The organism is Streptomyces sulfonofaciens, assembly GCF_014656295.1.
GTDB lineage: Bacteria > Actinomycetota > Actinomycetes > Streptomycetales > Streptomycetaceae > Streptomyces > Streptomyces sulfonofaciens.
Genome location: NZ_BNCD01000028.1, coordinates 1 through 57,671, shown reverse-complemented (window position 1 = coordinate 57,671; position 57,671 = coordinate 1). Strand labels below are relative to the sequence as shown.

The window sequence follows — 57,671 nt, the reverse complement described above, 5'->3', positions numbered from 1 at the left end:
CCCCGGGCGTTGGAGACGACCTCCGGATGTCGCCACGCCCTGATCAGCGTCTCCTGGACCACGTCCTCGGCCGCAAGGCGGTCTCCGGTCAACCGTGTCGCGTACGCCAGCAGGGCCTTGCCGTGCTCTGCGTAGAGCGCACGGATCAGCGCCTCGTGACTCGCGCTCTGCTGAGCGCGAGACCGCAGTATCGCCATCCACCCACTCCGTCTCCCGATGCTTTGACCACAACACGCACCCGAACCCCGGCACCGTTCATGTGTGCCACGTCACACGTGCTCCCCCACCCGGCAGTGGCGGCCCGCGTTCAGGCATGCCACGACCCTGGCCATCTGGGCCTCCGTCATGACGTTCACGAAGCCGGCGTGGTCGGTGATCGGGGCGTGCTTCTGCTCGGAGAACGCGTCCACGGCGATCGGCGCCCCCTTCGGTACCCGGTAGGAGACGACGACGCGCAGTTGCGGCACCGCGAACGTGCCCGGGGGGCAGGCGCCGTTCGCGCCGGGGAAGGCGACGTGCCCCCGGTGGTCCTCGCTGTCGGTGTCGAGGCCGTTCCAGCAACTGGGGAAGTCGAGGGTGCGGGTGACGCCGCCGTCCGGGCACCTGGGGTAGAGCGTGGTGAAGCGGTCCGGGTACCCGGTGCAGCCCCACTGCGCACGGGCCAGCTCCGGGCCGACGGTGCCCGCCACCGGGTCGCCGGTGAGCATCCGCAGGAAGCGCGGCATCGGCACCACGTGCGTGGCCCTGCTGCCGCGGAACTGCACCATGACCGAGGCCGGGGGCAGGATCTCCCCGATGTTGCCGTGGTGTTCGCCCTCGTCGCCGTGCGCGTGGGAGGCCGGCCGGTCCTGGCGGCGCAGGACGGGCCAGTAGATGGTGGACCTGTCCCCGTCGGTGCAGGTGGTCCGCGCCGCCGCGAGCCCGGCGTCCGTCGAGAAGGCGGTGGTCGACAGGTTGCCGACGTAGTCGTGGGTGTGGTGGGCGCCGTTCCTCAGTCGCGGCGATGCCACCAGATTGTCGGCATTGCGGTGCTCATCCTGGTTGCGCCCGCAGTCCTCGGTGAACGTTCCCGTGGAGGCGTCCGGGCCCGGTGCGGGTTCGGCGGAGCGCGCGACGTCGCGGATGTCGATGAAGTCCCTCGGGGAGGGGCCCACCTCCGCGGAGACACCGGAGGCGCCCCGGCTGCCCGAGGTCACCACCAGGGAGAGGGCCGCCACCACCGACACCAGCGCGAACACCGACAAGGAGAGCGCAGCACGCCCAGCCCGGAATCGTCTTTCCACGGGCATCAGGGTGCCACATGCCCCAAAACGGCCATCCGGGGACCACCGTCCCGGACCGCCGCCCCGCACCTCCTCGCCGTCTCACGCACTCCCCCGGGTGCTCCAGTCCGCGGGCGGCGTCCGTGCCCGTCGGGGAAGGGCCCGGGGCCCCGGGTGTCTCACGCGGTCCTCTTGACGAGCTTTCCGTCGGCGCCGAGGACGAACCACTGCCCGTCCAGGCCCTGGCCGTTGGTGTCCCCGGCCGCGGCATCGCCCGCGTAGTAGTAGAGCGGCCAGTGGTTGTAGGCGGTCTGGACGGTTCCCCTGGTCCGGCCGACCCCGCTGACCAGGTTCCGGTCGGCGCCCGGGCCCGCGCCCGCCCGCTGCCGGCCGGACAGGGCCGGCCAGACGGCGATGCACTTGGCGTCGCAGGTGCTCGCGTCCGCCTTGTCCTTGGTGAAGGCGTAGAGCGTCCGCCCGCTCTGGTCGGCGAGGATGGGGCCGAGGTCCGTCTTCACCACCTGGACCGACATCGACTGCTCCCCCCGGGCCGGGGCCGCGGCGGCCTTGCCACCGTGCCGGCCGTCGCCGCCGTTCGCGCCGCAGGCGGACAGGGCCAGCAGGAGGGGCACGGCGGCCGCGGCGGCGATTCGTACACGCATATGGGATCTCCCTGGGTCATCGGGCACCGGGCACCGGGCACCCGACGTGCCCGGCATCGCCCCGGTGCTGCTGTACACGGCGCGGACCGGGCGCACCGTTCACCGCTCGTCCCGACCGCCGCGCTCGGCATCCGCTCCGCGCACCGCCTCCGCGGCTGCCGGCCACCTCATGTGAACGAATGCGGCGCAAGGCGACGTAGTCACGGGTAGCCGGTCCCGAAGCGGGGCGGCTCGTCCAGAACCTCACCGGAACCGAAGGAGACGAAGACCATGCTGAGCAAGCGCTGTTCGCTGCTGGCCGCCGCCGCCGTCCTGACCCTGGCGACCGCGGCCCCCGCGGTCGCCCACGCCGGCCACCCGCACGGCGGTTCGTACGGCGCCTCGACGGGTGCCGGCATGCCCGGGATGGACATGCCCGAGGGCACCCCCGGCGCCCGGGGCGCAGCCCCGACGGCCGCCGTCCACGGGCCCGCCACCTACTACGAGGCGCGGCTCACCGGCGCCCAGGAGGTCCAGGTCCCCGGGCAGCCGCCGGTGGGCGACCCCGACGGCTCCGCCGTCGCCCTGGTGACGCTGAAGGGCGACCGGGTCACCTTCGCGTTCCGGTGGAAGAACATCACCGCTCCCACCCTCGGTCACATCCACCAGGGCAGGGCGGGCGTCAACGGCGATGTGAAGGTGCCGCTTTTCACCACGCCGATGCCCGACACCGTGACCGCCGCCGCCGGCCAGGTCACGGTGTCGGACACCGGGTTGGCGCGTTCGCTGCGCACCGACCCGGCCGGGTTCTACCTCAACCTGCACACCAAGGAGTTCCCGGGCGGCGCCGTCCGCGGCCAGCTCACCCCCGTCAGCCACCGGGTCAACCCCCTGGACATCATCCACGGCACCAGGCTGCTGGCCCTCGCGGACGGCGGGCAGGAGGTCAAGGCGGCCGGCAAGAAGGTCGACGACCCCGACGGCCACGCCGTCGCCTTCATGGACCCGCACGGCACCAGCATCGACTACTCCACCGCCTGGGTGAACATCGACGAGCCCACCCTCGGCCACATCCACCAGGGCGCCCTCGGTGTGAACGGCGATGTGAAGGTGCCGCTGTTCACCACGCCGATGCCCCAGAACGTCTTCGCCGCCTCCGGCACCGCGACCGGCCAGGACCCGGCCCTGGTCGCCCGGATCCGGCACAACCCCGTGGGCTTCTACTTCAACCTCCACACGGACCAGTTCCCCGACGGCGCCGTCCGCGGCCAGTTGTTCTGACACCCGCCGGTCCGACGGCGGCACGGCCCCGTCGTGTGCGAGGGGGCGGAAGGGCATTCCTTCCGCCCCCTCGCCCCGTGCCGTGCGGGCCCCGCAGGGCACCGGCGGCTGCGGTCAGCGGCCGTCCAGCAGGCCCACGAACATCGTCCGGTGCAGCGTCTGGACGTGCCGGCGCGCGATCTCGCCGGCCGCCGCGGCGTCACCGCGCCGAAGCGCCTCGACCAGTTCCCGGTGCTCGCGGTTGGACCGCAGCAGGGCCTCCCTCGGATACGGCAGGTAGTACCGGTAGAGATCGCGGAGCACGGCCCCGTAGGGCCCGGTGATCGAGGGCGCGCCCGTCATGGCGGCCACGGCGAGGTGGAAGCGCTCGTCACAGCCGTGGAACTGCGCCCAGCCCGCGGCCCGGTCCATCTCCCGCACCAGGTCGTCGAGCGGCCGCAGGGCCGCCTCGTCGGACTCGACGGCGGCGAGGTGCGCGATGCCGCACTCCAGGGCGAGCCTGTGGTCGATCAGCCGGTGCACCGCCTCGGCGTCGGCCCGGTAGGTGTCGACGGCCCCCACCGTCCCGGTGGCCGGCCGCCGGGCGACCAAGGTGCCGCCCGACCGGCCCCGACGGCGCTCCAGGACGCCCTCCTCGCACAGCGACACCAGGGCCCGCCGGACGGTGATCTCCCCGACGCCCAGCGCCGCGGCGATCTCGGCGGCGCCGGGCAGCCGCTCCCCCGGGGCGAGCAGGCCGAGGTCGACGGCGAGCGCGATCCGGGCGCGCACGGTCTCCAGGGCGGACAACCGCCGGATGCCGTGGAGGGCCGGTGCGTCGAGTGCCAGGGCCGCACCCGGGGTCGGTCTGTCGCAGGAGCCAGCCATGGCGTCACCCTACCGAGAAAACAGCTCAGAATAAGCACTCTTGTTTAACTGCTCATTCTGCTCTAATTTTGCTCCGTCCCTGAGTGTGAAGGTGGCTCCTCGTGTCCCGACCCCTGCCCATCGCCGTCGTGCAGGCGCCGCCCCGCCCGGCCGCCGAGCCGGTGTCCGGTTTCGCGGAAGAGGTCGGCCGCCTCGTCGAGCGGTTCCCGCAGACCCGCCTGGCGGCCTTCCCCGAGCTGCACCTGTGCGGCGTCGACGGCCCGCCCGGCCGCACCGAGGAGCAGATGCGGGACGCCGCGGTGCCGCTGACCGGCCGAAGGGTCGCGGAGCTCGGAGAGCTCGCCGGCGACCTGGGCATCTGGCTGCTGCCGGGCAGCATCTGCGAGCGCGGCCCCGAGGGTGAGTTGTTCAACACCGCCCTGGCCTTCTCGCCCGACGGCCGGCTCGCGGCCTCCTACCGCAAGGTCTTCCCGTGGCGGCCGTACGAGCCCTTCGCCCCGGGCGACAGGTTCGTGGTCCTCGACGTCCCGGAGGCGGGCCGCGTCGGCTTCGCCATCTGCTACGACGCCTGGTTCCCCGAGGTCGGGCGGCAGCTTGCCTGGATGGGCGCGGAGGTGATCGTCAACCCCGTCATGACCACCACCGGCGACCGGGCCCAGGAACTCGTCCTGGCCCGCGCCAACGCCATCGTCAACCAGGTCTTCGTGGTGAGCGTGAACACCGCGGGCCCGGTGGGCACCGGCCGCAGCCTGGTCGTCGACCCGGAGGGCCGGGTACGCACCGAGGCCCCCGACGCCGGTGCCACCGTGCTCACCGACGTGCTGGACCTGGACGACGTCACCCGGGTGCGCACCTTCGGCACCGCCGGGCTCAACCGCATGTGGAGCCAGTTCACCGACGCGGACGCCCCCGTCGACCTCCCGCTGTACGGCGGCCGCATCGACCCCCGCACCTGGTCCCCCGCCCACCGCCGCTGACCCGCACGGAGCCGCCCCATGGACAACACCGCCCCCTCGCTGGCACGGACCCTGCGCCTGCGGGCCGTCGTGCTCTTCGGCCTCGCGTACATGACGCCGCTGATCGTGCTGGGCACCTTCGGCGTGGTCGCCGACACCACCGGCGGCACGGTTCCCACCGCGTACGCGCTCGCGCTCGTGGCCATGCTGTTCACCGCCCACAGCTACGGCAGGATGGCCGCCGCCCATCCCGTGGCCGGCTCCGCCTACACCTACGTACGGCGTGCCGTCGACTCACGGGTGGGCTTCCTGGTGGGCTGGGCGACGCTGCTGGACTACTTCTTCCTGCCCATGGTCATCTGGCTGATCGGCGGGGCGTACCTGGGGGCCCAGTTCCCCGGCGTGCCCTCCTGGGTGTGGATCATCGGCTTCGTGGTCCTGACCACGGCACTGAACGTGCGCGGGATCAGGACGGCGGAGCGGGTCAACGACCTGCTGATGGTCTTCCAGGTCCTGGTGCTCGTCATCTTCGCGCTGCTGTCCCTCCGGCACGTCTTCGACCAGCACGGGGCCGGCGCCCTGCTCAGCGCCGCGCCCTTCGCCAACGGCGCGACGACCCTCGCGGGCACCTCCGCCGGTGCGGCGATCGCCGCCTACTCCTTCCTCGGCTTCGACGCGGTCACCACGCTCACCGAGGAGACCGTCGACGCCGAGCGGACGATGCCCCGCGCGATCCTGCTGACCGCCCTGATAGGCGGCGGCACGTTCATCGCGCTCGCCTACACCACGCAACTGGCCCACCCGGGCTCCGCCTTCAAGGACTCCGGCTCGGCGGCCTTCGAGATCGCCAGGACCATCGGCGGCGACCTGTTCTCCTCCTGCTTCCTCGCCGGACTGGTGGTGGCCCAGTTCGCCTCCGGCATCGCCGCCCAGGCCAGCAGTTCGCGCCTGCTGTTCGCCATGGGCCGCGACTCCGTACTCCCGCGCAGGTTCTTCGGCCACGTCCACCCCCGCTTCCGCACCCCCGCCCGCAACATCCTGCTGACCGGGGCCGTCGGCCTCGTCGCGCTGAAGCTGGATGTCGCCACCTCCACCTCCTTCATCAACTTCGGCGCCTTCACCGCCTTCACCTTCGTCAACCTCAGCGTCATCGCCACGTTCGTCCGCGAGCGCCGGGCCGGTGGCCGGCCCAACCCGCTGGCGTGCGTGCTCGTCCCCCTCGTCGGCGCTGCCGTAGACATCTGGCTGCTGATCCACCTCGACACCGCGGCACTCGTCCTGGGAGCGGTCTGGCTCGCCCTCGGGATCGTCTACCTGGCCTATGTGACCAGGCTGTTCCGCACCCCGCCGCCCCAGCTCTCGTTCGACGAGGAGGAGGAGCGGGCGACCGGGGCCGGCCGGGAGGAGCGGAGTACCGCGCCCCGGCCGTGACCGGCGAAGCGGACCGCCGGTCAGCGCGGGCGGTCGTCCGGCCCTGCGGTCCGCCGCGGCAACAGGCCGAGGGCGGTGAGCCGGCGGCGCCCCGCCTCCGTGCCCGTCCAGTGCACCGCACCAAGACCCGCCCGGCGCGCACCGTCCACGTTCTCGTACCGGTCGTCGAGGAAGAGGCAGTCACCGGGCCGGGCGCCCAGCCGCTCGCCCAGCGCGTCCCACACCGCACGGTCCGGTTTGGCCGTGCCGAGTTCACCGGAGAACAGCAGGTGGTGGAAGTAGGCGGCCCACGGCTGCGCGCGGAAGCGGCGCGCGTGCGACCGCGGGGCGTTGGACAGCAGCGCCAGCCGGACGCCGTGCGCGGCGAGTTCACCCAGCAGGGCGACCGCGTCCGGCCGGGTCCCGGACCAGCCGCCGAAGTCGACGGCGGTGAGCCGGGCGGCCAGCGGCTCGTCGACCGGCCGTGCGACCCGCTCGCCGACCGACTGCCAGTAGTCGAGGTCCGTCGCCCCCCGATCGTAGGCGGCACGTTCGGCCGCCCACGCGGCGCAGAATGCGGCGAGCGGCGCCCCCAGCAGTTCCGCCAGCCTCGGGCGGACGTCCTGGTGGTCGCTGATGACCTCGCCGTAGTCGAACACCAGCCACGGGTGGTCCGGCCCCGCGGGTGGGCGCGCGCCACCGGTCCCGGCCGCTGCGGCTGGGCCGCTCATCGGCCGGCCAGCTCGGGATCGGAGACGAGCAGGACCTTCATCGCCGTGTACGCCCCCGCGCCCGCGCCCGGCTCTAGGGGGGCACCGAGGGCGGCGAATGCCTCCCGGTAGGCGGCGAGCGGGAACGCGGCGGTGACGATCCGTTCGAGGGGCAGGTCCGCGGCGAGGTCGACGGCGGCCTCGAAGAGGCGCGGCGGGTAGGGCCCGGCCCCGATGACGCGCACGCCGCTGGTGACCAGCGGGCGCAGCGGCACCGAGGCGCGGGCGTGTTCGCGTTCGCCCATCACGACGACCGTGCCCGCGGCCGCGACCAGCGCCAGCGCCTCCTCCAGGAGCACCCCGGTGGTGTCGACCACCACGTCCGGGCGGTGCGGCAGCAGCCCGGCGGGCAGGCCGATGCCCGGTCCCGAGCCGGTGGCCACCTCGACGGCGTCCGGGAGGATGCCGCGGGCCAGCGCGGCGCGGGTCGCATCGCGTTCCAGCAGGACGGTCCGCACGCCGCGGTGCGCGAACACCAGGGCGCACAGGGTCCCGATGGGCCCGCCGCCGACCACCAGGACCCGGTCGTCGGGCCGTGGCGCGGCCGCCTCCACATTGGTGAGGACGCAGGCCAGCGGCTCGATGACGGCGGCGCGCCGGAAGGACACGGTGTCGGGGATCGGGCAGGCGAAGCGCTCGGGGACGACCACCGCCCCGGCCATCGTGCCGTCCCGGTCGACACCGATCTCACGGCCGTCCTTGGCCGTGCAGTGGGCGGCCAGGCCGCGCCGGCAGGGGCGGCACCGGCCGCAGGTGTAGGTGGGGTTGACCACCACCCGGTCGCCGGGGGACACCTCCGTCACCGCGGTCCCCACGGCCTGGACCACGCCGGCCGCCTCGTGCCCGAGGACGACGCCGTCGAGGGCGGGGAACTCCCCGAGGACGATGCCGCGGTCGGTGCCGCAGATACCGGTCGCGGCCACCCGGACCACGACGTCGTCGGGGTGGTGCGGGGCGGGGGACGGGCGGCTGCGCAGGGCCGGTGTCCCGGACGTGAGGACCAGGGCCTGTATCTCCGTCATGAGCGGGCTGTCTCCGTTCGGTTCTGTCCGTCCTCGACCGGACGGCTACGGTGGGCCGGTCGGCCGTCCGGCGGGGCGGCCGGGATCCGGGAGAGGTCGAATGAGGATCTTGTTGCTGGGGGCCTCCGGCTATGTCGGCGGAGCCCTGTGGTCCGGTCTGTCGGCCCGGCACGCGGTGGTCGGGACCAGATCCGCGCGGCCGGTGCCGGGACTGGTCCGGCTCGACCTGCGCGACGGGCGGGCGCTGCGGGACCTGCTGGACACCGGGTTCGATCTGGTCGTCCACGCCGCCGGTCTGGTCGACCTGTCCGACGCCGAGCGGCAGCCCGCTCTGGCGGCGCAGCTCAACGCCGGTTCGGTCGGGACGCTGCGGGAGGCGGTCCGCCCCACGGGCACCCGCATCCTGCTGCTGTCCACGGACAACGTCTTCGACGGCACCGCGGACACCTACACGGAGGGTGCCCTTCGCAACCCGGTGAACGTGTACGGCCGTACCAAGTGCGCGGCGGAGGACGCCCTCGCCGAGGAGGACGGCCACCTGGTGGTGCGGATCCCCCTCGTGTACGGGCGCAGCCCCTTCGCCGACCGCTTCATGGCGCGGTTCGGCGGGCCGCGGACCCCGGCCCGCACGGACGTGGTCTGCGCCCCGCTGTACCTGCCGTGGCTGGCCGGTGCGCTGGAGCGGCTGTGGACCCGCTCCGGCCTGCTCCACCTGGGCGGGTCCGAGGTGGTGACCCGGTACGCGCTGATGAAGCGGATCAGGGACGCGCTCGCGCTGCCGACCGAGGTGGTCCCGGTGCAGGGCGACGACCCGCCGCCCGCGCCGCGCAGGCCCGCCCGGTTGGTGCTGCGCAGCGCCCACCACGACCTCCTCGGACCCGACCTCGACACCGCGCTGGCCGACCTCGCCCGCGGCGGGCGGGTGCGGCACCCGTGAGGTGGCACCCGCCCGCCGGGGGCGTCAGTGCCCGGGCGGGCCTCCCGTCACCACGGCGAGGTGCCGGTCCACGTCGAGGTCGGCGGCGCCCTGCGCCCACTGGGCGGCCAGGTCGTTGAGGAGCAGGGTGCCCGACAGGTAGTGGCCGAGGGCGAGTTCCTCGGGCGGGGAGTGGCGTCCGTCCGCGTCGGGCTTCGGCTTGCGGTCGGACAGGCGGCACGGCGCCTCGGCGAGGACGTGCAGCGCGTGGGTGAGCAGCAGGCGCTGCTTCCAGTGCGGGTCGCCGGCGAGGACGGCCGCGGCGTCGGTGTCGTCCAGACGGTCCAGGTAGTGGTGGGCGGCCGACCGGTAGCCGGGGTAGGCCGGGTTCCGCAGGCCGAGGTGGTAGCCGCCGTGCGGGCCGTCGCGCCCGACGCGGATGCCGAGCCGGAGCATCGGGTCCCAGACGGTGAGGCTGAACAGGATCTTCGCCACGTCGTACACCGGGTCCCACGGGTCGGTGGCGCCGCGCGGGTCGATGATGCGGAGGCCGGTGCCCGCTGGGCCGTCCGTGGCGAAGAGCAGGTTGCGGATGTTGGCGTCGCCGTGCGCGGGGAACATCAGGCGGGGCGGTGCCAGGGCGTCCAGGCGGTCCTTCTCGGTCCGCAGCAGCCGGCGCAGCAGGGGCGCGGGGGCCTCTTGGCGCCGTCCGCCGATGACGAGTTCGCGCTGTCCCGCGAGCTCGGGCAGATGTTCCTCCAGGACCGCGAGCCGGCGCAGGAACCGGCCGATGTGGACGTCGGCGAGGTGGCCGGGCGGTGCGGGGGACGCGGCGGACGCGTAGCCGTCGGCGAGCAGGGCGCGCATCACCAGGGCGTTGCGTGCGAAGAACAGCTCCTCGTCCCCGTCGCCGCGGCGCAGACAGGCGCCGAGGTCCTCGGACGGCAGGTAGGGGGTGGTGGTGGCGGCCCAGCCGTCCCCCTCGACCGTGTCGAGGACGGGGAGGTAGCGCTCGGCGAGCCGCGGTGCGCCCTGTGCGAGGTGCTGGATCTGGCGGAGCTTGCCGTGGAAGGAGCCGAGGTCGTGGCCGTCCACCGCGCCGGGGTGGGCGGTGAGGACCTTCAGGACGAGCTCGGCGCCGTCCGCGGTGCGGGCCCGGTGGACCCGGGCGGGCGAGCCGCCTTCGAGTATCTCCTCGCCGACGGTGAGGCCGAGTCGGTCGGCGGCGGCCGCCACGGCGGCCCGTTCCGCGTCGGACGCGGCGCGGTCGCCGCGGGTGCCCGGGGTGTCGGGGGAGGTGGCGGACAGGTGCTCGGTAGGGGCCATGGGCTGTCCTCCGTGCCAGTCGGGGCCGGCCGCCTTCACCAGCGGATGGCCGAGAGCAGGGCGGCGTGGAGCCGGGGGGTGCAGGCGGCGATGCAGGAACGCTGGTTCTCCGGGCCGATCTCCAGGAGCAGGGTGTCGCCCAGCGGGGCGCCGTACGCGTCGGTGATGACGACGCCGGCGCGTTCGGCGAGGAAGACCGAGGCGGCGATGTCGTAGGGGAAGAGGTGCAGGATGCTGCCGTGGCCGACCCGGCGGAAGTCCGCCTCCGTCTCGGGGTGGTCGCGCAGCAGGCGGTTGCCGATGTCGACGTAGGCGTCCATCTGCCCGGTGATGATGCGTGAGATGGAGAAGGACGCGCTGTTGAAGACGTAGACCCCGCCGCGGTTGGCGGAGGCGTCGACGAGGTGGCCGTAGGCGTCGAGCATGAGCCGGGCGGGGTGGCCGTTGAACTCCAGCGACCAGAACATGCGTTCAGGGTCCTCGGCCCTGCCGACGCTCGGCACGGGGTCGGGGTAGCCGCCGCTGTCGATGCCGTCGGAGTGGATGTCGGCGTACATCCAGTGTCCGGTCTTGACCTCCTTGAGCACCGCGTACTCGATGTCGCCGATGGTCGGCGCCGGTCCGTAGCGGGCGGCGGCCACGGAGACGCACGCCATCTCCAGGTCGGCCGCCGCTCCCCGGGTGCCGTCGATGGGGTCGATGACGAGGACGTAGTGCGGGTCGTCGCCGATCACCCGGAGCCCTTCGCTCTCGGTGTAGACCGCCAGGGACGTCCCCGATGCCTTCAGGTAGTCCCAGGCGACCTGTTCGGCGAGGACGTCGACGGGGAACTCGGCGTCGCCGCCGGCCGTCTTGCCCTCCAGGTAGCGTCCGGCCCGGGTCGTCCGGTCGTCGCGCACCGCCTCCCAGATGCGGTCCGCGACGCCCTGCACCAGGGCCTTCACAGGGCGTCCGCGAAGAGCCGGTCCAGCCGGTCGCACATCTCGTCGGCCTCCTCCATCGTCATGATCAGCGGGGGGCGCACCTTGAGGACGTTGCCGAAGCCGTACAGCGAGGTGCGCAGCAGCAGGCCGTGGTCCATCCCGTGGGCCGCCAGGTGGTTGGTGAAGGGCGCGTCGGGGTTGCCGTCCGCGTCGTTGATCTCCATCCCGATCATCAGGCCGCGCCCGCGGATGTCTCCGATGAACGGATGGCGGCTGGCCAGCTCGCCGAGCCGGTCCATGACGTGGGCGCCGACCGTGCGCACGTTCTCCAGGAAACCCGGCCGGCGGATGATCTCCAGTGTCTTCACCGCGACCGACGAGGCGAGGACGTTGGCACCGAAGGTCGAGTTGATGTGGTGGCCCGCCAGGCCGGTCAGGCGCTCCTCGGTGAGGAGGCCCGCGATGGGCATGCCGGAACCGCCGAGGCCCTTGCCGAAGGTGAGCATGTGGGGCGCCACACCGAAGGTGTCCGAGGCGAACATGTGCCCGGTGCGGCCGAACCCGGTCTGGATCTCGTCGAAGACGAGCAGGATGCCGCGCTCGTCGCACAGCGCCCTCAGCGCCTGGAGGTAGCCGTCGGGCGGGACCACGTTGCCGCCGTTGCCGGAGATGGGTTCGAGGATGACCGCCGCCACCCGGCCCGAACTGGCGTAGTCGATGAAGTCGTTGATGCGCTCGACGCAGAGCAGCCCGCAGGTCTCCCGCTGCTGCCGGTAGAAGCAGCGCACGCAGTACGGGTCGGGGACGTGCACCACGCCCGGTATCTGGGCGGGGAACGGCGCGCGGCGGAAGGCGGCTCCGGACGCGTTGATCATCGCCATCGTCTGGCCGAGGTGGCCGCGGAACAGCGAGATGACGTCGGGGTTGCCCGTGTGGTGCTGCGCGATCTTGATGGCCGCCTCGTTGGCGTCCGACCCGCTGGACGACTTGAGGTGGACCCGGGTCAGCCCCTCGGGCGCCACCTCGGCCAGTGCGCCGACCAGCGCGTTGACGGAGGTGGACTGGAACTTGCTGGTGACGTGGATGAGTTCGGCGGCCTGCGCCCGGATGGTCTCGACGACCTCCGGGTGCGAGTAGCCGAGGGTCAGGTTGAACGTGCCGGAGGAGGCGTCGAGATAGCGGCTGCCGTCCTCGCCGTAGAGGTAGACGCCCTCGCCGCGGGCGGCCTTGAAGGGGTCCGGCGGGTAGTAGAAGTGGTCCACGACATCGTCGGCGGTCCTGGCGTCAGAGGGTGTCGGTCCTGGTGCCGCCGTGGGTGCGGACATGATGCTCCTCCTGGTGGGGTGGTGCCGGGATGGGTGCGCGGCGACGTGCCCGGGGTGTGCGGCCCGCGTCCGGGGGCGCCGCGCCCTGGTGCCCTAAGGAGTGAACGGCCTGGAGGATCTCCGCCAGTTCGGCCTCCGCGAAGGACGTGAGCAGCAGGTCGGCATGGCTGAAGTCCAGGGGGTGGGTCATGGTGTTGGGCACGGCGACGCAGCGCACTCCGGCGGCGCGGGCGGCGCGGACGCCGTTCGGGGAGTCCTCGAAGGCGACGGCCTCGTCGGGCCGGACGCCGAGGCGCTCCAGGGCCTCGCGGTAGAGGTGGGGGGCGGGTTTGGCGCGGGCGGTGTCGCCCTCCGCGCTGTGGATGGCGTGCCACCCCCGGTCGACCCCGCACTGCCGTGCGTAGCGGGTGATCCAGTCGGTGGGGCTGTTGCTGACCACGGACCGGGCGAGTCCCGCCGCGTCCGCCTGACCGAGCAGGCGCGACACGCCGGGGCGGGCGCCGAGCCCGCTGAGTTCCTCCTCCTTGCGGCGGGCGACATGGGCGTCGAGGGCGGCGTGGTCCACCCGGCGGCCGGTGAGTTCCTCCAGCGTGCTCCACAGGTCGAAGCCGATGGTGCCCAGCACGGTGGACCACTTCCGGCGGGTCAGCTCCTGGCCGTGGGAGTGGAACACCTCGGCGTAGATCCGGTACACGTGCGGCTCGGGGTCCCAGAGGGTGCCGTCGAGGTCGAAGAGGACGGCGCGCACGGCGGGGGTCTCCCACCGGGTCGCAGAGGATGGCAAGGTCATGCTCACAACACTCCCGAGGTCTCGCGGGGCGTCTGCCGACTGGCGGGCCGCTCGGTTCCGGCGCTCCTCGGCTCCGTACACCCGACGCTCCCGAGCCATTCCGTACCTGGTCTCGCTGGTGCCTCTCCCGCAACACCAGTTTCGGCGTACCTCGGGTGTACTTCCCGTGCATCGATCGGGTAATCCGCCGAATGCCGACGAACGCCACGTGACGTTCCCGACGGTGTGCGCTCTTCCCCCTCACGGGATGTCCGTGTGAAACTCCTGGCTCCCTGTCCGTGAACGACCTTGACGCCATGTCAGCGGGGAGGCACAGTCAGATGGCCGGAACAGCGCGCGTCGGGAGGAACCTGCGGACCGCAGTCGTCGGACACGTCGAGTGGACGAGCATCGCCCGGGTCGCGCGGGTCCCGGAGCGCGGCGAGGTGGTCCACGCCGACGTCATCTGGGAGGGCCCGGCCGGCGGCGGGGCCGTGGCCGCCGTGCAGATGGCGGCACTCGCCGGGGAGACCACCTTCTTCACCGCACTCGGGGACGACGACGCCGGGCGGAGAACGGTGGAGGTCCTCGGGCGCCTCGGTGTGCGGGTGGTGACCGCCACCCGTCCGGGTCCCACACGGGCGGCCGTCAGCCTCGTCGACGACTCCGGCGAGCGGACCACCACCACGCTCGGCCCCCGCCTCCAGCCCTCGTTGGACGACCCGCTGCCGTGGGCCGCCCTGGCCGCCGGTGACGTGGTGCACTTCGTCGCGGGCGAGCCGGACGTGCTGCGGCGGGCCAGGGGGGCGCGGGTGCTGACCGCGACCCTGAGGGAACTGGCCGCGGTCGCCGCGTCGGGGGTGCACGTGGACGCCCTCGCCGGGAGCGCCGCCGACCCCGCCGAGAGGTACGACCCCGCGCTGCTCGACGCACCACCGGACCTGCTCGTGCTCACCGAAGGCCGCCAGGGCGGCCGCTTCCGGCTGGGCGGCAGCACGGAGGGCCGCTACCGGGCCGTGCCCGCGCCTGGTCCCGAGGCGGACAGCTACGGGATGGGCGACAACTTCGCCGCGGCCCTCGCGCACGCCCTCGGCCGCGGCGACTCCCCGATGGCGGCGCTGTCCGCGGCGGCGGGCCGTGCCGCCCGGTGCGCCGCCACCCGCGGCCCCTACGACCTGCCCTGACGGCGGACCGGGAACGCCGAAGGAGGCCACCGGGCCCCGCCACCCGTGACGGCCCCGTGCATCCCCGCCCGCTCCCGTCCACCCTCCTCACGCGCTGCTCCCCGCCACCGGACCGGCGGCCCCCTCGACACTCCCCCGCTGCCACGCCCACGCCCCAGCCCCCGACTTCGCCCACGCCCTCCACCCGAAGGAACGCATGCGCACCAGCCTCGTCCTCTGGGACATCGACCACACCCTCCTGGTCAGCGGTCCTGCCGGCCGCTCCGTCTATCCGCGCGCCTTCACCGCGCTGACGGGCGGGCCCCCGCCGTCCACGGTGCCCACCGAGGGCCGCACCGAGCCGGAGATCATGGCGGAACTGCTCGCCCTGCACGGGGTGCGGGGCATCCCCGCCGAGGAGTCGGCCGCCGCGATGACCGCGGCGCTGCGCGACGCCGACGACGAACTGCGCTCCCAGGGGCGGCGGCTGCCCGGCGCTCTGGAGGCGCTGACCGCGCTGCAGGGCGATCCGCGGGTGGTGCAGTCGCTGCTGACCGGCAATCTGCGGCCCAACGCCCTGCGCAAGCTCGCGGCGTTCGGGCTCCACGAGCTGGTCGACTTCGAGGCGGGGGCGTACGGCTCGGACGATCCGGTCCGCGCACGCCTGGTACCGGTGGCCCAGCGCAGGGCCGGCGAGCGGTACGGCACACGCTTCGACCGTGAGAACACGGTACTGGTCGGTGACACCCTGCGGGACGTGGCCGCGGGCGTCGAGGGCGGCGCCCGGGTGGTCGCCGTCGCGACCGGCGAGGACACCGCCGAGGATCTGCTCGCGGCGGGTGCCGAGGCGGTCCTCCCCGATCTGCGCGCCACCTCCTCGGTGGTGGCCCTGCTGGCCGGCGCGGGCGGACCGGGGCGCACCGGGCGGCGGGCCGCACCATGACGGCGCCGGACACGGCCGGCCCCGGCCCGGGGTGCGCAGGGCGGCCGCCCACGGGACGCACCGCGGGGCCCGGGCCCTCACCCGCAGAAGCGAACGGTGGCCCCGCAGCGGACGACCTGGTGTCGGTGGTCATACCGGCGCGGGACGCCGCGGACACCCTCGGACGGCAGTTGGACGCACTCGCCGCGCAGGACTACACCGGCCGCTGGGAGGTGGTCGTGGTGGACGACGGTTCGGCCGACGGCACCGCGGGGGTCGCGGAGAGCCGCAGACCGGTCCTGCCCGCGCTCCGGGTGGTGCGCACCCGCGGCAGCGGCGGGGTCAACCGGGCGCGCAACGCCGGGTGCCGGCACAGCCGCGGCAGGCTGCTGCTGTTCTGCGACGCCGACGACCTGGTCACCCCGGGCTGGATGTCCGCGCTGGTGCGGGCTCTCGAAGGGGCGCCCGCGGCGGGCGGCGCCCTGGAGCGCCGTGCCCTCAACGGGGCGGCGGCGCTGGCCGCCCGCCCCCCGTCGGCGGTGCCCCGACTCGCCGACTCGTTCGCCTTCCTCCCCTATCCCTGGGGCGCCAACTGCGGGGTCCGCAGGGAGGTGTGGGAGCGCCTGGACGGCTTCGACCCGTCGTACACCTACGGCTCGGACGACGTGGAGTTCTTCTGGCGGGCGCAGTTGTCCGGGGCCGCACTCGTCTTCGTCCCCGACGCCGTGGTCCTCTACCAACTCCGCGAACGTCCCTGGGACATGGCCCGCCAGTACTTCCGCTACGGCCGGTCGCACCCGATGCTCTACCGGCGGTTCGCCGCCGACGGGATGCCCCGGTCTTCGTCGGCCGAGGCGTACCGCGAATGGGGGCGCCTGCTGCTGCGGGCCTGTGCCCTGCCGCGCTCCCCCACCGTGCGGGCCCAGTGGCTGGTGCGCGCCGCGCTGCGCGCGGGACGCCTGAGCGGCAGTCTGCGCCATCGTGTGGTCTACCTGTGAGCGGGCCGGTGAGCCCGCGTCCCGTCCCGCCCCGTCCCGCCGTGCCCGCCATGTCCCCGCCCGAGGAGTCGCCCATGAGTGCCGAACGGTCCGCGCCGGTGTCCGACGAGGCCGCGGACCCGCGGCCGGTCCTCGCGGTCGACATCGGCGGTACCAAGATCGCCGTGGCCCTGGTCGGCCCGGACGCCGCCGTGTCCGACCGGGTGGTGGTGCCCACGCCGGTGTCCGGCCGCCCCGAGGAGGCATGGGCCACGGTGACCGCGGCCGCGGCCGGCCCCCTCGCGCGCGCCGCGGCGCGCGGCGGGATCCGCGGTATCGGCATCGGTTCCGCGGGCCCGGTCGACCCGGCCGCCGGTACGATCAGCCCGGTGATGATCACCGTGTGGCGGGACGCGCCGGTGCGGGCCTGGGCGGCCGCCTGGGCCCCCGGTGTCCCGGTCGTCCTGACCGGTGACGGCATCTGCGTCGCCACCGGCGAGCACTGGGCCGGCGCGGGACGGGGCGCCAGGAACATGCTGGGCTGCACGGTCTCCACCGGCGTGGGCGGCGGGCTGATCCTGGGCGGCCGCCCCTGGCCCGGCCCCTCCTCCAACGCCGGTCACATCGGACACGTCATCACCGACCCGGACGGCCCCTCCTGCCCCTGCGGCAGCCGCGGCTGCCTGGAGCTCACCGCCAGCGGCACGGCGCTGCTGTCCCGTGCACGGGCCGCCGGCTGGATCGGGCCGGGTCCCGGCGCGTCCACCGCGGACCTCGCGGATGCGGCCCGGGCCGAGGACCCGGTGGCCACCAGGGCGTTCGCCGACGCGGGACGGGCGCTGGCGGCGGCCTTCACCTCGGTGTGCGCCGTCTGCGACCTCGACCTGATCGTGGTGGGCGGCGGGGTGGCGCAGGCCGGGCCCCTGCTCTTCGACGCCATCGACGCCGGGATGCGCGAGTTCGCCGGACTTCCGTTCCTGCGGAGGGTGGCCGTCCGAAGAGCCGAACTCGGCGCCGACACGGGGCTGATCGGCGCCGCCGCACCACTGCACAGACCGGATCGGTACGCCGCACCGGAAAACCTCCGGCCCCCGCCCGCCTCCCACCCCCTACCCTGAGGATCCCCCGTGACCGAGCACGCACCACCCGCCGGTTCGCTCGACCCGGACGGCCCCGATGGCCGGGACGGCCAACGCGGCGTCGCACCGCCCTCCGCGCTGCTGCGCCGGGCCCGCGCCGCGGTGTTCCTGCTCTTCTTCGTCAACGCACTCGCCTACGCCAACATCGTGCCCAGGCTGCCCGAGATCCGCGACCACATCGGGCTCTCGAACACCGCGCTCGGCACCGCCATCGCCGCCATGCCGGTCGGCGCCCTGCTGGCCGGCCTCCTCGCCGGCCCGCTCGGCGCCCGGATCGGCAGCGGCCGCCTCGCCACGCTCTGCGCGTTCGGCTTCGCGCTGGCGGTCCCGCTGGTGTCGTTCGCGTCGGCCTGGTGGATGCTGGCCGGCTGCCTGTTCCTGCTCGGCGTGCTCGACTCCGTCATGGACGCCTCGATGAACACCCACGGACTGCGCGTCCAACGGGGCTACGGGCGCTCCATCCTGAACAGCTTCCATGCCTTGTGGAGCGTCGGCGCGGTGGTCGGCGGTCTGCTCTCCACCGCGCTGACCGGCGCCGGCGCACCGCTGACCGGGCACCTCGTCGGGATCGGGGTGCTGCTCGCGGTACTCGGAGCGGCGGTGTGGCCGATGCTGCTGCCCGGCGGCGACGACAGCGGGGCCGACGGGACGGCCCCCGCTGCGGCGCCCGAGGACGCCCCGGCACCCGCGGAACCGTCCGGCGCGGCCTCCCGCGCCGGGATGAGGGCGGCGCTGCCGCTCCTGCTGATGCTCGGGCTGCTCCTGGTGATGTCGTCGGTGGTCGAGGACACCCCCGCCTCATGGGGCTCGGCCCTGCTCCAGGACGACTACCGGGCCTCCGAACTGGTCGCCGGCTTCGCCTACGTGGCGTTCCAGGCGACGATGACCGTCGGACGGTTCACCGGCGACCGGATCACCGACCGGTTCGGGCGGGTAGCGGTCGCCCGGGTCGGCGGGGTCCTGATCGCGCTGCCGCTGGCGCTCGCCCTGCTCACGCACACCGCGGCCGCGGTGATCGCCGCGTTCGCGTGCGCCGGCCTGGGTGCCGCCACGCTCTTCCCGGCCGCCATGCACGCCGCCGGGAGCATCCCCGGAGTGCGCAGCTCCGACGGGATCGCCGTGGTCTCCTGGCTGGCCCGCGTCGGCTTCCTCGCCGCGCCCCCCGTCGTCGGGCTGATCGGCGACCACGTCGACCTGCGGGCCGGGGTGGCCGTGGTGGTCGTCGCCGGACTGCTGATCCTTGCTCTCGCGAAGGTCATGGCCCCGGCCGATCGGGACCTGGGGCACGCGAGGGGGTGAACGGGCCCGATGCGGCGCGCCGGGCCGCCCGTGCGGGGAGCACCGGCGGCCCGGAGCGGCGCACCGGCCGTCGAGCGGTCGGCCCGGCACCGGGGAACCCGGGCGCCCGGCCCGGCGAACGGTACGTACCACCGCGCCCGCACGTCACCGGCCCGATCCTGCCGACCGGTGCGGACGCCACCCCGACCTGACACCGCCGGGCCCGGAGCGGTCGTCCGACGCGCCGGGGCACGGGAGCGGTCGCCTGACGCCGCCGGGCCCGGGAGCAGTGGAACGGCGGGCAGGACCCGAACCGGACCACTCCGGGCGAACCATGCCCTTTGCCCCCGTCGCGACGGACGCGACATATGATCTTTTCGGCTGTCGTTCATATGGCCTTCGCCTGTGCAACCGCACTGGTCCATAGGTTTTCAACGCCCCCCCACTCTCACGGAGGTGTTGATCCATGCCAGAGCTGTCCCGCAGAGGCTTCCTCGGCACGGCCACTGCAATCACCGGTGCTGCGGCGATCGGCGTGGCTGCTCCGGCGGCCGAGGCCGCGTCCGCCCCGAAGGGGAAACCGCACGGCGACATCCGCGACATCAAACGGGTCGTGGTCGTGATGCAGGAGAACCGCAGCTTCGACCACTACTACGGATCCCTGCGGGGCGTCCGCGGCTTCGGCGACCGCTCCACGATCACCCTGCCCGGCGGCCTTTCGGTCTTCGAGCAGCCCACCTCCGCGCCCGGCCAGCCGGTGAGCGGCACGCAGTACCCGTGGCGCCTGAGCGACGCACCGGTCACGGCCTATCCCGCGGGCCACCAGCCGCCGAGCCCGGAGGTCGGGGCGCAGAACTACGGTGGGACGGACCACAGTTGGAAGAGCCAGCACGTGGCGTGGTACGGCGGTCTGATGAACGCCTGGTACTCCGGCAAGGGAGGCCCCACCACGCTGGGCTACCTGGACCGGGCGGACCTGCCCTTCCACTACGCCCTCGCCGACGCGTACACGATCGGCGACGCCTACCACTGCTCGGTGCTCAGCGCGACCGGCCCGAACCGCACCTACCACTGGGGCGGCACGATCGACGCGCAGAAGAAGTACAGCGACTTCACCGCCTACGAGGGCGGCGACGAACTCGGCCGCAACCTGCTGTGGGAGTCCTACGCCGAGACGCTGCAGAAGGCCGGGATCAGTTGGAAGGTCTACCAGGGCAGCGACAACTACGGCGACAACGGCCTGGAGTACTTCAAGAGCTTCGCGCAGTACGACCCCGGGCAGGGCGGCACGCCCCGGCCCGGCAACGCCCTGTACGACAACGGCGTCGCGATCGTGCCGGAACCGGACGACGCCGAGACCGGCAACGCCGACAACCTGGCCCTGGCGCTCAGGAAGGACGTGCTGGCCGGCACGTTGCCGCAGGTTTCCTGGCTCGTCACCAACCAGCGGTTCTCCGAGCACCCCGACGGTGCTCCGACCGACGGCGCCTACTTCGTGCACGCGGTGCTCAAGGCGCTCAACGCCGACCCGGAGGTCTTCGACTCGACGTTGGTGATCATCAACTTCGACGAGAACGACGGCCAGTTCGACCACGTGCCCCCGCCGGTGCCGGCCCCCGGCGAGAAGGACGAGTTCGTCGCCGGCACCGACCTGTCGTCGGCCGGCCTCACGCAGCCGGCGCCCGTCGGCCTCGGCTTCCGGGTGCCGCTGCTGCTGGTGTCGCCCTGGACGCGCGGCGGCTGGGTGACGTCGGAGGTCTCCGACCACACCTCGGTCATCCAGTTCCTGGAGCGGTGGACCAGCGCCCTGGGCAAGCCGGCGATCTGCCCGAACATCAGCGACTGGCGGCGCCGGGTCTGCGGTGACCTCACCGCCGCCTTCGACTTCGCCTCCCCCGTGTACGGCCTGCCCGAGCTGCCCGACCTCGCGCCCATCGGCGAGCCGTCCTCCGCGTACGCCCCGCCGGTCACCACGAACGCGCCGCCGCGGCAGGAACGGGGCACGAAACGGGCCCGTCCGCTGCCGTACCAGCCGAACGCCAACCTGGTCGGCTTCACGAGGGAGGGCAGCGGCCCCCTCACGGCGGAGCTGGCCTTCAGCAACAGCGGTCCGCACGTGCGCAGGGCGAGCCACTTCTCGGTCTACAACAACCTGGCCGCCACGCCCTCGCTCGCCGACTACCCCGCCAAGTTCCCGGGGCAGTACACGGTCGACGCCTCGCACGGGCCCGTGAGGACGGTCACGGGGACGGCCCCGGTCGGCGCGGTCGCCGGCGACACCGCGTACGACATCACCGTGGTGGGGCCGAACCGCTTCCTGCGGCACTTCACCGGCGATGTCGCCGCCTCGGGCAGTACGGCCCGGGTGGAGGCGGAGTATCCCGCGGACGGCCACGGCGCGGGGCCCGCGTTGGCGCTGCGGCTGACCAACACCGCCGGCACGCCGGTGACCTTCACCATCGTGTCGAACCAGTACACGAGCGAGCGCCCGATCACCCGTGTCGTTCCCGGGCACGGCCGGGCGACCCACACGTTCGACCCGCTGGCAGGGAGCGACGGCTGGTACGACCTGTCCGTGACGGTGAGCGGCGACCCGTCCTGGTCGCGCCGTTACGTCGGGCACCTGGAGGACGGCTCGGACAGCGTCACCGGCTGACCCGGTCCCGGCACCGCGCCGACCCAGGCGGCCGCACCCCGATCGGGGTGCGGCCGCCTGGGTCTCGCAGCCGTCGGTTCCGGCCGGTTCACGCCCGGCCGTCGGAGCGGTCGCGCTCCAGCGTGAAGGTCTCGAAGGGCTGGAGTTCGCCCTGTGTGCCGACGACGTCGTAGTAGGTCACGGTGATCCGCGTCCTGTCGCCGGGGTGCCGCCCGGGGTCCACGCTGAACGCGGCGAAGCCGTAGGAGTGGGCCCTGTCGCGGACCGCGGACCACGGGGCGTCCTCGCGGGTGTAGACGGGCGGGCGCTTGCCCGTCGCCGGGTCGGGCGGGCCCACCGACGTGATCACGCGGCACGCGGGCGGGTCGAAGAAAAGCTGGTTCGACGGCGCGGACGTGCCACCGCCGCCGATCACCATGTGCACGGTGCCCTCGGTGGTGTCGATGACGTCCGTGCGGGTCGACGCGGGCACCGGGGTGAGCGTCTCGTTCCGCTGCCGGCCGCGGACCGGGTGGCTGCGCTCGTAGTGGTGCTCGTGGCCGCAGACGACCAGGTCCACGCCGTACTCGTCGAACAGCGGCAGCCACTCCTGGCGGATGGCCAGGTCGGCGCCGTTGAACTGGTCCGCGGTGCTGACGGCGACCTGGTGCATGCACACCACGATCCAGTCGATGTCGCGGTCGGCGCGGCTGCGGCGCAGCTCCTTCTCCAGCCACGCCTTCTGCGCACCGTCCGAGTAGCCGCGCACGTAGCTGCTGCCGCCGTCCTGGAGGCAGATGTCGTCGTTGGCGAGGAAGACGACGCGGACCGAGCCGACGGTCATCGCGTACCAGAGCCCGGCGGTGTCGTCGTTCTGCCCTGCCTGGCGGGGCAGTGAGAAGTACGTCTGGTAGGCGCGGTAGCCGATCGGGCCGTTGCCGAGTTCGTTCTCGTGGTTGCCCGGCGCGGGCATCCAGGGGCGGAACCGGGCGCTGCGGGTGTTGTTGTCCCAGAAGTCCGACCAGGTGCGCACCCGGTCGGTGGCCAGGTTGGCGTAGCACAGGTCGCCGTTGAAGAGGTGGAACAGCGGCTGGACGCGCTCGATCGCGGCCGGCAGGTCGCCGGACGCGGGACCGCCGAGGTTGTCGTTGACGTACGGCGGGTTCGGCAGGTCGACGCCCGCGGGCGGCACGAACCTCCTGCCGGTGGTGGGCGTGCCCTGGTCGCCGAAGCTGGTGAAGGTGAAGGCCGCACGCCCCCTGGGGGCGGTGGCGAAGGTGCCGGACACGGGCTGGGCACCCTTGTGCACGGCGAGGTAGACGTACTCCCGGCCGGCCCCGAGGCCGGTGATGCGGGCGTGCTGGGCGTACACGCGCCGGCCTGACTGGGCGTCGGTGTAGCTCGTGGTCTCGGCCGGGTGGCTGCGCGCGTACCGGCCGTCCGGGCCGCCGAGCAGGACGCGGGCCTCCGCCACGGGCCGGAGCGTGTGCCAGGAGACGACGACCTCGCTGGAGGCGTCGGCGCCGAACTGCAGATGCAGGCCGCTGACCACCGGTGTGCTCGTCGGGGCACCGGCCGGGGCGCCGACCGCGGCCGGTGCCCCGGCCGCGGAGGCCGAGGAGGAGGGTGCGGCGGCGGCCGGAGACTCCGGCAGGCCCGCCGCGAGGGCGGTACCGAGGGCGCCGGCCCCCGCCAGCATGCCGCGTCTCGACAGGTAGGAGGTGAACAACTGCTCGTCGTTGGACATGTGAGACACCCTGCTGCCGGCTGCGGAAAGGTATGTGACGACCAGGTGAACGGACCCCGACCGTCTCCTTTCCCGCGGGTCACCGTACGGATGCCGCCCCGGGGGCACCGGCCGTCCACACGCCCGGCCCCGCACCGGTCCCCGCCGTTCGTCCCGGCCCTCCGCGGCCGTCCCCACCCCGGCCGTCCCCACCGGGGCCCTGCCGCAGGGCGGGCGCGCCGCTTGCGGTGAACCGCCGTCCCCGGACGGCCCGTCGGCGCCCGGGGCGGCGGGCCGACGGCGCCGCCCGGGCACCCGGCACATACAGTGCGGGATCATGGGCGAACGGCCGGCGGCGGTCCGCGGGGTGCGGAGCGGCCGCTTCCCGATCCGCTCGTCGGCCGCGCCCGGCCCACCGTGCCGTTCGCGGCCCGCCCCACCCAGGTGGGCGCCGGTCCGTGCGACGGGCCGGGACGCGGCCGCGGGGCGGGCTCAACGGCCGTCCGCCGCCGGTCGGGGCGACCGGACGGGCGCCGGGCACGCCCGGGCCGCCGCACCGGCGGGACCGCCCCGGAGGACCTGATCCACCTGAGCAACGAAAGAGGTCTTGCCCGATGTCTGTCGCTACGCACGTGGGGCGTGCCGTCCGGGCCACCGCCGGTGGATTCCCCCGCAGCTTCTGGTGGCTGTGGACCAGCACCCTGATAAACCGGCTCGGGCTGTTCGTCTACCCGTTCCTGACGCTGTATCTGACGGCGGAGCGCGGCTACTCGGTCGCCTTCGCCGGGCTGGTGCTCGCGGTGTTCGGCCTGGGCGGCACGGTCGGGGCACTGCTCGGCGGTGTACTCGCCGACCGGATCGGACGCCGGCCGACGATGATCGGGGCGCAGGCGGCGAACGCGTCGGCCACCCTGGCGCTCGCCTTCGTCACCCAGCCGGTGGCGGTGGCCGCGCTGGCCTTCGTCTTCGGCGCCGGGGTCAGCGGCTCACGACCCGCGGTGTCGGCGATGGTGACCGACCTGGTGCCCCCGCAGGACCGGGTGCGGGCCTTCTCGCTGAGCTACTGGGCGGACAACATCGGTTTCGCGGCGGCCGCCGCGGCGGCCGGCTTCCTCGCCCACGCGGGCTACCGCTGGCTGTTCGTGGGCGACGCGTCCACCACCGTGCTGTGCGGGGTCATGATGGCCGTTTCGCTGAAGGAGTCCCTGCCCGCCGCCCGGCCCGAGCCCGGTGCGGGCGACGGGGCGGCCCCCGCGGGCCTTCGGCAGGTGCTGCGGGACGGGCGCTTCATGCTGCTGGTGGTGATGGCCTTCGCCATCTGGTCGGTGTACTACCAGGGCCCTACCGCGTTGCCGGTCGTCATGGCACACCGCGGGCTCGACGCCAGTGACTACGGCCTGGTGATGGCCCTCAACGGCATCCTCATCGTCGTCCTGCAGATGCCCGTCGCGCGCCTGCTGCGCAACCGCAGCAAGGCTCCGCTGCTCGTGGTGGGCGTGCTGCTGATCGGCGGCGGCTTCGGGCTGACCGGTCTGGCCGGCTCGGTCGCCGTCTTCTACGCCCTGACCGTGGTGATCTGGACGTTCGGCGAGATGGTGTACGCGCCCACGGTCTCCGCCGCGGTCGCCGACGCGGGCCCGGAACAGGCCCGCGGGCGTTACCAGGGCGTCTTCGGCTTCGGCACGTCGGCGGCGTCCTTCGTCGCCCCGCTCGCCAACGGCCAGGTCCTCCAGCACTTCGGGCCCTCGGCGCTGTGGGCCGGCTGCGCGGTGCTCGGCGCGGTCACCGCCGTCGGCTTCCACCTGGCGTTGCGCACCCCGCGCCCCGTCGCACCGGCGCACGCCACCGCGCCGGAGGCCCTGCGCGCACAGGCCGCCGGCGAGGCCGCGGGGAGCTGAGGGACCGCGCGCGGGCCGACTCCCCCTGCCGGGCCGGCCCGCGCGACCGCCGCACCGGGGACGGGCCCCGGGCGACGCGGCACCCGGGGGCGTCGGCCGGGCCGGGCCGCAAGGCGCCCCGTACGGCCGCCCGCGCGGCGGTGCCCGGCGGGCCGGCGCCGCCCGCACCGGGCAGCCGGCGGCCCCGGGCGCTCCGGACCCACCGGCGGCGTCACCCCGCCCCGGCCGCCGGCGGCGCTCCCCCCGCTTCGGACGCCCGCACCGTCAGCCGGCCGGGTGCCCGCTGCCGCCGTCCTCGGCGACCACCTCGTCCAGCAGGGCGGCCAGCAGGCCGTCGGCCTCGCGGGCCGCCGCGTCCGCCTCCACGATCCGGGCCACCAACTCCCGCAGCGGCAGCGGGTCCAGCAGGAGCGTCACCGGGATCTCCACACCGAGGTCGTCGCGGAGCCGTCCCACCACCTGGACCGCGGTGAGCGAGTCGCCGCCGACCGCGAAGTACGTACGCTCCAGGTCCTCGGGTCCGGACAGGCCCAGCGCCTCGTCGAGCACCCGGGTCACGGCCGCCGCCAATCCGCCGTCCGGCGCGGCCGCGGCATCGCCCCGTCCCGTGTCACCGTCCGCCGCGTCCGCCGCGTCCGCAAGGGCGGCCTGCGCCGGCTGCCCGCCCGCCGCCGCCCCGGCCGCCGCCGGGACCAGTGCGCCCCAGCGGCGCCCGGCGAACGGGTGCGTCGGCAGGTGGACCCGGCGCGCCCCGGCCGGCGCGGCCTTCGCCCACTCCACCCGGTGGCCCTGCACCCACAGCCGGCCCAGCGTGTCCAGTGCCACCGCCGCCTCGTCGGCGCCCTCCGCGGTGCCGAACGTCGTCCCTGTGCCCCGCCCCGGGACCGCCCGGCGGCCCTGCGACACCAGGGCGTTGCCCGGGCCGACCTCCAGCAGCGGACCGGACGTGGCGGCGGCCGCCGCCACCACCGCGTCCCGGTAGCGCACGGTCCCGCGCAACTGGCCCACCCAGTACCCGGGGTCGAGCAGCTCCCCGCCGTCCAGCAGGCCGCCGGTCACGCTCGACGCGTACGGCAGCAGCGGCGCCCGCAGGGCCGCACCGGCCACCAGGTCGCCGTACTCCGCCAGTACCGGCTCCATCAGTGCGGAGTGGAACGCCTGCGCCACCCCCAGGTCGCGGAAGGGCACCCGCTCGGCGGTGAGGCGCGCGGCCAGTTCGTCCAGCACGGCCGCCGGACCCGAAAGGATCACCGACCGGGGGCCGTTGACGGCGGCCAGCTCCACCTGCGGGGTGAGCAGCGCGGCCGCCTCCCGCTCGTCCAGCGCGACGGCCAGCATCCGGCCGGGCGCGGTGCCCTCCATGAGCCGGCCGCGCGCGGCTGCCAGGGCCAGCGCGTCGGGCAGTTCCAGCACACCGCCCACCACGGCTGCCGCGTACTCGCCGATGCTGTGGCCGGCCACGGCCGCCGGGGTGATCCCCCACTCCTGCCACAGGCGGGCGGCCGCCACCTCCAGCGCCACCAGCGTCGGCTGCCAGTACGCGGTGCCCTCCTGGCGGTCCGCGAGCCACGGGCGGGGATCGGGGCCGCCCACCGCGGCCAGTGCCTCGGCGGCCGCGTCCAGCTCCCGGCGGAAGGCCCCGAACGCCTCGTAGAGCCCCCGCCCCGCCTGCGGGTACTGGCCCGCCTGACCGGAGAAGAGCATCACCGGCCCCTGCGGCTCGGGCCCGGGCTCCGGCGCCGCCTCGTCGTCCTGCCGGGCGGCGATCGCCTCCAGCGCGGCCACCGCCTCCGCGCGGTCGTGCGCCACCACGAAGGCCCTGCGGCCCAGTTCGGCCCGGGCGGTGCCCAGGGTCAGGGCCGCGTCGGCGAGCGCGGGGGCGTCCGGCGCGCGGAGGGCGCCGGCCAGGGCCGTGGCGATCCGCGCGACCTGCCCGCCGGTGCGGGCCGACAGCGGCAGCAGCAGGGCGCCCTGCGGGGAGCGCGGCGCCGCGGGTGCGATCGGCGGGGCCTCCTCCAGGACGACGTGCACGTTCGTGCCGCCCAGTCCGACGGAGGTCACCCCGGCGAGCCTGCGGCCGCCGGCCGGACGGGGCCACTCGGCGGCCTCGGTGACCAGCCGCAGCGGTGCGGAGGGCGCCGCCAGGTCGGCGTTGGGCCGTGCGACGTTCACGGTGGGCACCAGCATGCCGTGCTCCAGCATGAGCACCACCTTGATCAGCCCCGCGACACCGGCCGCGGCGTCGAGGTGGCCGATGTTGGACTTCACCGACCCGATCGCCACCGAGCCGGGCCGGGCGAGGGCCCCCAGGGCCTCGGTGATGCTCGCCGCCTCCACGTGGTCGCCCAGCGGTGTGGCAGTGCCGTGCATCTCCAGGTACTGCGCGTCGGCGGGTTCGAGCTCGGCCGCCGCCCACGCCTCGGTGACCGCGCGCAACTGCCCGGCCGGGCCGGGTGCGGAGAAGCCGACCCGGGCGGCGCCGTCGTTGCTCAGCGCGCTGCCGCGCACGACCGCCCGGATCGGGTCGCCGTCGGCGAGCGCGTCCTCCAGGCGGCGCAGCACCACCAGCCCGGCGCCGTCGCCGCTGAGCGTGCCCGCGGCCTGCTCGTCGAAGGGGCGGCACCGCCCGTCCGGTGAGCCTATGCCGCCCTGTCGGTGGAGGTAGCCCGCGGTACGCACGGACGCGATGGACACCCCGCCGGCCAGCGCGGTGTCGCAGTCGCCGGACAGCAGTGCCTGGGCCGCCAGGTGCACGGCGGCCAGCGAGGTGGAGCAGGCCGTCTGCACCGTGAGGCTGGGCCCTGTCAGGCCCAGGCGGTAGGAGATCCAGGGGGCGAGGAACTCCCGGTCGGTGAGCAGGCGCACCTGGAGCTCGCCCAGCCGCTCGGCGAGCGAGGGGTCCCCGTAGGCGGCGATCATGTGTTCGGTGAGGCTGCCGCCCACGTAGACGCCGGTGCGCTCGGGGGCGTCCAGGGGGTCGAAGCCGGCGTCCTCCAGTGCCGCCCAGGCGGTCTCCAGCAGTACCCGGTGCTGCGGGTCGAGGGCGGCCGCCTCGACCGGTCCGAAACCGAACAGCTCCGCGTCGAACCGGTCCGGCTCGTGCAGGGCGCCCTTCGCCGCCACGTAGTCGTCGCGTGCGGCGAGCGCCGGGTCGACCCCCGCGGCGGCCAGGTCGGCGGGCGTCAGGTCGGTGATCGAGCAGACGCCCTTCGCCAGGCCGGCCCAGAACGCGTCGGTGTCGCCGGCGCCCGGGAAGCGTCCGCTGATCCCGGTGATCGCCAGGGAATACTCCGTGCTCATCTCTTCACTCTCCGGAAAGGTTCGCGGGACGGATGCGGGCCCGGCGGCCCTGGGCCCGGCGGCGGCCCGCCTCGACGGCGCCGGCCCGCCCGGAAGGCGCCCGGCCCTGTGGGCCGGCCGCGGTGCCGGCGGAGGGCTGGACGCCGTCCAGGAACTCGGTCAGCGAGGCGACCGTCGGATGCCGGAACAGGTCGACCATCCGCAGCGCCGGGAAGGCCGGCACCAGCCCGGCGTGCACGGCGAGCAGGCGCAGCGAGTTGCCGCCGAGGTCGAAGAAGTTGTCGTGGGTGCCGACCCGCGGCAGTCCCAGCACCTCGGCCCACACCGAGGTCACGGCGCGCTCCGCCGCGGTCAGCGGCTCGGGCCCGCGCGCGGTGGTCCCGGTGCCGCCCGGTGCCGGCGGGGTGGGCAGCGCCGCGCGGTCCACCTTGCCGCTGCTGTTCAGCGGGAGCGCCGCCACCTGCTGGTAGACATCCGGCAGATAACCGCGCGGCAGGCGCTCGGCGAGCCGGGCCCGCAACCGCTCGGGGTCGATGGTGTGGCCCTCGGCCGCGACCATGTGGGCGACGAGCCGGCTGGTCCCGAGCGTGTCCGGCCGCACGGTCACCACCGCCTGCGCCACCGTCTCGTGCGCGGTGAGCGCGGTCTCGACCTCGGCCGCCTCGATGCGCACCCCGTGGTGCTTGAGCTGGGTGTCGCTGCGGCGGTGGTAGTAGATCCGGCCGTCGGGCCCCTGGTGCCCCAGGTCGCCGGTGCGGTACATCCGGGCGCCGGGCTCGTCCGCGTACGGGTCCGCGACGAACCGGACGGCGGTCTGGCCGGGGTCGCCGGTGTACCCGCGCGCCGGGCCCCCACCACCCACGTACACCTCGCCCGTGGCACCGGGGATGACCGGCCGCAGCCGGGCGTCGAGCACGCGGACCGGGCTGCCCGGGCAGGGGCGGCCGATCGGCGGCACCTCGTGCGGGGCGAGCCGGGCGAGCGTGGCCCAGACGGTGGTCTCGGTCGGGCCGTAGGCGTTGACGAAGACCCGGTCGCCCGCCCAGGTGTCGGCGAGCCGCTGCGGGCAGGGCTCGCCGGTGGTGATCAGCGTCGCCGGCCCCGGCAGCAGGGCGGGCGCGCCGGGCGGCAGGGTGCCCAGTGCGGTCGGGGGCAGCGCGGCCACCGTCGGCCGGTACCTGCGCAAGGCATCCAGCAGGTCGGGCCCGAGCCGCTCGTGGTCGTGGACCACGCACAGGGCGGCCCCGGCGGTCCAGGCGGCGAAGATCTCCCACACCGACACGTCGAAGGTGAGCGAGGCGTACTGCAGCACCCGGTCGTCCGCGCCGATGCCGAACGACTGCGGCTGGGCGTCGACCAGGTGGCCGAGGTTGGCCTGGGTGACCGCGACGGCCTTCGGCCGGCCGGTGGTGCCCGAGGTGTAGAGCGTGTAGGCCAGATGGTGCGGGCCCGCCGCGCGCGGGGCCCCTCCGGTGGCGTCCCGCGGCGCCCCGCACGGCTGCTCGTCCGCGTCGGCGTCGGCGTCGGCGTCGAGGACGGGCAGGCCCCCGCAGAGCGCGCGCAGCCGGGGCACGCTCTCCGCGTCGCCCAGCAGGACGCGCGGCGCACTGCGTTCGATGAGCGAGGCGATCCGCGCGTCGGGGTGCTCGGCGTCCAGGGGCAGGTAGGCGGCCCCCGCCCGGTGCACGCCCAGCAGCGCCACCAGGGTGTCCGCGGTGCGCGGCCGGCACACCCCCACGAGGTCGTCGGGTCCGGCGCCGTGCGCCCGCAGCCGTGCCGCCAGCGCGTCGGCCCGCTCGACCAGCTCCCGGTAGGTGACGGTCCCGGTGGGGTCCACCAGCGCCGGGGCGTCCGGCTGCCGGGCCGCGGTCCGCGCGATCCGCTCGTGGACGGGCACGAACGGCGCGTCCCGCTCGTTCTGCGCCGGTTCCAGCGGCACCCTGCCCCAGGTCTCCAGCACGGTGTGGCGCAGCGGGGGCGGCAGCACCTCGGCGTCGCCGACCGGGATCCGCGGGCGCCGCACCACGTCGCCGAGGAACGTCAGGAAGCAGTCGGCCCACCGGCGCACCGTCACCGACGTGAGCAGGTCCGCCCGGTAGGAGAAGGACGCCTCAAGGCCGGAGTCGTCCGAGCGCATGTGCAGCATCAGGTCGAAGCGGGCGTCGTCGAGGAACAGCCGGATCGGTTCCACCCGCGCGCCCGCCAGGTCCAGGGCCAGCTCGTAGCCGTCCTCCAGCGAGAACAGCACCTGGAACACCGGGTCGTGGCGCGGGTCGCGGTCCGGTGAAAGCGCGGCCACCACCTCCTCGAACGGCACGTCGAAGTGCGGGCGGCAGGCCCCCACCAGCCGGTCCGCGCGCCGCACCAGTTCCTCGAAGGCCGGGTCGCCGCCGATGTCGCAGCGCAGCGCCACGGTGTTGACGAGCATCCCGACCAGCGACTGCAGGTCCGCCCGTTCGCGGCCGGCGACCGGGGTGCCCACCACCAGGTCCTCCTCGCCCGTCAGACGGCCGAGGAACGCGCAGAACGCGGCGAACAGCACGGTGAACACGGTGGTGCCCTGCGCGCGTGCCAGCCCCGCCAGCAGTGCTGCGGTGTCGTCGGGCACCCGCACCCGCTCGACGCCGCCCGCCGCGGTGCGCACCGCCGTCCTCGGCCGGTCGGTGGGCAGCGGGGTCAGCGCCGGCGCCCCCGCGAGGTGGCCGCGCCAGAACTCGGCGCCCGCGGCGAACTCGCCGGCCGCCACCCGGCCGCTGTGCCAGGCCGCGTAGTCGGCGTACTGGAGCCCCGCGGGCTCGGTCGTCGCGGGCCCGCCCGCCCGGTAGTCCGCCGACAGCTCCCGCAGCAGCAGGTCCATCGACCAGCCGTCGCACACCACGTGGTGCGAGGCCAGCACCAGCAGGTGGCTGCCGTCGTCGACGTGCAGCACCGAGCAGCGCAGCAGTGGCGCGGCCGACAGGTCGAAGGGGCGGCCCGCGTCCGCCTCCAGCCTGGCCCGCGCGGCGGCCGCCGGCACCCCGTGCGCCACCGTGACGCGGACCTCGGCGTGCGGCAGGACCGCCTGCACCGGCTCCCGCCCGGCGGTGCGGATGCCGGTGCGCAGCACCTCGTGCCGCGCCACCAGGGCGTTGACGCAGACCTCCAGCAGGTCCACGTCGAGGGGGCCGTGCACGGCGAAGGCCGAGTAGACGTTGTACTGGGGGCTGTCGGGGTCCATGCCGTGGGCGACCAGGAGGCGGGCCTGGGCTGAGGAGACCGGGAAAAGGTCGGCTTCGGTCGTCATGGGGCCGGATTCGGTGGACGGCATCGGGAGCCTCACGGGAATCGGGGATGGGTGGGGGTGGCACGGGGCTCGGACGGTGTCCGGTGATGGGGTGCCGTGCGCGCCGGCACGGCCCGCGGTGACCGCCGCTCGCTGGCGGCCGCACCTGTCGGGAGCGGGTGTGCCGGGCGGGCGCGGGTGTGCCGGGCGCCGCGGGGCAGGCGCACGTCCGGCACGCCCTCGTCAGGGGCCGGCCGGCGCGGCCTTCGCCGAGCAGGTCCCGGCCAGCAGGCGCAGCGCGGCGAACCAGTCGTCGGCCAGGCGGTGGACCGTCGCGTCGGGCACGTCGGCGGGCCACGACCAGGTGGCGGTCAGCCGGGGGCCGCCGGGCCCGTCGTCCACATGGGCGTCGATCTCCACGGCGTGTGCCGGGGGCATCGTGCCGACCACGCCGAGCAGTTCGGTGCCCTCGGGGGCGCCGGAGCCGGAGCCCCCGATGCGGCCCATGTAGTTGAACCGCACCGCGGGCCTCGGGAAGCCGGACAGCTCAGGCCCGGTGCGCGGGTTGAGGTGGCGAAGCTGGCCGTAGCCGATGCCGTCGGCGGGGAGCCTGCGCAGTTGCGCCACCGCGTCCTGCAGGGCGGCGACCGCCTGGGTGCCCCCCGACCAGAACGCCGCCGGGTGGCCGGCGCCGGACAGGTCGACCCGCACCGGGTACTGGTCGGTGAACCAGCCGACCGTCCGGGACAGGTCGATCTCCGCGGTGTCCCCCGGCGTCTGCCTGCCGTGCCCCTCCACGTGCATCACCAGCGCGGAGGCACCTGTCGCGGTCCGCGTGGCGGCCGCGGTCAGCGCGGTCAGCAGCAGGTCCCTGAGCCGGCAGTCGTGCGCCGCCGGCAGCGTGGTCAGCAGCGTCTGCGTGCAGGCGCGGTCCAGCGTCCGCGTCAGATCGTGCCGCACCGCGCCCGGGCCCGGTGATCCCAGGTCGACCGCCCCTGCCGGGTCGAGCGCCGCACGCCACGCGCCCAGTTCCGCCTCCCGGGCGGGGCTGAGCGCGTCGTCGTGCAGCAGCCGCGCCCAGCGGGTGAAGGAGGTGCTCGCCGCGGGCGGCGTACGGTCGCCCGCCAGCAGCCGTCCGAGCTCGCGCACGAGGATGCGCTGCGAGACGACGTCCACGCCCAGGTGGTGCACCGTCAGCAGCAGCCGGCCGTCGTCCTGCCCCCCGTCCCGCGAGGTGTCGAACCACACCGCACGCACCGTCTCGCCGCGCACCGGGTCGAGCCGGGTGCGTGCCGCCTCCCCGCGGGCCGCCTCGGCAAGCGCCGCCGCGTCGAGCCCCCGCGCGTCGACGCGCTCGACCGGGTGGCCGTCCGCGGGCGCCTCGACGACCGTCAGGCAACCGTGGTCGGGCGCGAGCCGCAGCCGCAGCGCGTCGTGCCTGCGGACGAGGTCGCCGACCGCCGCGCCGACGGTGGCCGGTCCTGCGCCGCGCGGTACGGGCACCACCAGCGACAGGTGGAAGCCGGGCAGGTCGCCGCCGTCGTTGTTCTCCAGCCACCAGCGCATGATCGAGGTCAGCGGCACAGGTCCCGCGGCCTCGGCGCCCCGCGCGGAATCCGGCCGGGGGGCGGGGTCCGCGTTTCGCGCGAGGGCGGCGAGGCCGCCGACCGTACCGGCCGCGAAGACCTCGCGGGCGGTCAGTTCCAGCCCCGCGGCCCGGGCGGCGGCCACCAGTTGGAGGGCCATGATGCTGTCGCCGCCCAGCGAGAAGAAGTCCTCGTCGACACCGACCCGTGCGACGCCGAGCACCTCGGCGAACAGCCCTGCCAGCAGCCGCTCGCGCGCGGTGCGCGGCGCCTCGGACACCGCGGCACCGTACGCGGGCGCCGGCAGGGCCCGCCGGTCCAGCTTGCCGCCGACCGTCGTCGGCACCTGATCGAGGACGACGACCGCCGCCGGCACCAGGTGCGCGGGCAGCCGCCCGGCGAGGTGGGAGCGCAGCGAGGCGCCGTCGGGGACCGCGTCGCCCTCCTGCCCGCCCGGCCCGCGTTCCGGGACGGCGTACGCGACCAGGCGGCGGTCGCCCGGCCGGTCCTCGCGGACGACCACGGCGGCCTGGCGGACCTGCGGATGGGCCGCGAGCACCGCCTCGACCTCGCCCGGTTCGATGCGGAAGCCGCGGATCTTGACCTGGTCGTCGGACCGGCCCTCGTAGTACAGCCGGCCGTCCGCCGCCCACCGCACCAGGTCGCCGGTGCGGTACATCAGCGCCCCGGGCTCGCCGGCGTCCGGATCGGGGACGAAGCGCGCCGCGGTCGCGCCCGGCCGGTGCAGATAGCCGCGGGCCAGTTGGGGCCCGGCGAGGTACAGCTCGCCGACGACGCCGACCGGCACCGGCTGGAGCAGGGCGTCCAGCACCTGGACCCGCACCCCCCGCACCGGGCGGCCGATCGGGGGGACCTCGCCCGGCCGCAGCGGGTCGCTGAGGGTGGCGATCACCGTGGCCTCGGTGGGCCCGTAGGCGTTGACCAGCGACCGTCCCGGGGCCCAGCGCGCGGCCAGTTCGGCGCCGACCGCCTCCCCGCCGGTGAGCAGGGTGGCGAGGGCGCGCAGGTCCGCCCGGCCGTCGGCCGGCATGCTCGCCAGCACGGTGGGCGGGATCAGCGCCCAGGTCACCCCGTGGTCGGCGAGGAAGGCGGCGAGCGCGGGGCCGGCCAGCGGCTCGGGCCCTGGCACCACCAGCGTGCCGCCGGAGCCGAAGGCGGCACAGAGTTCCGATATGGAGGCGTCGAAGCTTCCCGAGGCGAGCTGCGCGACCCGGGTGTGTGTGCCGAGCCCGCCGCCGTCGACGAGCGACGCGGTGAGGGCGGCGAGTCCGGAGCGCGTCACGACGACGCCCTTCGGCTCGCCGGTGGACCCGGAGGTGTAGATGACGTAGGCCGCGCCGTGCGGGTCCGGCCCCGCGGGGTCCGCGGCGATCGGTGCGCAGTCCGCTCCTTCCCGCCCCTCCTGCGCCTCGCGCCACGCCAGGGCGCGCGCCCCCGCCGGGGCGGGGACGCCGTCGCCGGTCAGGACGAGCGCCGGACGGGCGTCACGGACCAGGCGGGAGGTGCGCTCGGCCGGGTGGGCCGGATCGAGGTGCAGATGGGCGCCGCCGGCCCGGTCCACCGCGAGCAGGGCGGTGACGAACTCCGGGCCGCGGGGCATCGCCAGCCCGACGATGCTCTCCGGGCCGACGCCGAGCGCGGCGAGCCGGCCGGCGGCACGGGCCACCCGCTCCTCGAGCAGGGCGTAGCCGAGCGCGCCGCGGGGACCGTCCAGCGCGACCGCGTCCGGGGTGAGCGCCGCCCACTTGGCCACCAGGGCCGACAGGGAGGTGGCCGGGCCGGTGGCGGCGGGGCCGTGCTGGACGCGGCCGAGCCGCCGCCGCGCGTCGGCGCCGAGCAGGGCGGACCGGCCGACCGGCACACGGGGCCGGGCCAGCAGGTCGGCGAGCAGCACGGTGAAGGAGTCCGTCCAGTGGCCGACCGTCTCCGGTGCGAACAACTCGGTGTGGAACTCGAAGACACCCTGCATGGAACCGTCGGGGGTGTCCCGCACGATGACCACGAAGTCGTGCTCGCCTCCGGTGTGCACCCGCTGGAACCGGGCGCCCTCCGGCAGGGTGTGGATGCTCTGCTGCTGGCCCAGGTGCATGAACACCCACTGGAACAGCGGCGACCGGTCGGCCGTGCGCTGGGGCGCGAGGTCGCTGACGATCCGGCCGACCGGGACGGAGGAGTGGGCGAGGATCCCCGGCAGGTCGGCGACGAACCCGGTGAGCAGGTCCTCGAAGGACCGTGCCGGATCGATCCGCCAGCGGGTCGGCATCACGTTCATCACATAGCCGATGAGGCGTTCCAGGCCCTTGGCGCCGCGGTTGGCCGTCGGGGTGCCCAGCACGAAGTCCGGCGACCCGGTCAGCCGGTGGACCAGGACGGCGAACGCGGAGAGCAGCACCGCGAACACCGAGGTGTCGTGGCGGCGGGCGAACTCCCTGACCGCGCCCGCTCGTTCTGCCGAGAGGGTGAACGGGACCGACTCGGTGCCCTGCTGCGAGCCGGAGTCCGGCGCCACGGCGGCGGCACCGGCGTCCAGCGGCCCCGGGGGCTCCTTGAGGTAGTCGCGCCAGAAGTCGAGCTGCGCGTCGAAGACCCCGGCCTCCTCCAGCTCCGCCTGCCAGGCCGCATAGTCCGCGTACTGCACCTCGGGCCGCTCCGGTGGCGTGCCGCCGCCCGCCAGGGCCGCGTACGCCTGGGCGAACTCGGTGTGCAGGATGTCGAAGGAGTACCAGTCGGTGATGATGTGGTGCAGGCTCAGCACCAGTGTGGAGCGGGCGTCGTCCAGGACGATGTGGCACGCGCGCAGCGGCGATTCGCGGGCCAGGTCGAAGGGGCGGGCGCGGATCGCGGCCACCGCCTCGTCGAGGGTCGCGGAGCCGTCGCGCAGGTCGCGGCGCTCGACGCCGAAGGACTCGACGGGTGCGGGGGCGGCGGTGAGGGCGCCCACCTCGCCGGTGATACGGCTGCGCAGCACGTCGTGCCGGGAGCAGACCAGCCGCAGCGCGGCCTCCAGACGGCCCGTCTCGACGGGATGGTCGAAGTGGTAGGTGCCGCACAGGTTGAGCGCCGCGCTGCCGGGGTGCAGCGAGTCGAAGACCCACAGGTCGCGCTGCGCCGGGCTGAGCGGGGCGGGCCCGGCCGCTCGGTGGGCGGCGACCACGGCGGGCAGGGAGGCGGGGTTCCGGCCGGCCGCGACGAGCCGGCGCACCAGGGTCACGCGCTGCTCGCGGGTGAGGGCCGCGAGTCGTTCCGCGGGCAGCGCCTGCGGTGCGGGCGCGGTGCGGGCCCGGCCGGCGGGGGCGCCGGCCGCGGCGGCGGCGACGGGCCCGGATGCTCCGGTGACGGGTGCGGCGGGGGTGCCGGGGAGGTGCGGGACGTTCATTCGGCCATCTCGTTCTTCAGCTCGGCCAGTCGGTGCAGGGAGGCGAGGACGGTGTCGCGGTCGAGGCCGAAGTCGACGAAGCAGGTGACCTCGTCGACGCCCAGCTCGCGCAGGCCCGCGAGCGCCTTGGCGCAGGTGCCCGGCGAGCCGATCAGCGAGCCCCAGGAGAGGTAGCGCTCGAAGGCGAAGTCGGTCATGGTTCTCACGTCGGCCTCGCTGAGCGCGGCGACCGCCTGACCGTGCGCGCCCACCCGGTTGGAGGCCGACTGCCGCACGTGGTTGCGCAGGTACTCCTTGAGCGGCGCCTCGACCCGGCGCCGCGCCTCGGCGTCGCTCTCGCCGACGTAGGTGTGCGCCATGACGGTGACGCAGCCCCGCTCGGCGGCGCCCGGCTGCTCGGGGGCGGCGGCGTACTCGACGCGGTAGCGGGCGATGCGCTCGGCGAGTTCGTCGGGGCCCTGGCTGACGGTCGCACCGAGCAGGCCGGTGCGCAGCCGGGCGGCGGTGGTCCAGCTCTCCGGGCTGCCGGAGGACGTCAGCCAGATCGGCAGTACCGGCGAGGCGGGCCGCGGCTGCGGGCGTACCGTCGCCAGGGCCCCGCTGCCGTCGGTCAGTTCCACCGGCTCGCCGGCCCACAGCCGGCGGATGAGCGGGATGTCGTCCAGGACCCGCTGCCGCCGGCCGGCGAAGTGGTCCGGGGCGAGCACGAAGTCGGCGGAGTGCCACCCGGCGGCGGCCGACAGCCCGACGCGGCCGCCGCCCGACAGGTTGTCGATCACCGCCCAGTCCTCCACCACCCGCAGCGGGTGGTGGAGCGGCAGGACCACGCTGCCGGCGCGTACGGCGATCCGCCGGGTGACGGCGGCGATCGCCGCGGAGAGCACCGGCGGGCTCGGGAACGCCTGCCCCACCTCCTGGAAGTGCCGCTCGGGCGTCCACACGGCCGTGAAGCCGAGGTCGTCGGCGGCGCGGGCGATGGCCAGCACGTCCGTGTACGTGGCGGTGTGGTCGGCGGCGTTCTCGGCGCCGAAGAACATGATGCTGAGCTCCACGGGTTAGGGCCTCTCCGTGGTGACGGGCCCGCGCGCCCTCCTGGGCAGCGACGGGATGGGTACGGGGGAGTCGTCCGCGGGGGCGGGCGAGCGGGTCAGTTCCTCGGCCAGCCGGGCCACGCTGCGCGCGGTGAACACCTGCGCCGCGGACACCGGGCGGCCCAGTTCCCGTTCGAGCAGCCCGACGGCGCGCACGGCGTGCACGGAGTTGCCGCCGAGCACGAAGAAGTCGTCGTGCACCCCGACGGCGTCCAGCCGCAGGATGCGCGCCCAGACCTCGGCGATGCGGCGCTCCAGTTCGGTGCGGGGCGCGGTGCCCGACGGCGCAGCGGTGCCGCTCGGCGGTTCGGGCAGCGCGGCACGGTCTACCTTGCCGCTGCTGGTGACGGGCAGTTCGGCCAGGACCGCGTAGCTGTCCGGCACCATCGCCCGGGGCAGCCGCTCGGCCGCGTGGTCGCGCAGTGCGGCCGGGGTGGGGGCGCCACCGTGCGCGGCGACCACGTACGCCACCAGCGCGCTCGTGCCGTCGGAGCCGTCCCGCAGGACGACGACGGCCTGCGCGACCTCCGGGTGGGCGGCCAGCGCGGCCTCGACCTCTGCGGTCTCGATGCGCACGCCGCGGTGCTTGACCTGGGTGTCAGCGCGGTGGTGGTAGTGCAGTCGGCCCTGAGCGTCGTGGTGGGCGAGGTCGCCGGTCCGGTACATCCGCCCGCCCGGCACACGGGAGTACGGGTCGGGCACGAAGGCCGCCGCGGTGCGTGCGGAATCGCCCAGATAGCCGCGGGCGGGCATCCGGCCTCCGATGTAGATCTCGCCGACGGCGCCGGGCGGTACGGGGCGCAGGTGCCGGTCGAGCAGGTAGACCCGGGCGCCGGGGACCGGGCGGCCGATGTCGGGACTGCGCCCGGCCGCCACCTCGCCGAGGGTGGCGCAGACGGTCGCCTCGGTGGGCCCGTAGGCGTTGACGAACCGCCGGCCCGGCGCCCACAGGGCGGCCAGTGCGGGCGGGCACGCCTCGCCCGCGGTGACCAGGGTGCGCAGGTGGGGCAGCCGCTCGGGGGCGCCGGCCGGCAGGGTGGTCAGGGTGGAGGGGACCAGCGTGGCGACGGTGATCCGGTCCTCGGCCAGCCGTTCGAGCAGGGCCCGGCCGAGCCGGTCGGGGTCGGGCACGACGTGCACCGCCGCGCCCGCGCACCAGGCCGCGTAGACCTCCCACACCGAGGCGTCGAAGGTGAGCGACGCGTACTGGGCCACCCGGTCGTCCGCCCCGATCCGCAGCAGTTCCCGCTGGGCCGCCACCAGGTGGCGCAGGTTGTCCCGGGTGACGGCGACCGCCTTGGGACGGCCGGTGGTGCCCGAGGTGTGCAGCACGTAGGCGAGGTGGCCGGGCGCGGGCCGGGCCGGGCGGAGCGGCCGGCCGCCGTCCGCCTCCTCGTCTCCGGCGGGGTCGCCGGTGGGTTCGCCGGCCAGGACGGTGGTCCCGGGGGCGATACGGCGCAGCCGCTCCGCGTTCGGCTCGTCGGTGAGCACCAGCACCGGCGGGGTCTGCGCGAGCAGGGCGGCGAGGCGCAGGTCGGGGTGGTGCGGGTCGAGCGGCAGGTGGGCGGCGCCGGCCAGGTGCACCGCGAGCAGGGCCGTCAGCGCCTCGGCACCCCGCGGCCGGCAGAGGGCCACGACCGTGTCGGGTCCTGCGCCGTGGGCGCGCAGCAGCCCGGCCAGCCGTCCGGCGCGCTCCAGCAGCTCGCGGTAGGTGACCACCCGGCCGGCCTCGACGATCGCGGGAGCCGCGGGCCGCCGGGCGGCGGCCTCCTCGATCTGCCCGGCGACACCCCGGTCCGCCCCGGCCGCCCCGGCCGCGGCCGCCCACGGGCCGAGCAGGGTGGCGCGTTCGTCCCGCGCCAGCACGTCGACCAGGTCGGCCGGCACGCCGGAGACGCGGGGCAGGGTCGTGAGGAGCTGCCGCAGGACACGGCTCAGGCTCGCCGCCACGCCGGGGTCGACGGCGGCCGGGCGGTACTCCACGGTGACGTCGATGCCGAGGGGTGTGCCGTCCTCGGCGTACCGGTCGGTCGCGTCCACCACGAGGTCGAACCGGGCCTCGGCGGGCCTGGGCAGTTCGACGCGGGCGGTGGCGCCCGGCAGCGACAGCCGCGGCGCCGCGTTGTTCTGGAGGACGAGCAGGACGTCGAAGAGCCGGCCGCGCGCCCGGTCCCGACCGGCGCCGACGGCCTCGGCGACCTCCTCGAACGGCACGTCCTGGTGCGCGTACGCGGCCACGTCGGCCCGGCGCACCCGCTTCAGCAGCTCGGCTGCGGTGGGGCCGCCGGACAGGTCGGTGCGCAGCACCAGGGTGTTGGCCAGGTAGCCGACGAGGTGCTGGAGGTGCCTCTCGTCGCGCCCGGCGGCGACCGTGCCGAGCACCACGTCGTCCCCGGCACCGAAGCGCCGGAGCGCGATGGCGAGGGCGGTGTGCAGACCCATGAACAGGGTGCAGCCGTTGGCCCGCACCCAGTCCGTGAGCCGGGCGTGCGCGGCGGCGTCCACGTGGACGCGCAGCGCGGCGACGGCCGGTCCCGCGGCGTCCGCGGCCGGCCGGGCTGCGGGCAGCGCGGAGGTGTCCGGCAGGTCGCGCAGGACCTCGCGCCAGTGGGCGAGCTGTTCCTCGCGCGGGCTGCCCGGCCCGGTGCCGAGCACGGCACGCTGCCACTGCGCGTAGTCGGCGTACTGCACCGGCAGCGGGGTGCGGAAGGGACGGTCGCCGCCCGCCGCGCGGATCCGGTAGGCGGTGGCCAGGTCGGCGACGAGCGGGCCCAGCGAGGCGCCGTCGACGGCGGTGTGGTGGGCGAGCAGCAGCAGCGCCTGCCTGGGCGTACCGCTGTCGGCGGCGGGCAGCTCGAACAGCGTGGCGCGCAGGGGCAGTTCACGGGCCAGGTCGAAGTGGTGCCGTATCGCCCGCTCGACACCGTCGGCCAGAGCGGCGTCGGTGGCGGCGGCGACCTCCAGGGCCGGGCGGGCGTCGCCGGCGGGCACGAGGCGCTGGACCGGCTCGCCGTCCACTTCCTCCAGCAGGGTGCGCAGTGCCTCGTGGCGCTCGCTCACGTCTGCCAGGGCGGCGGCCAGCGCCGCCCGGTCCACCGGGCCCTGCCAGTGCAGCAGCACCGGAACGTTGTAGGCGACCCCTTCTCCCATCCGGTCGGCCAGCCACAGCCGGCGCTGCCCGTAGGAGGCGGGCGGCGAGGCGGGCCGGGGCGCGGCGCGCAGCTCCGGCCGCGGCCGGGCGGGGCCCTCGCCGTCGACCGCGGCGGCCAGCCCGGCGGCGGTGGGGGCGTCGAACAGGGTCCGCGAGTCGAGCCGCACCCCGAAGGCGGTGTTGACCCGGGCCAGCAGCCTGGCTCCGGACAGGGAGTCGCCGCCCAGGGCGAAGAAGTCGTCGTGCACGCCGGTGCCGCTGGCGCCGAGGACCTCCTCGACCAGGTCGCGCAGGCGTGCCTCGGTGCCGGTGGCCGGCCCGGTGCCGGCGGCCGGCCCGCCGCTCCCGGAGCGTGCGCCGGTGAAGTCGGGCGCGGGCAGTGCGGCCCGGTCCACCTTGCCGCTCGCGGTCAGCGGCAGTGCGGGCAGGACGACGAACGTGGCGGGCACCATGTGCGCGGGGAGCGAGCGCGCCGCGTGCGCGCGCAGCGCCTCCGCGGCCGGGGGCCGGGCGGCGTCGGACGGCACGGCGTAGCCGATCAGCCGCTTGGCCCCGGCGGCCCCGGCGGCCACCACCACCGCTCGGGCGACGTCCTCGTGGGCCTGGAGCAGCGCCTCGACCTCGCCGGGCTCCACGCGAAATCCCCGGATCTTCACCTGGGCGTCGGTGCGTCCCTCGTAGTGCACGACGCCGTCGCCGTCGACCCGGGCCAGGTCGCCGGTGCGGTACATCCGCGCGCCGGGCTCGCAGGCGTACGGATCGGGCACGAAGCGTTCGGCGGTCAGGTCGGGGCGGTTGGCGTAGCCGTCGGCGAGTCCGGCGCCGGCCGCGTACAGTTCGCCGACCGTGCCCGGCGGCACCGGGCGGAGGTGCTCGTCGAGGACGCGGACGTGCTTGCCCGCCAGGGGGCGGCCGATGGGCACGGCGGCCCCGGCGGTGTCGGCGTCGGCCACCCGGTGGTGGGTGACGAAGACGGTCGCCTCCACGGGGCCGTAGCCGTTGCCGACCGTCAGCCCCGGGTGCCGGCGCAGCGCCCGCCGCAGATGGGCGGGCGAGGCGGGCTCGCCGCCGACCAGGAGCTGCCGCACGCCGTCCAGGGCGCGCGGGTACTCGTCGATCAGCACGGCGGCCAGGCCCGCGGACAGGTAGAGCCCGCTCACGCCGTGTTCGGGGAGCAGTTGGGCGATGCGTACGGGGTCGGGCCGCTGCCCGGACTGCAGGACGCAGGTGCCCCCGGAGACCAGCGGTCCCCACAGCTCCAGCGCGAACGCGTCCCAGGAGACCGGGGAGGACTGCAACCACACCTCGCCGGGCCCGAAGGAGAGGAACTCCTGGCCGGTGACGGTGGCGACCAGGGCCTCGTGCGAGGTGGCGACCGCCTTGGGCACGCCGGTCGACCCCGAGGTGAACATGACGCAGGCGGTGTCGCGGGGACCCGGGGCCGATGCGGCGGCCGGGGGACCCCCGGGCACGGCGGCCCGCTCCGCGGGGCCGTCGACGAGCAGCAGGTGGGGGGCGGACGGGCCGGAGCCGAGGCGGTGGGCCGGGCCGGCAGCCGTGACCACCGTGCGCACACCGGCCGCCGCCACCTGCCGGCGCAGCCTCTCGTCGGGGAACTCCGGGTCCAGCATCGTGTAGGCGGCACCGGCCTTGAGGACGGCCAGCGCAGCGGCCACCAGACCGGTCCCGCGTTCCAGGAGGACGCCGACGGTGTGGCCGCGGCGGACACCGGCGGCGCCGAGCCGTGCGGCCAGCCGGTCGGCGGCCGCGTCGAGGTCGGCGTAGCTCAGGGCCTCGCCCCCGTGGACGAGCGCCTCGGCCCGGGGCGTCGCGGCGGCCTGCCGGGCGAACAGCTCGTGGAGGCACCCGGGGCGGGTGTCGGGGTCTGCTGGCATCGTCTTGTCGTCTCCTCAGCCGGCCGCGCGCGCCACGCTCGCGGGCCGGATGTCCGGCCAGTGCTCCTCGACGTACGCCAGGCACTCGGACCGGCTCCCCGAGGCCAGCACGGTCCGCCAGCCGGGCGGTACGTCGAGGTGCACCGGCCACAGGGAGTGCTGGTTCTCGTGGTTGACCACCACGCAGAACGTCGCGGTGTCGTCGTCGAAGGGGTTGGTCGCCATCGCGTTCTCCTCGGCTCGCACCCGTGCCGGCCGGCCGGGTGCCCTGGACTGGTTGGTGCGGGGGGCTGTCGTCCCGGGGCAACGGGTCGGCGGTGGGCGTCGGGGGCGCCCGGCCCGCAGCCCGGGACGGCGGTCCCGGCGCGGACCCTCCGGGGCCGGGGATGCGGGCGCTGGCGAAGGGGGGTTCTCCGGTGACGAAGGCATGTGGTTCACCGTCGTTCCGTCAAAATCGAAGAAATGTGTCGCATGTCATGCGCGACGACGCAGGGACGGTAACAGCAACCCGTCAGGAGGGTCAAAGTCTTGGCGGACCGTCAAAACCCCTGGTGGGCAACGGAAGTGAGGGACTGCACTCCGCTGGCGTCAGCCTGCCGCGGCGTCAGAGGTACAGGCATTTTCGGACTCGACCGTCATAAAGTCGGTCACTTTCGTTCGGCATTTCCACGGTGCGTGATCGATACCTTGCGCTCCGGATCGCTCGGCCGAGGCGCGAGCTCCGGCATGTCCGACGGCGCGTCCGACGGCGCCGGCTCCGGCACGTCCGACGGCGCCGGCTCCAGCACGTCCGACGGCGCCGGCTCAGCGTGCGAGGGCGTCGGTGCGGAGCGGGCGCCGGTACGGGTGGCGCCGATTCCGGCGATGACGACGAAGGCGATACCGGCCGCCGGTGCCGGGTCCGGCGTCTGGCCGAGCACCAGCAGGCCGATCAGCACGGCGATGGCCGGTTCGAGGCTCATCAGGGTGCCGAAGGCGGAGGTGGTCAGGCGGCGCAGGGCGAGGAACTCCAGGGCGAAGGGCAGCACGGGGCTCAGGGCGGCCAGCCCGAGCATGATCCACAGGGTCGGCCAGGAGACCCGGGCCGTAAGGACGGGTGCGGCGATGGCCAGGGCGACGACGCCCGCGACCGGCATGGAGAGCGCGAGGCCCTTCAGCCCCGTGACGCTGTCGCCGACGCGCTGGGTCAGCAGGATGTAGGCGGCCCAGCAGGCCGCGGCGGCCAGTGCGTACCCCGCACCGAGCAGGTCGAGCCCCCCGTGCCAGGGCTCGGTCAGCAGCACGACGCCGAGCGCGGCCGCCGCGGTCCACGCCTTGCGCTCCCGTCCGGGCCCGTACAGCGAGACGGTCAGGGGGCCGAGGAACTCCAGTGCGCTCGCGGTGCCCAGCGGCAGGTGGGCGAGGGCGAGCATGAACAGGAGCATCATGCCCGCGGTCACGGCCCCGAGCACCGTGCAGGCCAGCAGGTCCCCACGGGTGAAGTCGCGGCGCCGGGGCCGGACGAGGACCAGCAGGAGCACCCCGGCCCATCCCACGCGCAGTCCCCCCGTCCCGAGGGCTCCGAGCCGGTCGAACAGGGGCACCGTCAGCGCCGAGCCGAGCTGGACGGTGCACATGGAGGCGACCGCCATGAGGAAACCGGCCCGGGCGGCGTCCGGGCGCGACGAGGCTGAGGACCCGCGCGAACTCATGGCCCCAAGTAGAGGGCCCGGGCACCGTTCGTGTCCACGTGCCGATCATGGACGTTCCGTTCGCCGATCCTGAACAATGAGGCCATGGAGACACGGCGCCTGCGGCTGCTGGTGGAACTGTCACGACTCGGCTCGATGCGTGCGGTGGCCGACGCGGTGGGGACCACCACCTCGACCGTCTCGCAGCAGCTCGCCGTCCTCGCGCGGGAGATGGGCACCGCCCTGATCGAACCGGACGGGCGGCGGGTGCGGCTCACCCCGGCCGGCCGCCGCCTGACCGAACACGCCGTGACCATCCTCGCCGCGGTCGAGACCGCGCGCCTCGACCTCGCTCCCGGCGCGGAGCCCAACGGCACCCTGCGGGTCGCCGGGTTCGCCAGCGCCGTCCGCGCCCACCTGCTGCCCATCGTCACCGACCTGTCCGCGGGCCATCCGCGGCTGCGCGTCCTGGTCCGCGAGCACGAACCCGCCGAGGCCCTGCACCTGCTGGCCACCGACGAGGCGGACCTGGCGCTCACCTACGACTACAACCTCGCCCCGGCGGACCCGGATCCCGCGGTGCACACCATCACACTGTGGACGGCCCCGTGGGGCCTGGGCGTCCCCGCCCCGGCCGACGTGCCCGAGGCGGCGGACGCACTGGAGGTCTTCGCCCGCTTCCGCACGCACGACTGGATCGTCAACTCCCGCAACACCGCCGACGAGAGGGTCATCCGCACCCTGGCCTCGATGGCGGGGTTCACCCCCCGCGTCACGCACCAGGCCGACAGCCTCGACCTGGTCCAGGGCATGATCACCGCAGGACTGGGCGTGGGGCTGCTGCCGGTCGGCGCACCCACCGTCCCCGAGGTCCGCCTTTTGCCGCTCACCGGTCCACGGGTGGTGATGCGGGCCTACGCCGTCGCCCGCCACGGCCGCCTCGCCTGGCCCCCGCTCACCCTGGTCACCGGCCTGCTCGCCCGGCGGACCGCGGACGCGGCCCCGGATGCTCCCGCACCGCCCCCGTAGTGCCCGCCGCCCGGCCCGCACGAGGGCCCGTTCCCCGGCCCCGTCCGCCCCGAACCTCGGGCGACTGCGGTTGTGCGCTGCGTCCACGGCCACGCCCAGGTGTGCACACCGTCGGGCCCGCCAGGACGGCAGCGGCGCGGACGGCGACGGCGACGGCGACGGCGACGGCGACGGGCGGAACGACGGTCCTGGCCCTCGGCCGGGGCCCGGACGGCCCGCGGGCCCCCGCCGGCAGCCGCGACGCCTGCCGGCGGGGGTGTTCTGCGGGTCGGCCCCAGACGCTCACGTCCGGGGCCGCAGGGCCTTGACCGCCTTGGCGGCGCCCTCGGCCCCCAGGTGCACGAAGGCCGGGGTGACGCCGAGGGGCGCCGCATAGTCCTTCAGGGTCCTGGGACCGCGGATCACCGTGCCCTGGTTGACGTCGTACCAGGTGCCCGGCGGCAGGTGGACGGCGCGGGTGGCTCCGGCGGCCAGTTCGGGCGCCGCCAGCACGGCCGGGCCGAGCATCCACTCGTCGTTGACGGTGTAGCCCTCCTTGTCGCCGGGGAAGTCGAAGAAGAGCGGGCGCATGATCGGATCGCCCGTCTTCAGCGTGTGCTGGACCTGGTCCCAGATGTACGGGGCCAGCCTCTCGTGCCGCTGTATCGCTTCCCGGTACAGGTCGACCGTCTCCTGGTCGTAGTCGACCTTCTGGCCGGTCGTCACGTCGACGGTGTCCACCGGTGACGTCGATCCGTACATCAGCGGCATCAACGAGGCCGACTGCGCCCACCGCACCAGCACGTCCTTCGACGGCGCCGGCTGGCTGAGGGAGCCGCCGATCATGTCGGACTCGATGAACGGGTAGCCGATGGTGGAGATGGCCAGGTTCTGGCTCACGGACGCCCTGAGGGAGTCCCAGCCGGTGCCCTTGTCCACCTGGCGGGTGACGAAGCCCGCCTTGTGCGCCGTCCCGTCCCAGTGCACGCGGATACCGGCGCCCTGGAGGTCGAACTGGTCGGCCAGTTCGCTGCCCAGGCGCTGGTAGTCGGATGCCTTGTAGCCGTCGTGCGGGGCGCACTTCTCGTCGAAGAAGCGGGTGTCGAACTTCAGCCCGTCGACGTCGTAGGTGCTCATCAGCGTCTTGAGCCTGCCCTCGTACCACGCCTTGGCCTCGGGGTTGGCGAGGTCGACGATCCCGGCGGTGCCGTTCCACCACGTCACCTCGCACGGCTTGGCGGGGTCCTCGGCGTCCTTGAGCAGATAGCCCTTGTCGGCGGCCTCCTGGTAGTTCGCGGAGTCCAGGTTGATCCAGAGGGTGACCCAGAGGCCGAAGTCGAAGCCCATGGCGTGGATCTTGTCCGACATGGCCTTCGGATCGGGGTACGCGGTGGAGTCGAAGGTCAGGTTGCCGTAGTTCGACTCCCACTTGTCGTCGAGCTGGATGGTGTGCCCGTCCAGCCCGTTGGCCTTGAGGTCGGTGGCGTAGTCGAGCAGTTTCGCCTGGTCGACGTGGGTGTAGAACTGGGCCCACGAGTTCCACAGCGGTTTGGCGTACTGCTCGTAGGTGGCGTCGCTCTTGGTGGGTGAGCCGACGATCCCGATGTAGTCGCGGTAGACCTCCAGGGGCGTCGACTCGACGAACACGGTGGCCCGGTAGGTGTCCGCCGACTCCACGGTGAAGCGTCCGATGCCGTCCTTGCCGCCCTCGTTGATCGCCACGTCCATGACGTGTCCGGTGTCGACCCGGAGCCCGGTCGAGCGGGAGGTGTACCAGAAGGGGTCGATCATGCTGTACGAGGCCGGCCCGAAGTTCTCGTGCTCGACCTCGCCGGCGTCCAGGGGCCACGGCTGGTCGACGCCCGGGCCGCCGGCCGGTGTGTCGGCCTCGCCGTGGCCGTACCAGTGCCCGGCCGACGAGAGGTCGTAGGCCAGACCGAGCTGATCGGGGCTGCCGCCCTTGACGTCCCAGTCGAGCGCGTAGCGGTCGGCCTCGGGCGTCACCCGTGCCTCCACCGTGGCCCCGTCGAGCGTGGTGTCCGCCGTGAGGGTGAGGACGCCGCCCTCGAAGGTCCAGCCGGTCAGCCCGGTGGCGTGCTGCCAGGTGCCGTGGGAGCGGAAGCGCAGGCCCCCGGTGTCCCCGGCGGCGGACCTGAGCACGGTCGCGCCTGCCCGCCGGGTGGTGAGGAGGAACGCGTCCTTGTCCACGTCCACGGTGTAACCGGGCGAGGTCCGCCCGGCCGGCACGCTGAGGGAGACCGTGCCGGGAGTCTCGGTGACCTTCGGGTCCGGCGCCGCGTCGGCGCGGCCCCGGGCCTCGGCCCTTGCCTCTGGGGCATGGAGCAGACCGGTCACGGGTGACAGGAGGAGCAGAGACAGTGAGGTGGCCAGGAAGACGGTGAGGCTACGCCTGCGGGAATGTGCACGCACCACTCATGCCCTTCGGAGGGTGGATCACGACGTCCTTGAGCTGCTGTGCAGTTGACATGTTCAATTCTGTTCATAATCTGGCCGTAAACGTCATGTGTCAACACTCCTTGCTGCTCGTCTCGCCTCCCGAGCACCATTGGCACCCCCGGCAACACGCCCACCGACGCCGCGACTTGCGGGTCCCGCCGCCGGGCCCGGCCGGATCCGGGAGCGCCGCCGCCGGGCCCGGCCGCACACCGGGCCCCGGGCCTTGGGTGCGCACGAGCGCACCGGTGCCCGGGGCTTCGCACCGCGCGGGTCCGGTCCGACCACCGGGCGCACGCCCTGGCCGGCAGGCGGCCGCGCCCGGGAGCGCGGCCGCCCTGGTGCGGTCCGCCGCGGGATTTGGTCCCCTGGAAGTGGGTGGCCGGTGGGCGGCCGGCAGGCGGCCGCCGCGGTCGGGCCACCCCGGGCAGGAAGGGCGCACGCCATGGGTCACAGCGGGCACGGCGCTCCGGCCCGCACCGGCGCGGGCTGGGGCATCGCCGCGAAGGCCACCGGCCACTGCCTGGCCGGCTGCGCCCTCGGCGAGATCCTCGGCATGGTCATCGGCACCGCCCTACTGTGGGGCAACGTCCCCACCATGGCCCTGGCGATCACCCTGGCCTTCTGCTTCGGCTACTCCTTCACCCTCTACGCCGTGCGCCGCGCCGGCCTGCGCTGGAAGGCGGCCGTACGGACCGCGCTGGCCGCCGACACCGTCTCCATCGCCGTGATGGAACTCGTGGACAACGTCATCATCGCCGCCGTCCCCGGCGCCATGGACGCTGAGCTGACCGACGGACTCTTCTGGTACGCCCTCCTCGGCGGCTTCGCCGTCGCCTTCCTGGTCACCACACCCGTGAACAAGTGGATGATCGGCCGCGGCAAGGGGCACGCGGCCGTGCACGCCCACCACTGACCACCCCGCCGAAGGGGCGTTCGCCTTCGCCCTGAACCAGGTCGCGCACCTGCTCGCCGCCCGCCGCACCGGCGCCCGGCACGATGCCCAGGCGGCATGCCCAGGCGGCGGCCGGGGCCGCCCGGCCCAGTCAGTGGAATATTCAACTGTCTGGCTCCGTTGCCGGACCCGAAGGAGGTCGCGCATGGACATCACATACGACGTCCCCAGGCCCGCGTACTACACGCACGGAACCCCGGCCGAGCGCTGGGAGCGCGCGCGGATGTTCTTCGACGCCAAGGACTACGCCGCGGCAGCCCGCGTCCTCGACGGGCTGGTCGCCGAGGTGCCGGAGCAGACCGGACCGCGGCTGCTGCTGGCGCGGGCCTACTACCACTCGGCCCAGTTGCATCGCGCCGAGGCGGAGTTGCGCGTCATCGTGGAGCGCGATCCGGTCGAGCACTACGCCAGGCTGATGCTGGGCCGCACCCTCGAACGCCAGGGGCGCGCCGAGGAGGCCGGGACACACCTGCGTGTCGCCGCGGCTCTGTCGGGTGACCTCAGGCAGACCTGAGCCCGCCGATCCATACGCACGTCGGGTCCGGCTTCCTCGGAAGCCGGACCCGACGTGCGTATGGATCGGCCCGACTGCGGCCGGGGCCCGGAGCTCCGGGCGGCCGGGAACGCGGATCCCGGACGGCCCGGGCCCTCACTGCTCCTCGGCCGGCTCCAGCCGCAACGAGATCGAGTTGATGCAGTAGCGCTGGTCCGTGGGCGTGGGGTAGCCCTCGCCCTCGAAGACATGGCCGAGGTGGGACCCGCACCTGGCGCACCGCACCTCCGTGCGGACCATGCCGTGGGAGTCGTCGTGGAGGAGCTCCACCGCGTCCGTGTCCTTCGGGTCGTAGAAGGACGGCCATCCTTAGTTCAGATACGGTCTGAGGTAATCGAACGGGGAACTCGCGTTAACCGGCATGTCCATCCGGAGCATGCTGCGTACCGCGCAAAGCGCCCATCAGCGTCTCCAGCGACCGCCGGTCGCCGGCGGGGTCGAACGCTTCCGGGAGGCCGTGCGCGGAGCCGGCGCGTTCGCTCACAGGTCGATCACTTCGACGCTGCTGGTCACCGTTTTGTCGGCGACGGCCTGCATCACCGGTCGCCCGCCGCTGTTCGCGACCGTCACGAACAGCCGTGAGCGCCCGTCGGTGGTGCAGGCCACGGGCGATCCGGGGGCGAAGTCGAGGATGTGGTCCACTCCGTCGGGTGTCACCCGGACGACGGAGTGGCCGGTGAGGGTGCAGGCCCAGACCCCGGTGCCGTCCGCGGTCGCGCAAATGCCGTCCGGACGGGCCTCTGGGCCGGCGGCCTTACGCAGGTCGGCGTAGAGCCTCGGGTCGGTCAGGGTGCCGTCGGGGCGCACGGTGTAGGCCATGAGGCGCTGTTCCCAGGTCTCGGCGACGACCAGCACGCGGCCGTCGTCGATGAAGGCCAGGCCGTTGGGGAACTGCACGCCCTCGGCCGCGATCCGGGCCTGGCCATCGGCTCCGACGTGTACGATCCGTCCCGGCTTTGGCTCCTCGCCCAGGTGCGCGGTGTAGCCGACGTCGTCGACGTAGAGTCCGCCGTGCGCGTCGCCCACCATGTCGCCGAGCGGGCCGGTGGCGACGGCGGACAGATCGGCGTAGGGGGCGAACTCTGTGCCGTTCCATGCCCCTACCCGTCGCTCGGTCGTGACGGCGCCCACGAGCCGCCCGTCGGGGAGGAACCACAGGCCGTTGGAGCGCGAGGTCAGCGCGGTGAACGTCCACGCGCCGCTTCGATCGGTCCAGATGCCCCCACGTTGCGGGTCCGAGGCCCACAGCGCGCCGTCGTGCCAGCGTGGGCCTTCACCCCAGGTGAGTCCTGCGGCATAGCGCGTCATGCGACGCCCACCGCCTTTCCTGTCAGTTGGTCGATCAGTTCGGTCGTCGCGGAAGCGAGCGCGTCGGCGCCGGCCGTGGCCGCGAACACATAGCGGTCGGGGCGGACGATCGCGGCGTCCGCACCCGCATCGGCAAGCCATCGGGTGGCCCGCGGTGCGAAGTCCGGCAGCGTGACGGCACCCAGCCGGGCCCACCGCTCCCGGGTGGCGGTGTCCACCGCGTCCAGCACCCGCGTGGAGCCCAGCACGGCGAACTCGTAGCCGACCAGGTCGTCCATGAGCGTTCCGCCGGTGTCGCGGGGTTGTGGGGAGAGCGTGCCCCGCAACGGGTGGGCAAGGCCCAGTCCGGGTCCGAGCGGGCCGTGGCGCCGGTCGACCACGCCGGTCGCTGCGATCGGCTCACCGCGTCCGGCTGCGGCGATCATCCGGGACTGCCGCGCCGACTCCGTGATCAGGTCCTCCACGTGCGGTGCGCGCTCCGACTCGTAGGTGTCGAGGAGGTCTGCCGTGGCGGCCCCGCGAACCACGGCCGCGAGCTTCCAGGCCAGGTTGGCGGCGTCCCGCAGTCCGGAACACATGCCCTGGCCCAGGAGAGGGGGCATCTGGTGGGCGGCGTCCCCGGCGATCAGGAGCCGGCCCGAACGCCATCCGCGCGCCAGCCGCGCGTGCCAGTCGTACACGTCGGTGCGCAGGATCCGGTAGCTGTCCGGAGCCAGGTAGGGCGCCAGCAGGTCATAGATGACTTCGGGGTCCTCGAACGGCGTCGGGTCGTCGTCGCCGATGAGCATGAACTGGAAGCGGGAGATCCCGTTGGCGGCCGGCTGGTGGGTGAACGGCAGGGCGCCGCTGCGGATGTAGGTCGAGGTGGCGGGCAGGGCGGTGATCGGGACGAATTTGTGCACGTCGACAATCACGGAGCGCTGCGAGCCCTCCAGGTCCCGCATCCCGTCGCTCACGTGCTCACGCAGCCGCGAGTTCGCCCCGTCGCAACCGACCACCCAGGCGGACGTGATCGTCCGCACGCTGCCGTTCCTGCGGTGACGTGCCGTCAGCAGGGTGCTGTCGCCGTCCTGCCGTACCTCTGTCGCCTTCCATCCCAGCCACAGGTCGGCGTGCCGCGACGCGGCCAGACGACCCCGCAGGGTGGCCTCCAGGTCCGGCTGGAAGAACTGGTAGTCCAACTGGTAGCCCTGGTCGGTCTCGTGGGCCGGCACATCCCAGTTGACCAGGCGCTCGCCCTCCGGGCTGAAGATCTCCAGGCCGGTCTGCGCCATGTACGTCTTCTCCACACCCCCCATACCGAGGGTCTGGAGCAGCCGTACGCACTCGTCGTCGATGTGTGCCCCGCGCGGATGGTGGCAGGGGATCACGATGGGGTCGATGACGGCGACCCTCATACCGCGCCGGTCGAGCAGATTGGCGAGCGCCAGGCCCGTCGTCCCCGCGCCGACGATCACGACGTCGTAGTTGTCGCGGGCGTTTCCTTCGTTCCGTGCCATGTGGCTTCCGTTCGGTCGGTGCCGGCGGGGTCAGCCGGCGGTGTGGGCACCGGTCATGCGGGCGGCGAGGTCCTCGGGGTTCACGAACGACGGCGGGGGCGGTGGTCCCCATCTGTAGAGACCCTTGTCCTCCTCCCAGACGCGGGCGTCCCACAGCTCGTCGTCGACGACGCAGTCGAGGTCGGAGCAGTACTCGGCGAACGTGCCGGCCGGATCCCGCAGGTACCAGAAGAAGTTCGACCCGATGTGGTGACGGCCCAGGCCCCACACGTGCCGTTCGGGGTGCCCTTCGAGCATCGCGGTGGCCCCACGGCCGACCTCGTCGACGTCGTCCACCTGCCAGGAGGTGTGGTGCAGGAACGTGACCGGGGCCCGCTGGACGAGGACGTTGTGGTGGTCGGTCGAGCAGCGCATGAACGACGCCGCGTCCCTGACCTGGTCCGAGACCTCAAGGCCGAAGCCGTCGGTGAAGAACCGCTGGGAGACCCCGGGGTCGGGCGAGCCGATGACGACGTGCCCCAGCCTGCGCGGGACGACCCGCCCCGAGCGCAGGATGGCCGGCGCCCGGGTACCGGCGCGGGCCGGGGCGCCGGGGCCGTTGTACACCGGCGCGGGCACCGGGGCCTGGGTCAGCCGGGGCGTGACACGAGCGGTCACATGGACTCCGGTCACCGGTTCTGGGGCGGTCACCGACGAGGCGTCCCGTTCGGCCACCACGTCGATCGCGTCCAGCCGCGAGGAGATCCGGGCGATGTCGTCGGGGTCGTCGACTGCCATCTCCATAGCGAGGAGGCGTCGGAACGGGGCGGTCTCGAAGCGCAGTTGGCGCCCGCCGTCGCGGGTGGCGAGCCATCCGCCGCCAGCGTCCGCGAGCCCGAACTCCCGGTAGTACACCCGGGCCGCCCCGACGTCCGGCACACCTATGGTCAGTGATGTGAGCATGTGCAGCGGCACGTCGCTCCTCCAGTCATCGCGCGGCGCCGACGGCAGGCTGCCCGGCGGCGAACGCGTTGCGCAGCCGTCCGACGCCCCCGACCCAGGTCTCCAGGACGTCTCCTGCGGTGAGGTAGCGCTGCGGATCACGGGCGTGGCCGACACCGGACGGGGTCCCGGTGAAGAGGAGGTCGCCCGGGAGCAGCGGCAGCACCGCGGACAGCCGTTCGATCAGAACGGACACGGGGAAGATCAGCCGGCTGGTGCTGCCGGATTGCACCACCTCGCCGTTGACGCTGCACCCGATCTCCAGCGCGTCCGGGTCGGTCAGTTCGTCGGGGGTGACCAGTTCGGGCCCGGTCGGCGCGAATCCGGGAAAGAACTTGCCGATGCTGAACTGCGCCGGTGAGCCGATGAGCTGGCGGGTGCGCTCGGACAGGTCCTGGCCCACCGTCAGCCCGGCTACGTGACTCCACGCCTTCTCGGCCGGGACACGGTGGGCGCACCGCCCGATGACCACGACCAGTTCGGCCTCCCAGTCCACCGTGTCGCCCGGCAGGGCGACCGTGGCGTACGGTCCGGTCAGCGAGGTGCGGAACTTGGTGAAGACCGATGGTTCGGCCGGAGCGGTGAACCCGTTCTCCCGCGCGTGGTCGGCGTAGTTCAGGCCGACGGCGAAGACCTGCGCGGGGCGTGGCACGGGCGCACGCAGCTGTCGAGGGTCGTAGCGGACCGTGGTGGAAGCGTCCGCGGTGGGGGCCCAGTCGGTGAACTCCTCCCACCGCTCATAGATGGATTGCGGGTCGGCGGAGAAGCGGTGGTCGCTGGCTCCTTCGACATCGATGGCGGTCTCGTCGCGGAGAATCACGAGTCGACCGGCCAGATTGGCGATGCGCATCGCGCCGGAGTCCTTTCGTCGGGAGATCGGTCGGCCAGGACCGGACCGTGGCGGCCGAGGGGAGGAACGATGGCGGCACCGACGCGACGGGCGCCGGCGACACCGGACGCTCATGCCAGGTGGGCCCTGCCCGTGGAGTAGTCGACCCGCACCTGGACGGAGCCTTCGTTGAGCAGCCAGGGCCGCACGCGGAAGGTGCGCGCACCGCTGCGGTGCATCGGATCGGCCTCGGCGTACCGGATGGCCTCCTCCTTCGAGGTGGCCCGGTAGACGAAGAATCCCTCCCCGTCCCAGGCGTCCTCGGCGTCGTTGGCGAGCGGCCCGGCCGCCCACATCACGCCGGTCTCCTCCAGGTGCACCTGGTAGGCGGCGTGCTTGTCGAGCACGTCGAGGACCGGGCCGAGGCCGTTCACCGGCACGGTGGTGACGGCGTAGAGCTGCTTCACGAGAAAGCCCCGGGCCCGTCCGTCCTTCTTCAGTTGATCCCACGACATCGTCGGCTCGGACATGTGCTGACTCCTGTTCCACGGGTGCGGGGGTGCGGCGGGCTCGGTGGGAGCCGGCGCCTGAGTGTCTTGCCGATGAACCGGTGATCGGTCTCAGCGGTCGAGTGCGAGGAGCTCCCGGGTCTGCGCCACCGTCGCCGGCCGGCTGCCGAGGGCGCGGACGAGCCGGGCGGCGCGCTCCACGAGCGGCGTACTGCCGTGCGCGAGCTCGCCCTTGCGGAGCAGGTACAGGGTGTCCTCAAGGCCGGCGCGGGCGTTCCCGCCCAGGGCCAGGCCCATGGCGGTCAGTTCCAGGTTGTGCCTGCCGACCGCGATCACCTGCCAGATCGCCCCGGCCGGCAGGCGCTCGCGCAGGAGCATCAGGTTGGCCGGGGTAGCGGCCATCCCGCCCGCGACTCCGAGGACGATGCTGAATTGGAGGGGATCTTCGAGGAGCCCCTCGTCACGCAGCCGCAGGCACGCCTCCAGGTGACCGGTGTCGTAGATCTCCAGCTCCGGCCTGATCCGCAGTTCCCGCATCCGTCGCGCCAGATCGCGCACACCCGCCGGCGGGTTGCGGAACTCCCCGGCACCGAAGCTCATCGAGCAGGGGTTCAGCGTCGCCATCTCCGGCCTGAGCTCGACCAGGCCAACGCGCTCCTCGAAGGGCACATCCAGGCCCACCCCCGTGGAGACCTGGACCAGGATCGGGCAACGGTCACGGATCATGCCGATCGTGGTGCGAGCGATGTCGCGGGAGGCCGTCGGGCGGTCCAGGCGGTCGCGGAAGTGCAGGTGGGCCACGGTAGCCCCGGCCCGGTGGGCCTCCGCCACCGCCGTGGCGATCTCCTCCGGCTGCGTGGCGAGGGAAGGGTTGTCCTTCTTGGTCGCGATGGGCCCGGTGGGCGCCACGGTGATGATCGCGGGCATGTCACTCCGCCTTCAGGACGGCGAACCCGCCGTCGACGTTGAGGATGTGCCCGGTGACGAAACCTGTCCCCGGGCCGAGCAGGAACTCAAGTGCCCAGCAGCCGGGCCGCCGCGGCGGCGCCGATGCCACCCGTCCCGCCGGTGGTCACTGTCGTCGACATCCCTCACCGCGCCTTCCAGCCGATCGGGCGTAGCGTCGAACGCCCCCATATAATCGATAATTTTTCAAAGAATCGATTTTCATCGTACTCTGACGGTTGCTGCTGTCAACAGCAACCGAGGGCGCCGGATGGCTCTTCGCATCGCAGTCAGGAGGAGGTGAGTTCGATCGGACCTCTGGGCACCCACGACACCACCCCGGCCGAGCCGATCGCCCGGATCGGTAGGATCGAGCCGTGACCACGACCGCCCCGAAGCGGGGATCCCGCTCCCAGGACGTCTACGAGCGCATTCGCGCGGACATCCTGGCCGCGCGGATCCCCCCCGGCACCAAGCTGAAGGTCAACCCCCTGTGCGAGCGGTTCGGCGTGAGCCTGTCCGTCGTACGCGAGGCCCTGACCCGGCTGTCGGAACAGCGACTGGTCCGGTCCGAGCCGCAACTCGGCTTCAGCGTGGTCCCGTTGGACCGCGCGGGGCTGCTCGACCTCACCAACGTCCGGGTGGAACTGGAGACCACGGCACTGCGCTGGGCCGTCGAGCGCGCCGACCTCTCCTGGGAGACATCCGTCGTCGCCGCGCTCTACCGGCTCGGGCGCACCCCACCGCATGTCAAGGGCGACGAGGACAGGCTGTCCGACGACTGGTGCGCCGAGCACGCCGCGTTCCACATCGCTCTCGCGGCCGGGTGCGGAAGTCCCCTGCTGATGGAGCTGCGCCAAGGGCCCTACGACGCCGCGGAGATCTATCGCCGATGGGCGAGACCCGCCGCGACGCAGCCGCGTGACGTCCAGGGGGAGCACACCGCGATCGCCGAGGCCGCCACCACCCGGAACGCCGAACTCGCGGTCGAGTTGCTGGAGCGGCATATCCGTCGCACCACCGAGATCCTGCTCACCAGCGAACTGATGGGCCCCGACCGGTCCGCGGCGCCCTCCGGCGACGGCTGACCCGGGGCGGCCGGGGCGCTCCTACAGCGGACTGGCCACCAGGGCGCCCCGCGCCGTCACATGCCGGCGCCGGGCTGTGGTCGTGCGCCGGAGAACCGCATGGGGGCGTGCGCGGGATCAGCTGGTCCTCCGCCGTCGATCAGATGATCGCCGCCTGCGATACGGTCATCGGCCTCGGCGCTCGAACGATTGTCCCGGGCCACGGGCCCGTCACCGACAACGCGGGGGCCGCGACGGTGAAGCGGTACTTCCGCCATGTCCGGGACGAGGCCCGCCGGCAGTTTGACGCAGGCGTGCCCGCTCTGGGTGCCGCGTTCGATCTGGATCTCGGGGGTTTCGCCGACTGGAGGGACTCTGAGCGCGTCGTCGCCACTGTCGACGCGCTCTACCGCGAGTGGGACCCCGGCCATCCCCCCGCCGACCCGGTGCGGCTTTTCCGGCACATGGGCCGTTACCACCGTCGCGCCACTGGCGGAGCCGGCTGACCGATCCGCGTCGCCCACGCTGTCTCGCCTCACCCCTGCGCAACGGTGCGGCCTGGAGTCCGGCGAGCACGAATTCCAGGCCTCGGGTGAACTCCTCGCCGGAGTGCCGCATAGTCAGGTCCGCCAGCCGGGCGAGGGTGGGCAGTTGGTCCCCGGCGAGGTCGGCGACGCGACCCGCTTGCCTGTGCGGCGTCGCCGCCGGGAGCGAGGGGACCGGCGAGTTCGGCCTGGGCGACGCCCATGACGAACGCCATGACGGCCCGGAAGGCGGCCGGCAGGTCGGGGCCGTCCAGCCCACCCCGGGCAAGGGCCGCGGCCAGCGCCTCGGCGGGAGCCAAGGCGGCCGGTGAGGACGTGCGTCGGGTCAGAACGAGCGGGACGGCTGCCGGGTGTTCGCGGACGGCCCGATACAGAGCGGTGGCGGCGGCGCGGACGTCGGCGAGCCAGTCATCCGTGGGCTCTGCCGTGTCGACTCGCGCCGCCACGGCGTCGACCACGA

At 74.3% G+C, this 57,671-nt stretch carries 43 protein-coding genes and 1 pseudogene (1 of these 44 running past the window's edge); 16 read left to right on the top strand and 28 right to left on the bottom strand.

Translation table 11 applies throughout. From position 1 onward, the window contains the following. From IE313_RS30925 to IE313_RS30915, 3 genes are all read right to left on the bottom strand, one after another. On the bottom strand, positions 1–197 hold the 5' portion of the coding sequence (locus IE313_RS30925) for a sigma-70 family RNA polymerase sigma factor (RefSeq protein WP_189938099.1). The gene continues 364 nt to the left of window position 1, outside the view; only the first 197 of its 561 coding nucleotides appear in the window; it begins with the start codon at positions 195–197; the stop codon falls past the left edge of the window. 72 nt (positions 198–269) lie between these two features. Next, positions 270–1,283 (bottom strand): DUF1996 domain-containing protein, encoded by a 1,014-nt coding sequence (locus tag IE313_RS30920; RefSeq protein ID WP_373317102.1) that lies wholly within the window; start codon positions 1,281–1,283, stop codon positions 270–272. A 158-nt stretch (positions 1,284–1,441) separates the two neighbouring features. Then, a complete protein-coding gene (locus IE313_RS30915) occupies positions 1,442–1,924 on the bottom strand; it encodes a COG4315 family predicted lipoprotein (RefSeq protein WP_189938096.1) in 483 nt (160 codons plus the stop codon). A 270-nt stretch (positions 1,925–2,194) separates the two neighbouring features. Between IE313_RS30915 and IE313_RS30910 the strand changes: the two genes are divergently transcribed. Continuing rightward, positions 2,195–3,184 (top strand): CHRD domain-containing protein, encoded by a 990-nt coding sequence (locus IE313_RS30910; protein WP_189938094.1) that lies wholly within the window; start codon positions 2,195–2,197, stop codon positions 3,182–3,184. A gap of 114 nt (positions 3,185–3,298) precedes the next feature. Here the strand turns inward: IE313_RS30910 and IE313_RS30905 are convergent, their stop codons facing one another. Then, positions 3,299–4,051 carry a FadR/GntR family transcriptional regulator gene (locus IE313_RS30905; protein WP_189938091.1) on the bottom strand — a complete coding sequence of 251 codons (753 nt, stop codon included), beginning with the start codon at positions 4,049–4,051 and terminating at the stop codon, positions 3,299–3,301. A 101-nt stretch (positions 4,052–4,152) separates the two neighbouring features. On the opposite strand from IE313_RS30905, the gene IE313_RS30900 reads away from it, so the two are divergent. Then, positions 4,153–5,028, top strand: a complete 876-nt coding sequence (locus IE313_RS30900; protein WP_189938090.1) for a carbon-nitrogen hydrolase family protein — start codon at positions 4,153–4,155, stop codon at positions 5,026–5,028. 18 nt (positions 5,029–5,046) lie between these two features. Next, positions 5,047–6,438, top strand: coding sequence for an APC family permease (locus IE313_RS30895; protein WP_189938089.1), 1,392 nt, complete (start codon positions 5,047–5,049; stop codon positions 6,436–6,438). A gap of 20 nt (positions 6,439–6,458) precedes the next feature. On the opposite strand, the gene IE313_RS30890 is transcribed toward IE313_RS30895, so the two are convergent. Continuing rightward, positions 6,459–7,148, bottom strand: coding sequence for an HAD family hydrolase (locus IE313_RS30890; RefSeq protein WP_189938088.1), 690 nt, complete (start codon positions 7,146–7,148; stop codon positions 6,459–6,461). Then, positions 7,145–8,209, bottom strand: coding sequence for a zinc-dependent alcohol dehydrogenase (locus IE313_RS30885; protein ID WP_189938087.1), 1,065 nt, complete (start codon positions 8,207–8,209; stop codon positions 7,145–7,147). Before IE313_RS30885 ends, IE313_RS30890 begins: the two co-directional genes overlap by 4 nt. A gap of 100 nt (positions 8,210–8,309) precedes the next feature. Here IE313_RS30885 and IE313_RS30880 point away from each other — a divergent pair, with 100 nt between their 5' ends. Continuing rightward, positions 8,310–9,146 (top strand): SDR family oxidoreductase, encoded by an 837-nt coding sequence (locus IE313_RS30880; RefSeq protein ID WP_189938086.1) that lies wholly within the window; start codon positions 8,310–8,312, stop codon positions 9,144–9,146. Positions 9,147–9,170: 24 nt separating this feature from the next. On the opposite strand, the gene IE313_RS30875 is transcribed toward IE313_RS30880, so the two are convergent. The 4 genes from IE313_RS30875 to IE313_RS30860 are packed head-to-tail and all read right to left on the bottom strand — an operon-like array spanning position 9,171 to position 13,489. Further along, positions 9,171–10,451 carry an aminoglycoside phosphotransferase family protein gene (locus IE313_RS30875; RefSeq protein ID WP_189938085.1) on the bottom strand — a complete coding sequence of 427 codons (1,281 nt, stop codon included), beginning with the start codon at positions 10,449–10,451 and terminating at the stop codon, positions 9,171–9,173. A gap of 35 nt (positions 10,452–10,486) precedes the next feature. After that, positions 10,487–11,395, bottom strand: a complete 909-nt coding sequence (locus tag IE313_RS30870; RefSeq protein ID WP_189938084.1) for an inositol monophosphatase family protein — start codon at positions 11,393–11,395, stop codon at positions 10,487–10,489. After that, positions 11,392–12,699 (bottom strand): aspartate aminotransferase family protein, encoded by a 1,308-nt coding sequence (locus tag IE313_RS30865; RefSeq protein ID WP_189938082.1) that lies wholly within the window; start codon positions 12,697–12,699, stop codon positions 11,392–11,394. Before IE313_RS30865 ends, IE313_RS30870 begins: the two co-directional genes overlap by 4 nt. Then, positions 12,659–13,489, bottom strand: coding sequence for an HAD family hydrolase (locus IE313_RS30860; RefSeq protein ID WP_189938080.1), 831 nt, complete (start codon positions 13,487–13,489; stop codon positions 12,659–12,661). The genes IE313_RS30865 and IE313_RS30860 overlap by 41 nt, the downstream gene beginning before the upstream one ends. A 320-nt stretch (positions 13,490–13,809) precedes the next feature. On the opposite strand from IE313_RS30860, the gene IE313_RS30855 reads away from it, so the two are divergent. The 6 genes from IE313_RS30855 to IE313_RS30830 all read left to right on the top strand — a co-directional run bounded on the left by IE313_RS30855 (position 13,810) and on the right by IE313_RS30830 (position 21,603). Further along, positions 13,810–14,652: a PfkB family carbohydrate kinase gene (locus IE313_RS30855; RefSeq protein WP_189938078.1), complete on the top strand. Its 843-nt coding sequence runs from the start codon at positions 13,810–13,812 to the stop codon at positions 14,650–14,652. 196 nt (positions 14,653–14,848) lie between these two features. Beyond that, positions 14,849–15,574 carry an HAD hydrolase-like protein gene (locus IE313_RS30850; protein ID WP_189938077.1) on the top strand — a complete coding sequence of 242 codons (726 nt, stop codon included), beginning with the start codon at positions 14,849–14,851 and terminating at the stop codon, positions 15,572–15,574. Between the two features lie 119 nt (positions 15,575–15,693). Then, positions 15,694–16,551 carry a glycosyltransferase family 2 protein gene (locus IE313_RS30845; RefSeq protein WP_189938076.1) on the top strand — a complete coding sequence of 286 codons (858 nt, stop codon included), beginning with the start codon at positions 15,694–15,696 and terminating at the stop codon, positions 16,549–16,551. A gap of 74 nt (positions 16,552–16,625) precedes the next feature. Further along, positions 16,626–17,648, top strand: coding sequence for an ROK family protein (locus tag IE313_RS30840; protein WP_189938075.1), 1,023 nt, complete (start codon positions 16,626–16,628; stop codon positions 17,646–17,648). A gap of 9 nt (positions 17,649–17,657) precedes the next feature. Further along, positions 17,658–18,968, top strand: coding sequence for an MFS transporter (locus IE313_RS30835; RefSeq protein ID WP_229925103.1), 1,311 nt, complete (start codon positions 17,658–17,660; stop codon positions 18,966–18,968). Between the two features lie 445 nt (positions 18,969–19,413). Further along, positions 19,414–21,603 carry a phosphocholine-specific phospholipase C gene (locus IE313_RS30830; RefSeq protein WP_189938074.1) on the top strand — a complete coding sequence of 730 codons (2,190 nt, stop codon included), beginning with the start codon at positions 19,414–19,416 and terminating at the stop codon, positions 21,601–21,603. An 88-nt stretch (positions 21,604–21,691) separates the two neighbouring features. On the opposite strand, the gene IE313_RS30825 is transcribed toward IE313_RS30830, so the two are convergent. Continuing rightward, positions 21,692–23,329 (bottom strand): purple acid phosphatase family protein, encoded by a 1,638-nt coding sequence (locus tag IE313_RS30825; protein ID WP_189938073.1) that lies wholly within the window; start codon positions 23,327–23,329, stop codon positions 21,692–21,694. 593 nt (positions 23,330–23,922) lie between these two features. Here IE313_RS30825 and IE313_RS30820 point away from each other — a divergent pair. After that, positions 23,923–25,206 carry an MDR family MFS transporter gene (locus tag IE313_RS30820; protein WP_189938072.1) on the top strand — a complete coding sequence of 428 codons (1,284 nt, stop codon included), beginning with the start codon at positions 23,923–23,925 and terminating at the stop codon, positions 25,204–25,206. A 264-nt stretch (positions 25,207–25,470) separates the two neighbouring features. Here IE313_RS30820 and IE313_RS30815 read toward each other — a convergent pair whose 3' ends face one another. From IE313_RS30815 to IE313_RS30785, 7 genes are all read right to left on the bottom strand, one after another. After that, entirely contained in the window at positions 25,471–28,506 is a 3,036-nt protein-coding gene (locus tag IE313_RS30815) for a type I polyketide synthase (protein ID WP_189938070.1), read from the bottom strand. A gap of 4 nt (positions 28,507–28,510) precedes the next feature. After that, on the bottom strand, positions 28,511–31,789 hold the full coding sequence (locus IE313_RS30810) for a non-ribosomal peptide synthetase (protein WP_189938068.1): 3,279 nt from the start codon (positions 31,787–31,789) through the stop codon (positions 28,511–28,513). 222 nt (positions 31,790–32,011) lie between these two features. Then, positions 32,012–36,751, bottom strand: coding sequence for a non-ribosomal peptide synthetase (locus IE313_RS30805; RefSeq protein ID WP_189938067.1), 4,740 nt, complete (start codon positions 36,749–36,751; stop codon positions 32,012–32,014). Further along, on the bottom strand, positions 36,748–37,803 hold the full coding sequence (locus IE313_RS30800; RefSeq protein ID WP_189938066.1) for a MupA/Atu3671 family FMN-dependent luciferase-like monooxygenase: 1,056 nt from the start codon (positions 37,801–37,803) through the stop codon (positions 36,748–36,750). Before IE313_RS30800 ends, IE313_RS30805 begins: the two co-directional genes overlap by 4 nt. Before the next feature lie 3 nt (positions 37,804–37,806). Further along, positions 37,807–42,888 carry a non-ribosomal peptide synthetase gene (locus IE313_RS30795; protein WP_189938065.1) on the bottom strand — a complete coding sequence of 1,694 codons (5,082 nt, stop codon included), beginning with the start codon at positions 42,886–42,888 and terminating at the stop codon, positions 37,807–37,809. 15 nt (positions 42,889–42,903) lie between these two features. Further along, on the bottom strand, positions 42,904–43,113 hold the full coding sequence (locus IE313_RS30790; protein ID WP_189938064.1) for an MbtH family protein: 210 nt from the start codon (positions 43,111–43,113) through the stop codon (positions 42,904–42,906). A 422-nt stretch (positions 43,114–43,535) separates the two neighbouring features. Further along, complete coding sequence (locus IE313_RS30785; protein ID WP_229925102.1) at positions 43,536–44,579, bottom strand: EamA family transporter; 1,044 nt, start codon at positions 44,577–44,579, stop codon at positions 43,536–43,538. An 84-nt stretch (positions 44,580–44,663) separates the two neighbouring features. Between IE313_RS30785 and IE313_RS30780 the strand changes: the two genes are divergently transcribed. Then, entirely contained in the window at positions 44,664–45,587 is a 924-nt protein-coding gene (locus IE313_RS30780; RefSeq protein WP_189938063.1) for a LysR family transcriptional regulator, read from the top strand. A gap of 282 nt (positions 45,588–45,869) precedes the next feature. Here the strand turns inward: IE313_RS30780 and IE313_RS30775 are convergent, their stop codons facing one another. Then, a complete protein-coding gene (locus IE313_RS30775; RefSeq protein WP_229925101.1) occupies positions 45,870–47,921 on the bottom strand; it encodes a glycoside hydrolase family 31 protein in 2,052 nt (683 codons plus the stop codon). Positions 47,922–48,465: 544 nt separating this feature from the next. On the opposite strand from IE313_RS30775, the gene IE313_RS30770 reads away from it, so the two are divergent. Then, a complete protein-coding gene (locus tag IE313_RS30770; RefSeq protein WP_189938060.1) occupies positions 48,466–48,936 on the top strand; it encodes a DUF4396 domain-containing protein in 471 nt (156 codons plus the stop codon). A gap of 184 nt (positions 48,937–49,120) precedes the next feature. Beyond that, positions 49,121–49,489, top strand: a complete 369-nt coding sequence (locus IE313_RS30765; RefSeq protein WP_189938058.1) for a tetratricopeptide repeat protein — start codon at positions 49,121–49,123, stop codon at positions 49,487–49,489. Positions 49,490–49,624: 135 nt separating this feature from the next. Here IE313_RS30765 and IE313_RS30760 read toward each other — a convergent pair. The 8 genes and pseudogenes from IE313_RS30760 to IE313_RS36095 all read right to left on the bottom strand — a co-directional run. Continuing rightward, positions 49,625–49,837, bottom strand: a pseudogene (locus IE313_RS30760) (peptide-methionine (R)-S-oxide reductase); the annotation flags it as partial. A gap of 171 nt (positions 49,838–50,008) precedes the next feature. Next, positions 50,009–50,836 (bottom strand): SMP-30/gluconolactonase/LRE family protein, encoded by an 828-nt coding sequence (locus tag IE313_RS30755; protein ID WP_189938056.1) that lies wholly within the window; start codon positions 50,834–50,836, stop codon positions 50,009–50,011. Beyond that, the gene (locus IE313_RS30750; RefSeq protein ID WP_189938054.1) at positions 50,833–52,335 is read right to left on the bottom strand and encodes a bifunctional 3-(3-hydroxy-phenyl)propionate/3-hydroxycinnamic acid hydroxylase; all 1,503 of its coding nucleotides are present in this window, start codon (positions 52,333–52,335) and stop codon (positions 50,833–50,835) included. Before IE313_RS30750 ends, IE313_RS30755 begins: the two co-directional genes overlap by 4 nt. 30 nt (positions 52,336–52,365) lie before the next feature. Next, a complete protein-coding gene (locus IE313_RS30745; RefSeq protein WP_189938053.1) occupies positions 52,366–53,289 on the bottom strand; it encodes a VOC family protein in 924 nt (307 codons plus the stop codon). 13 nt (positions 53,290–53,302) lie between these two features. Next, positions 53,303–54,166, bottom strand: coding sequence for a fumarylacetoacetate hydrolase family protein (locus IE313_RS30740; RefSeq protein ID WP_189938052.1), 864 nt, complete (start codon positions 54,164–54,166; stop codon positions 53,303–53,305). 110 nt (positions 54,167–54,276) lie between these two features. Next, positions 54,277–54,675 (bottom strand): YciI family protein, encoded by a 399-nt coding sequence (locus tag IE313_RS30735; protein ID WP_189938051.1) that lies wholly within the window; start codon positions 54,673–54,675, stop codon positions 54,277–54,279. Between the two features lie 90 nt (positions 54,676–54,765). Beyond that, positions 54,766–55,581, bottom strand: a complete 816-nt coding sequence (locus tag IE313_RS30730; protein ID WP_189938050.1) for a beta-keto acid cleavage family enzyme — start codon at positions 55,579–55,581, stop codon at positions 54,766–54,768. Position 55,582: 1 nt separating this feature from the next. After that, the gene (locus IE313_RS36095; RefSeq protein WP_268256809.1) at positions 55,583–55,711 is read right to left on the bottom strand and encodes a hypothetical protein; all 129 of its coding nucleotides are present in this window, start codon (positions 55,709–55,711) and stop codon (positions 55,583–55,585) included. 265 nt (positions 55,712–55,976) lie between these two features. Between IE313_RS36095 and IE313_RS30725 the strand changes: the two genes are divergently transcribed. Further along, entirely contained in the window at positions 55,977–56,687 is a 711-nt protein-coding gene (locus tag IE313_RS30725) for a GntR family transcriptional regulator (RefSeq protein ID WP_189938049.1), read from the top strand. A 107-nt stretch (positions 56,688–56,794) separates the two neighbouring features. Then, complete coding sequence (locus IE313_RS30720; RefSeq protein ID WP_189938047.1) at positions 56,795–57,172, top strand: hypothetical protein; 378 nt, start codon at positions 56,795–56,797, stop codon at positions 57,170–57,172. 29 nt (positions 57,173–57,201) lie between these two features. Here the strand turns inward: IE313_RS30720 and IE313_RS30715 are convergent, their stop codons facing one another. Next, complete coding sequence (locus tag IE313_RS30715) at positions 57,202–57,657, bottom strand: TetR/AcrR family transcriptional regulator C-terminal domain-containing protein (protein ID WP_229925107.1); 456 nt, start codon at positions 57,655–57,657, stop codon at positions 57,202–57,204. Positions 57,658–57,671: the final 14 nt, after the last annotated feature.

Bases quoted from the DNA above. Each gene is read 5' to 3' on its own strand.
- IE313_RS30915 (WP_189938096.1), bottom strand. From the start codon at position 1,924: ATGCGTGTACGAATCGCCGCCGCGGCCGCCGTGCCCCTCCTGCTGGCC.
- IE313_RS30910 (WP_189938094.1), top strand. From the start codon at position 2,195: ATGCTGAGCAAGCGCTGTTCGCTGCTGGCCGCCGCCGCCGTCCTGACC.
- IE313_RS30905 (WP_189938091.1), bottom strand. From the start codon at position 4,051: ATGGCTGGCTCCTGCGACAGACCGACCCCGGGTGCGGCCCTGGCACTC.
- IE313_RS30895 (WP_189938089.1), top strand. From the start codon at position 5,047: ATGGACAACACCGCCCCCTCGCTGGCACGGACCCTGCGCCTGCGGGCC.
- IE313_RS30890 (WP_189938088.1), bottom strand. From the start codon at position 7,148: ATGAGCGGCCCAGCCGCAGCGGCCGGGACCGGTGGCGCGCGCCCACCC.
- IE313_RS30885 (WP_189938087.1), bottom strand. From the start codon at position 8,209: ATGACGGAGATACAGGCCCTGGTCCTCACGTCCGGGACACCGGCCCTG.
- IE313_RS30880 (WP_189938086.1), top strand. From the start codon at position 8,310: ATGAGGATCTTGTTGCTGGGGGCCTCCGGCTATGTCGGCGGAGCCCTG.
- IE313_RS30875 (WP_189938085.1), bottom strand. From the start codon at position 10,451: ATGGCCCCTACCGAGCACCTGTCCGCCACCTCCCCCGACACCCCGGGC.
- IE313_RS30865 (WP_189938082.1), bottom strand. From the start codon at position 12,699: ATGTCCGCACCCACGGCGGCACCAGGACCGACACCCTCTGACGCCAGG.
- IE313_RS30860 (WP_189938080.1), bottom strand. From the start codon at position 13,489: ATGACCTTGCCATCCTCTGCGACCCGGTGGGAGACCCCCGCCGTGCGC.
- IE313_RS30855 (WP_189938078.1), top strand. From the start codon at position 13,810: ATGGCCGGAACAGCGCGCGTCGGGAGGAACCTGCGGACCGCAGTCGTC.
- IE313_RS30850 (WP_189938077.1), top strand. From the start codon at position 14,849: ATGCGCACCAGCCTCGTCCTCTGGGACATCGACCACACCCTCCTGGTC.
- IE313_RS30840 (WP_189938075.1), top strand. From the start codon at position 16,626: ATGAGTGCCGAACGGTCCGCGCCGGTGTCCGACGAGGCCGCGGACCCG.
- IE313_RS30830 (WP_189938074.1), top strand. From the start codon at position 19,414: ATGCCAGAGCTGTCCCGCAGAGGCTTCCTCGGCACGGCCACTGCAATC.
- IE313_RS30825 (WP_189938073.1), bottom strand. From the start codon at position 23,329: ATGTCCAACGACGAGCAGTTGTTCACCTCCTACCTGTCGAGACGCGGC.
- IE313_RS30820 (WP_189938072.1), top strand. From the start codon at position 23,923: ATGTCTGTCGCTACGCACGTGGGGCGTGCCGTCCGGGCCACCGCCGGT.
- IE313_RS30815 (WP_189938070.1), bottom strand. From the start codon at position 28,506: ATGAGCACGGAGTATTCCCTGGCGATCACCGGGATCAGCGGACGCTTC.
- IE313_RS30810 (WP_189938068.1), bottom strand. From the start codon at position 31,789: ATGACGACCGAAGCCGACCTTTTCCCGGTCTCCTCAGCCCAGGCCCGC.
- IE313_RS30805 (WP_189938067.1), bottom strand. From the start codon at position 36,751: ATGAACGTCCCGCACCTCCCCGGCACCCCCGCCGCACCCGTCACCGGA.
- IE313_RS30795 (WP_189938065.1), bottom strand. From the start codon at position 42,888: ATGCCAGCAGACCCCGACACCCGCCCCGGGTGCCTCCACGAGCTGTTC.
- IE313_RS30790 (WP_189938064.1), bottom strand. From the start codon at position 43,113: ATGGCGACCAACCCCTTCGACGACGACACCGCGACGTTCTGCGTGGTG.
- IE313_RS30785 (WP_229925102.1), bottom strand. From the start codon at position 44,579: ATGAGTTCGCGCGGGTCCTCAGCCTCGTCGCGCCCGGACGCCGCCCGG.
- IE313_RS30780 (WP_189938063.1), top strand. From the start codon at position 44,664: ATGGAGACACGGCGCCTGCGGCTGCTGGTGGAACTGTCACGACTCGGC.
- IE313_RS30770 (WP_189938060.1), top strand. From the start codon at position 48,466: ATGGGTCACAGCGGGCACGGCGCTCCGGCCCGCACCGGCGCGGGCTGG.
- IE313_RS30765 (WP_189938058.1), top strand. From the start codon at position 49,121: ATGGACATCACATACGACGTCCCCAGGCCCGCGTACTACACGCACGGA.
- IE313_RS30755 (WP_189938056.1), bottom strand. From the start codon at position 50,836: ATGACGCGCTATGCCGCAGGACTCACCTGGGGTGAAGGCCCACGCTGG.
- IE313_RS30750 (WP_189938054.1), bottom strand. From the start codon at position 52,335: ATGGCACGGAACGAAGGAAACGCCCGCGACAACTACGACGTCGTGATC.
- IE313_RS30740 (WP_189938052.1), bottom strand. From the start codon at position 54,166: ATGCGCATCGCCAATCTGGCCGGTCGACTCGTGATTCTCCGCGACGAG.
- IE313_RS30735 (WP_189938051.1), bottom strand. From the start codon at position 54,675: ATGTCCGAGCCGACGATGTCGTGGGATCAACTGAAGAAGGACGGACGG.
- IE313_RS30730 (WP_189938050.1), bottom strand. From the start codon at position 55,581: ATGCCCGCGATCATCACCGTGGCGCCCACCGGGCCCATCGCGACCAAG.